The organism is Pseudomonas sp. B21-056 (assembly GCF_026016325.1).
GTDB lineage: Bacteria > Pseudomonadota > Gammaproteobacteria > Pseudomonadales > Pseudomonadaceae > Aquipseudomonas.
This window is the reverse complement of record NZ_CP087203.1, coordinates 6,059,441-6,116,004: the sequence shown is the minus strand read 5'-3', so window position 1 is coordinate 6,116,004 and position 56,564 is coordinate 6,059,441. Positions and strand designations below refer to the sequence as shown.

Here is a 56,564-nt window from a genome sequence, read left to right as displayed (position 1 = left end):
GTCCGGCGTATCCTGGCGATGCAGCAGGTCGTGGGTGATGTTCAAGGCAGCCATCACGGCGATGCGGTCGGCGCCGATGACTTTGCCGCTGCTGCGGATCTCGCGCATCTTGCCGTCCAGGTAGCGGGCGGCGCTCACCAGGTTGCTACGCTCTTCCTGGGGGCAGATGATCGAATATTCTTTATCGAGGATCTGCACGGTAACGCTATTGCTTGAACTCATGAGTCTTGCTCCAGGGCCTTGAGGCGCGAAATCATCGATTCGACCTTACGCCGGGCGATTTCGTTTTTTTCAATGAGGTGAGCGCGTTCCTCGCGCCAGGTTTTTTCCTGAGCTAATAAGAGTCCGTTCTGGCTCTTTAGTTGCTCGACCCGGTCAATTAGCAATTCGAGTCTGGCCATCAGCGCTTGCAGGTCGGTGTCTTCCATTGTGTCCACTGAAGATTGGGTCTGATGGGGAGGTGGGTCGCACAGCCTCTGATAGTCTTGGCGAGTCTGTCGATGTAGGATACAAGGCCTCCATTCTAGACATAGCGCCGTCTGGCGCCTAGCTGCCCATGCCCATTCAGAATTCCCCGTATCAAGCCTTCGCCACCCTGCTGAGCACCAGCGGCCATCCCGTATCGCCTGCCGAACTGCATGGCCTGCTGCTCGGTCGCAGTTGCGCCGGCGCCGGTTTTGAAGTCGACGGCTGGTTGGCCGACGCCGCCGAGCTGCTCGAGGGCGAACCCGCGGATAACGTCCGTAACGCGCTTATCGGCCTGCAGGAAATGGTCAAGGGCGAGTTGACCAGCGACGACATGACGGTCGTCCTGCTGCTGCCCACCGATGACGCACCGTTGGCCGAGCGCGCCGCAGCCCTGGGCCAGTGGTGCCAGGGCTTTCTCGCCGGCTTTGGCCTGACCCGTCGCGAATACGCGTTGAGCGACGAGGCAAAGGAAGTGTTGCAGGATCTGGCCGCAATCTCCCAGGTCCAGGACGCCCTGGAGGAATCCGATGACGGTGAGAGCGACTATATGGAAGTGATGGAGTACCTGCGGGTCGCGCCACTGCTGCTGTTCACCGAGACGAAGAAAACCGCTGAGCCAGCCGCCAAACCGTCCTTGCACTGATTGCTTGAAAGGGAACACCGTCTGCCCATGATTCATATCCCGAAATCGGAATACAGCCGTCGCCGCAAGGCCCTGATGGCGCAGATGGAACCCAACAGCATTGCAATCCTGCCCGCCGCCGCCGTTGCGATCCGCAACCGCGACGTCGAGCATGTCTATCGCCAGGACAGCGACTTCCAATACCTCAGCGGCTTTCCCGAGCCGCAGGCGGTGATCGTGCTGATGCCCGGCCGAGCCCACGGCGAATACATCCTGTTCTGCCGCGAGCGCAACGCCGAGCGTGAGTTGTGGGATGGCCTGCGTGCCGGTCAGGAAGGCGCGATCCGTGACTACGGTGCCGACGACGCATTCCCCATTACCGACATCGATGACATCCTCCCGGGCCTGATCGAAGGCCGCGACCGGGTGTACTCGGCCATGGGCAGCAATCCAGAGTTCGACCGGCACCTGATGGAGTGGATCAACGTGATTCGCTCCAAGGCCAACCTCGGCGCCCAGCCGCCCAACGAATTCGTTGCCCTGGATCACTTGCTGCACGACATGCGCCTGTATAAATCGGCGGCGGAAGTGAAGGTCATGCGTGAAGCGGCGCGGATCTCCGCCCAGGCGCATATCCGGGCGATGCAGGCGGCGCGTCCCGGGCTGTACGAATACAGCCTGGAAGCCGAGCTGGATTACGAGTTCCGCAAGGGCGGGGCGAAAATGCCGGCCTATGGCTCGATTGTCGCGGCGGGCCGCAATAGCTGCATCCTGCATTACCAACAGAACGATGCGCTGCTCAAGGAGGGCGACCTGGTACTGATCGACGCCGGTTGTGAAATCGACTGCTACGCCAGCGATATCACCCGCACCTGGCCGGTCAACGGCAGGTTTTCGCCCGAACAGAAAGCGATCTACGAGTTGGTGCTGGCGGCCCAGGAAGCGGCGTTTGCCCAGATTGCACCGGACAAACACTGGAACCAGGCCCATGAGGCGACGGTCCAGGTCATTACCGAGGGCCTGGTGCGCCTTGGGCTGCTCGAGGGTGAAGTGGACGATTTGATCGCCAGCGAAGCCTACCGGGCGTTCTACATGCACCGCGCTGGCCACTGGCTGGGCATGGATGTGCATGATGTGGGCGAATACCGCGTCGGCGGAGAGTGGCGGGTCTTGGAAGTCGGCATGACACTGACTGTGGAGCCAGGCATCTACATTGCCCCGAACAACCGCAGCGTAGCGAAAAAATGGCGCGGCATTGGCGTGCGCATCGAGGATGACGTGGTGGTGACCAGAAACGGTTGTGAGATCCTGACCCGGGGCGTGCCCAAGACTGTTGCCGAAATCGAGGCCCTGATGGCCGCCGCACGGGATCAAGTGGCATGAGCCGGGTCAATCTGGCGATCATTGGCGGTGGCCTGGTCGGTGCGAGCCTGGCCATGGCCCTGCAAGCGGGTGCCAAGGCCCGGGGCTGGAAGATCATGCTGATCGAACCCTTCGCCCCCGGCCATGCCTGGCAACCGAGCTACGATGCACGTTCCTCGGCGTTGTCCTTCGGCTCCCGGCAGATCTATCAGCGCCTGGGGCTCTGGCAGGAAATTTCCCAGCGTGCCGAGCCGATCAAGCAGATCCATGTGTCCGATCGCGGACGGTTCTCCACGGCGCGCCTGTCGGCCGCGGAGGAGGGTGTACCGGCCTTGGGCTACGTGGTGGAAAACGCCTGGCTTGGCCAGTGCCTGTGGCAGGGCCTGGACAAGGACGTAGTGAGCTGGCGTTGCCCGGCGCAAGTCACCCGGATGGAGCCGCTGGTGGGCGGTTATCGCCTGACCCTGGATGACGAAACGCTCCTGGAATGCGACCTTGCGGTGCTGGCCGACGGCGGTCGTTCCGGTCTTCGGGAGCAACTGGGCGTCGGTGTGCGCAATCGACCGTATGACCAGAGCGCGTTGATCGCCAACATCACCCCCAGCGAAGCCCACGAGGGCATGGCCTTCGAGCGCTTCACCGATGACGGCCCGATGGCCTTGTTGCCGCTGCCGGAGAATCGCTGCGCCCTGGTCTGGACCCGTCAGGGTATGGATGCGCAGCGGCTGGCGGACCTCGACGAGCGCAGTTTCCTCTGCGAATTGCAGAGCGTGTTCGGCTATCGCCTGGGTGCCTTGAAACAGGTCGGGGTGCGCCATCTGTACCCGTTGGCGCTGGTGGAGGCCGAAGAGCAGGTGCGACCGCACCTGGCGATCCTCGGCAACGCCGCCCACAGCTTGCATCCGATTGCCGGGCAGGGCTTCAACCTGTCGCTGCGCGACGCCCAGGCCTTGGCCGATGTCTTGCTGGACAGCGAAAGCGCACTGGGGGATTTTGCCGTGTTGCAGGCCTATCGCGAGCGCCAGCGCATGGACCAGGCCTTGACGGTGGGCTTTTCCGACCAGGTCACGCGGCTGTTCAGCAGTCGCCTGCCGCTGGTCTCGGTGGCCCGTAACCTCGGCCTGCTCGGCCTCGACGCGTTGCCCCCGGCCAAGCGCTGGTTCGCCCGCCAGGCCATGGGCCTTGGGACCCGGCCCGATGTGTAGGCATGGGGTTGAACATTCTTTTCATGGGCGGCTCATGTCGTCCGCAAAACAGGCTTAAAGCATGGAATTGCGTGCAGATCTGCTGATTGTCGGTGCCGGTATGGTCGGCAGCGCCCTGGCGCTGGCGTTGCAGGGCAGCGGCTTGCAGGTGTTGTTGCTCGACGGCAGCCCGATGAGCGTCAAGCCCTTCGATCCCCAGGCAGCCTTCGAGCCCCGGGTCAGTGCCCTGTCGACGGCCAGCCAGCGGATCCTCGAGCGTCTTGGCGTCTGGGACGGCATCGCTGGGCGCCGTGCCAGTCCCTACACCGACATGCACGTGTGGGACGGCAGTGGCACCGGGCAGATTCATTTTTCCGCTGAAAGCCTGCATGCCGACGCCCTGGGGCACATCGTTGAAAACCGTGTGGTGCAGGACGCGTTGCTGGACCGGTTGCATGATTGCGACCTGGGCCTGCTGGCCAATGCGCGGCTCGAGCAGATGCGTCGTTCCGGCGATGACTGGCTGCTGACCCTGGCCGACGGTCGTACCCTGCGGGCTCCGCTGGTCATTGCCGCCGACGGCGCGAATTCCGCCGTGCGCCGCCTGACGGGGGTTGCCACCCGCGAGTGGGATTACCTGCACCATGCCATCGTCACCAGCGTGCGCAGCGCCCGGCCCCATCGAATGACCGCGTGGCAGCGCTTCACCGACAACGGCCCGCTGGCTTTCCTGCCGCTGGAGCGCGATGGCCAGCACGATTGGTGTTCGATCGTCTGGTCCACGACCCCAGGCGAGGCGCAGCGCTTGATGGCACTGGATGACGCTGGTTTCTGCAACGAGCTGGAGCGGGCCTTCGAAGGCCAGCTCGGCCAGGTAATCAGCGCCGACCCGCGCCTGTGCGTACCGCTGCGCCAGCGCCACGCCAAGCGCTACGTGGCCGAGGGCCTGGCGTTGATCGGTGATGCGGCCCACACCATTCACCCGCTGGCCGGGCAGGGCGTGAACCTGGGTTTTCTCGACGCTGCTGTGCTGGCCGAGGTGCTGCTGCAGGCGGCCGGACGGGGTGAGCGGCTGGCGGACGTCAAGGTGCTGAGCCGCTACGAGCGACGTCGCATGCCCCACAACCTGGCGCTGATGGCGGCGATGGAAGGTTTCGAGCGGCTGTTCCAGGCCGATCCACTGCCGGTGCGCTGGCTGCGCAACACCGGGTTGAAGCTGGTGGACCGCCTGCCCGAGGCCAAGGCGCTGTTCGTGCGCGAGGCGTTGGGGTTGAGCGGGGATCTGCCGGACTTGGCCAAGGCCTGAGATTTGGATTGGAACTTATGGCCTCATCGCGAGCAGGCTCGCTCCCACAGGGAAATGCAATCCCATGTGGGAGCGAGCCTGCTCGCGATAAGGGCGTCCGGTTACCAAGTCTTGTAGATTCGCAACATTTGGAAATGTGTCCACCCACTGTTTGATTGAGCTGCCAAATGTGAGTCTTTATCATTTGCGCTCGTTCACACACCGAGAGACCGCTTCCATGTTGGCATCCAAGCGCCTGCTGTCCGCCCTCGCCTTGACCCTGATCGGCGCCACTGCCGCGCAGGCCGCCGATGAGGTGGTGGTCTATTCCTCGCGCATCGATGAGCTGATCAAGCCGGTCTTCGATGCCTACACCCAAAAGACCGGTGTCTCGGTGAAGTTCATCACCGACAAGGAAGCACCGTTGATGCAGCGCATCAAGGCCGAAGGCGAAAACGCCACGGCCGACCTGCTGCTCACCGTCGATGCCGGCAACCTCTGGCAGGCCGAGCAGATGGGCATCCTCCAGCCGTTCACCTCTGCGGTGATCGACGCCAACATCCCCTCCCAATACCGAGCTTCCTCCCATGCCTGGACCGGCCTGAGCCTGCGGGCACGGACCATTGCCTACTCCACCGACCGGGTCAAACCCGACGAGTTGACCACCTACGAAGCCCTGGCGGGCAATCAATGGGAAGGTCGCCTGTGTCTGCGCACCTCGAAGAAGGTCTACAACCAGTCCCTGACCGCCACCCTGATCGAAACCCACGGTGCGGAAAAAGCCGAGCAGATCCTCAAGGGCTGGGTCAGGAACCTGTCCACCGACGTGTTTTCCGATGACACCGCGTTGCTCGAGGCGATCAACGCCGGGCAGTGCGACGTCGGGATCATCAACACCTACTATTACGGTCGGCTGCACCAGCAGAAGCCGGACCTGAAAGTGAAGCTGTTCTGGCCGAACCAGGCCGACCGGGGCGTGCACATCAACCTCTCGGGCATCGGCCTGACCCGGCACGCGTCACACCCGGAGGCGGCAAAGAAACTGGTGGAGTGGATGACCACGCCTGAGGCGCAAAGCATCTTCGCCGACGTGAACCAGGAGTTCCCGGCCAATCCGAAGGTGGAGCCGTCAAAGGAAGTCGCCGCCTGGGGCAAGTTCAAGGCCGACACGCTGCCGGTAGAGGTGGCGGGTAAACGCCAGGCCGAAGCCATTCGCATGATGGATCGGGCTGGCTGGAACTGACAAACGAGGCGAGGTCCTGTGGCGAGGGGATTTATCCCCGCTGGGTCGCGGAGCGACCCTGATGGAAGCCATGCGGTGTGTCAGGCGGACTGAGTTGTTTTCCATGGGCTTGCTTCGCAAGCCAGCGGGGATAAATCCCCTCGCCACAGTGTGAGCCTGCCCATGCATCATTTGAACGAGAACCTTCCTTGACCCACCCCGCCCAACGCCGCTGGTACCCCCTGGTCTTCGCCATCGCTGCGCTGGTCCTGTTGCCCTTGAGCGTACTGCTGCTGTCCTGGCAAAGCATCGACCTGCAAATCTGGTCCCACCTGTGGGGCACCCAGATGCCGCGCCTGCTGGGCAACACCCTGACGCTGATTGTGGGCGTGGGGGTGGGTGTGACGGTGCTGGGTGTCAGTCTGGCCTGGCTGACCAGCCTGTGTGAGTTCCCGGGCCGACGTTGGCTCGACTGGGCGTTGATGCTGCCGTTCGCGATTCCTGCCTACGTGCTGGCGTTTGTCTTCGTTGGCCTGCTGGACTTTGCCGGTCCGGTGCAAACCCTGCTGCGTGACTGGTTCGGCAGCGGCCTGCGCATGCCCCGGGTCCGCTCCACCGGCGGGGTCATCCTGGTGCTGGTCCTGGTCTTTTACCCTTACGTGTACCTGCTGGCGCGCAGTGCGTTCCTGGCCCAGGGCAAGGGCTTGATGGAAGCGGCCCGGGTACTCGGGCAATCGCCGTGGCAGGCGTTCTGGCGCGTGGCATTGCCGATGGCCCGGCCGGCCATCGGGGCGGGTGTGGCGCTGGCGTTGATGGAAACCCTGGCGGATTTCGGAGCGGTGTCGGTGTTCAACTTCGACACCTTCACCACCGCCATCTACAAGACCTGGTACGGCTTCTTCAGCCTATCGAGTGCAGCCCAACTGGCCAGCCTGTTGTTGCTGGCGGTGATGCTGGTGCTCTATGGCGAACGCCGCGCCCGAGGCGCCCAACGGGCCAGCAACGAGCGACCCAGGGTCAAGGCCTTGTACGCTTTGCACGGCCTCAAGGCCGTGGCGGCCAGCGGTTGGTGCCTGCTGGTGTTTGCCTGCGCCTTTGTCATCCCGGTCCTGCAACTGATGGTGTGGTTCTGGCAGCGAGGGCGTTTCGACCTGGATGAGCGCTATGCCGGGCTGATCGTCCACACCCTTTACCTGGGTGGCCTGGCCGCGCTGATCACCGTGTGCGTGGCCTTGCTGCTGGCTTTCGCCCGGCGTCTGGCCCCGAGCCGTGCCATTCGCGCCGGCGTGGGGCTGGCGAACCTGGGGTATGCCTTGCCGGGCTCGGTGCTGGCGGTGTCGATCATGCTTGCGTTCAGCTATCTGGACCGCGAACTGGTTATCCCGCTGTCGACGCTGTTCGGCGGCGCGGGCAAACCGTTGCTGCTGGGCAGCCTGTCGGCCTTGTTGCTGGCGTATCTGGTGCGTTTCCTGGCTGTGGCGTATGGGCCACTGGAAAGCAGTCTTGGACGCATCCGCCCATCGCTGCCTGAAGCCGCACGCAGTCTCGGTGTCAGTGGGCCGCGGCTGTTTTTCAAAGTGTATCTGCCGCTGCTGCTGCCCGGCACCTTGAGTGCCGCGTTGCTGGTGTTCGTGGATGTGCTCAAGGAAATGCCCGCGACCCTGCTGATGCGTCCGTTCGGCTGGGACACCCTGGCGGTGCGGATCTTCGAAATGACCAGCGAAGGGGAGTGGGCCCGTGCTGCGCTGCCGGCGCTGAGCCTGGTGCTGGTGGGATTGTTGCCGGTCATCGGATTGATACGACGTTCGGCCCATCGGAGCTGATAGAGCGAGTTCCCAGGTGTCAGTACGAGTGTCCTGTTGCGCCAATGCGTTCCTTTTTTGGCGGCAATGACCACCGTCAAAAAAGAACAGTATTGGTGATACAGGACACCGGATCATGCGGCTACAATGCGCGGCATTCGGTGCGCTCCGTCTGTCGGACAGTCCGCACCCTCGCCAAGCCCGGAAGGAGAAACCCATGGGACAGCGTACGCCTCTGTATGACCTTCATCTCGCCCTCGGCGCGAAGATGGTCGATTTTGGCGGTTGGGATATGCCTCTGCATTACGGCTCGCAAGTCGAGGAGCACCATCAGGTGCGTCGCGACTGCGGTGTGTTCGATGTATCCCACATGACCGTGATCGACGTCGCCGGAACCCAGGCCAAGGCCTGGTTGCAGCGCTTGCTCGCCAATGACGTCGATCGCTTGCAGGGCACGGGAGGTGCCCTCTACAGCGCCATGCTCAATGAGCGGGGCGGCATCGTTGACGACATGATCGTCTACCGCGTCGACGATGGTTACCGGCTGGTGTTCAACGCCTCGACCCGGGACCAGGATCTGGCCTGGATGCAGGCGCAGCTCGGGAAGTACGACGTGCAACTGCGCGAACGGCCCGAGTTGGCGATGCTGGCCATCCAGGGTCCCCAGGCCCGGCACAAGATTGCCGAGCTGGTCACACAATCCCGTGGTCAGTTGATCCTGCAGCTCAAGCCCTTCGTAGGCCGTGCCGACGGCGACTGGTTCATCGCACGCACCGGCTACACCGGTGAGGATGGCCTGGAAATTGTCCTGCCTGCCCACGAAGCGCCAAGTTTCTTCAATGATCTGGTGGGGGCAGGCATTTCGCCCATTGGCCTCGGCGCTCGCGATACCCTGCGTCTGGAGGCCGGCATGAATCTCTACGGCCAGGACATCCACCAGGACATTTCCCCGCTGGCCTCGAACATGGCCTGGAGCGTTGCCTGGGAGCCGGCGAGCCGTCAGTTCATCGGGCGCAGTGCGCTGGAGGCCGAACTGGCGGGCGGCGTGCAACACAAACTGGTTGGCCTGGTGTTGGAGGAGCGCGGCGTCTTGCGCGCCCATCAGGTGGTTCGCATTGCCGATGTGGGCGAAGGTGAGATCACCAGTGGCAGTTTTTCTCCTACGCTTAGCAAGTCGATCGCCCTGGCACGTGTTCCGATGGCTACCGCCGACCGTGCCGAGGTGGAAATTCGCGGTAAGTGGTACCCGGTACGAGTGGTCAAGCCGACCTTCGTCCGCCATGGTAAAACCCTGATTTAACCTTTCACGGCGGGCCGCTGGCCGCTGACACTTTCTCTTGAGGACACAGAATATGAGTGATATCCCTGCCGAACTGCGTTTTGCCGAAAGTCATGAGTGGGCGCGCCTGGAAACTGACGGTACCGTCACCGTGGGCATTTCCGATCACGCCCAGGAAGCGCTGGGTGATGTGGTGTTCGTCGAGCTGCCGGAGCTCGGTAAGGTTTTTGAAGCCACTGACGCCGCAGGAGTGGTGGAGTCGGTGAAGGCTGCTTCTGACATTTATGCGCCAGTTGGCGGTGAAGTGATCGCTGTCAACGAAGAGCTGGCCGGTTCGCCGGAGCTGTTGAACTCCGAGCCGTACAGCGCCTGGATCTTCAAGCTCAAGCCTTCCAATGCCAATGCTGACCTCGGCAAACTGCTTGATGCAGCGGGCTACAAGGCTGCCATCGGCGAGTGATGAACAACCTGTGGGAGCGAGCCTGCTCGCGATGACGGTGTGTCAGTCAGCATGAGTTTTGCTGAACCACCGCTATCGCGAGCAGGCTCGCTCTCACGGGAGTCTGTTCGCAAGGCAAAAAAATGCCGCTCGATCGAGCGGCATTTTTCATGGGGCCGGATCAGTCCTGGGCGACGGCGTTTTTCGCCAGGATCGCGTTGGCCAGTTCCATGTCGGTGGCCTGCAGGCCTGGGTTGTCGGCACGGACCTTCTGCATCGCGGCTTCCAGGTATGGGCCGCGGATGTTGCCGTCACTGGCGACGAAACTGCCGGCGTCGTCCTGGGCGGCGACGATCAGCTTGTGATCCTTGAAGGTCAGGTAGGTGGAACCGGTGGTTGCACCGGACGAAATGACGTTACGCCAAAACGTGTCGGCCATTGCCGAGCCAACAGGAAGAGACAGCAAGGCTAGGGTAGCGACAGCAAGTTTGAGACGCATGATAGGTGACTCCACTGGGTTAACTATGACTTTGGATTACCTGCGCCTGGGTTCAGTTCCGTGAGCGTGCGGTCAAGCGTCGCCGGGCTCACTTGTGTTCGCTTTGCGGTGTTACCCGCAGCACCTCCTCGACAGTCGTCAGCCCGGCGGCGACTTTCTGTGCACCGGACAGCCGCAAGCTGCGCATGCCCTCCTTGAAGGCCTGGCGGCGTACCGCCAGCAGATCGGTGTCGGCGTGGATCAGGCCCTTGATGCTGTCACTCAATTGAAGGATTTCGTACACCCCGGCGCGGCCGCGATAACCGGTATCACGGCATTCCAGGCAACCGACGGCTTGTTGGGCATTGCTCGGCAGCGGCGCCTGCCAGGGGCGGGTCAGGGTTTGCCAGTCGTCCTCATCCAGGGTCAGGGGCGCCTTGCAATGAGAGCAGAGGGTGCGTACCAGGCGCTGGGCCATGATCCCGAGGACTGTGGCCTTGATCAGGTAGTGGGGCACGCCAAGCTCAAGCAGGCGGCTGATGGCGCTGGGTGCATCGTTGGTATGCAGCGTCGAGAGCACAAGGTGCCCGGTGAGTGCCGCCTGGATCGCCATTTCGGCGGTTTCCAGATCGCGGATCTCGCCGATCATGATGATGTCCGGGTCCTGCCGCATGAGCGCCCGCACGCCGGCGGCGAAACTCAGGTCAATATTGTGCTGCACCTGCATCTGGTTGAAGGACGACTCGACCATCTCGATCGGGTCCTCGATGGTGCAGAGGTTCACCTCCGGCGTCGCCAGTTTCTTGAGGGTGGTGTAGAGGGTGGTGGTCTTGCCGGAGCCGGTAGGGCCGGTCACCAGGATGATGCCGTTGGGCTGGCGCGTCATGTCCTGCCAGCGGCGCAGGTCATCGGCGGAGAAACCGAGCTGGTCGAAATCCTTGAGCAGTACTTCGGGGTCGAAGATCCGCATGACCATTTTTTCGCCAAATGCAGTGGGCAATGTCGACAGGCGCAACTCCACTTCGTTGCCATCCGGGGTCTTGGTCTTGACCCGGCCGTCCTGGGGTTTGCGTTTTTCCGCGACGTTCATCCGGCCCAGGTTCTTCAGGCGACTGATGATTGCCATCGTCACCTGGGGCGGGAACTGATAGACGGTGTGCAGCACCCCGTCGATGCGAAACCGCACCGTGCCCTGCTCGCGACGCGGCTCGATGTGGATATCGCTGGCGCGCTGCTGGAAGGCGTACTGGAACAGCCAATCGACGATATTGACGATATGCGCGTCGTTGGCGTCCGGCTCCTGGTCGCTGGCGCCCAGGTTGAGCAACTGTTCGAAGTTGCTCAGGTTGCTCGGTTGCTGATCGGTCGTGGTGGCGCCGCTGACCGATTTGGCGAGGCGATAGAACTCCACGCTCAGGCGCTGGATGTCCACGGGGTTGGCGACCACCCGTTTGACCGGCAGCTTGAGCACATGGGTCAGGTCCGATTCCCAACTGCCGACATAGGGTTGGGCGCTGGCGACGGTGACGGTGTCGCGATCGACGGCCACCGCCAGGATCTTGTGGCGCTGGGCAAAGGCGTAGGACATCAGCGGCGTGACGGCTGCAACATTGATCTTCAGCGGGTCGATGCGCATGTACGGCTGGCCGGCCTGCTGTGACAGCCACAGCGTCAGGCTTTCCAGGTCCAGGCGCTTGCCGGGGCGACTGAGGTCGTCCAGATGCTGGTTGGCGATGAACTCCAGCGGATGCAGCTGGCTGTTGGCGTTGTGGCGTCGCCGGGCATTGAGCGCGGTTTCGGCCGAATCCTGGCTGATGAAGCCCTGGGCGACCAGTTGACGCAGCAGATCATTGAGGTCCAGCCAGCGGTCCTGAGTGGCGTGTTTGGTGGACATGCGGGTTCCTATTGGACAATTGCAGCAAAGCCGCGATACAGACGCTTGCACGTCCCGAGTCGGTCTGCAAAAGCATAGTCCCGACCCTGTGAACCGTTGGGCCACTACCCGACCAATGCGTTTCGAATTCTTGCATTGGCACCCCTCAAGCCGTCGCCTGGACCGGCTCAGCCCACGCCTTGTCGGCGTTTTGCAGGTCCACCGAGCACACGCTGATCAGGTTACGTAATTTTTCAGCCAGCACTTGGGCACGGTGCCAGCTCAGTCCGTCGATAAGAATCTCCATCGTCAGCAGTTCATCCTGGCGTTCGACGTGGACCTGCTCCGGCATCAAGCCCTGCAAGGCAAACAGGTTCAGGGCCCGGCACAGCAAATCGGCTTCGGCTTCGGCCAGCAACCGGTACTGCACACGGTAATGGGCATTGGCGGTATGCCAGACATCGGCGCGAGGAACGAAGGCTTCGAATGGGGGCATGGTGGGTCTCCTGGGCTGGAGAGAAATGTTTACATGCTCGAAGGGGTATTTCTTATCTAAGATGGACGCATATGGCGATTCAGTGAATCGTACAATTCTAGATTTTACTATTTATGGATTTATTTATGCACAGCGGGCTGGATGGCTACGACCGCAGGATACTGGCGTTGCTGCAAGAGGACGCTTCGCTGTCCAGCGCGCAGATCGCCGAACAAGTGGGCCTGTCCCAATCGCCATGCTGGCGACGGATCCAGCGGATGAAGGAGGAGGGGATCATTCGCGGGCAGGTGACGTTGCTTGACCGCAAGAAAATCGGCCTGAACACGCAGATCTTCGCCGAAATCAAACTCAACGCCCACGGTCGGTCGAACTTTACCGAATTCACCGAGGCGATTCGCGGCTTTCCCGAAGTCCTGGAGTGTTATGTGCTGATGGGATCGGTGGATTTCCTGCTGCGCATCGTCACGGCGGACATCGAGGCTTACGAGCGATTCTTCTTCGAGAAGCTGTCGCTGGTGCCGGGAATACAGGAAGTGAACTCGATCGTGGCGCTGTCGGAGATCAAGTCCACGACGAGTTTGCCGGTGGTGCGTTGATTTCGCGGTGTATGTTCCGGCGTCATCGCGAGCAGGCTCGCTCCCACATGGGTCTCTGTGGGAGCGAGCCTGCTCGCGATGGCGGCATTACAGACGCAACAACATCTTCCAGGCCCGGTTCTGGTACACCGCAATCGCCTGATGCTTGCGCGCATCCAGGGCTTCGTCGGTGATGGGCTCGTTGGCCAGTTGCGCCAGTTTGTTCAGCTCGCCGTAGAGGCGGTCCATTTCCGGGATGTCCAGCACCGCGCGGGCGTGGTGCAGCCAGACCTGGATGCGCTCGATGCGTGGCAGTTGTTCGGCCAGGTCTTCAGGCTGCTGTTGGTAGCGTTGCAATTGCAGGGACGAGGCTTCCTCGCCCAGCAGGCGTGGCAGCCAGCTATTGAGCTGCGCTGCGCCCTGGCGATTGCCACGGGTGTTGCGCTCGGTCGTCCAACTGCGAGCCAGCAGCCAGCGTGAAGCGTTCAGAGAGAACAGGCCCCAACGTGGGTCCTGCAGCTCTTCAAGGAACTGCTCCGGCGCCGCCTTGCGCACATCTTCGTCGTCCAGGCCGGCCTGGACCAGTGGACGCCAGTCTTCCAGCAGGGCGTCCAGGGCGACGCGCAGGTCGTGGGTCGATTGGCGTGGTGCGGCCTGGCCGAGGCTGCTGAGCAGGGCGCGCAGTTCGGCGAGGTTTTCTACCCAGTCCTGTAGCAGGCGCCAGTGGCCGTTGAAGCGATATTGCTCGGCCAGGCGCTGGCTGCTGCCCAGCAGATGCCAGCTCAGCGCGGCGAAGGCGTCGTCCAGCGGCATCTCGGCGGTCAATGGCGGGGCGGGCAGGCTCAGGGCGTAGCTGTTTGCATCGTGCAAACGGTAGCCACGTTCGGCCTTGCTGATGTCGCAAGGCATCAAGGGCAGGGTTGCGGCCAGTTCGGCGGCCAGTTCCAGCAGCGCGGCGGGCTCGCCTTCGCGCAGTTCCAGCTCCAGCTCGCAGATTTCTTCCTTCTGCTTGCCGACCACGACATGGCCCAGGTCCAGCGCGGCTTCGATGACCACTTTGCTTTTGCCGCGTCCCCAGGCGATTTCGGCGCGTTCGCGGACGAAGTCGGTGGTGAAGATCGCCTTGAGGGTTTTCTTGTCCAGTTCGGCCAAGGCTTCGGGCCAGCATTCGCCGTCGAGTTTCTTCAGGTCGAGCTTGGCCTTGGGCAGGTGCCAGTCGTATTCGTTGCGCTCGGACAGACCAGCGATGCTCTGGCCGCGGGTCTTGAGGGTCTGGATCACCTCTTCACCGTCGCGGCGCAGGCGCAGGGCGACCTTGGCCCGGGCCAGGTCACGCTCGGGTGTGTCGAAATACTGGTTCATCAGCTCACGGCGTTCCCAGCCGCCTTTGTTGCGTTTTTTCAGCAGCGGATGCTCGCGCAAGGCTGCCAGGGTCTCGCGGCTGACGCGGAGTTTGATTTCGGTTTCTTTCTGCATGGCCGGAAAATCCAGGGATCGGGTGCGCAGCCGGGGGAAGGTGTGGCTGCCAAGGCCGTGCAGTGTACAGGAGTCCTCCGTCCTACGCGCCGCGACGGTTTATTCCTGGCACCGGATGGTTCTATGATGGATATCAATTTGTGAGTCCGGAGCCAGCGATGCCTTTGCCGTCCATGAAAGATCAGTTCGCTGCCCTGATCGCCGCGCCTTCGGTCAGCTGTACGCAGCCTGGGCTGGACCAGTCCAACAGTGCCGTGATCGAACTGCTGGCGGGTTGGCTCGGTGACCTCGGGTTCTCCTGTGATATCCAGCAGGTCAGCCACGGCAAGTTCAACCTGCTGGCGAGTTTCGGCAGCGGCCCCGGCGGTCTGGTGCTGGCCGGGCACAGCGACACGGTGCCATTCGACGGTGCTCTGTGGCAGACCGACCCGCTGAAGCTCACCGAAGTCGATGGGCGCTGGGTCGGGCTGGGCAGTTGCGACATGAAAGGCTTTTTTGCCCTGGCCATCGAAGCGCTCAAGCCGCTGCTGGACCAACCGTTCAAGCAACCATTATTGATCCTCGCCACCTGCGATGAAGAAAGCTCCATGGCCGGCGCCCGGGCCCTGGCCGAGGCCGGGCGTCCTTTGGGGCGTGCAGCCGTGATCGGTGAGCCGACCGGCCTGCGGCCGATCCGCCTGCACAAGGGCGTGATGATGGAGCGCATCGACATTCTCGGGCGCAGCGGTCATTCCTCCGACCCGAGCCTGGGCCATAGCGCTCTCGAAGCCATGCACGACGCCATGGGCGAGTTGCGCGGCCTGCGCCTGCAGTGGCAGCGTGAATTCCGTAACCCGCAGTTCACCGTGCCGCAACCGACCCTGAATTTCGGTTGCATCCATGGCGGCGACAACCCCAACCGGATCTGCGGCCAGTGCTCCATGGAATTCGACCTGCGCCCCTTGCCGGGCATGGACCCGCAGGTGCTGCGGGCGGCGATCCAGCAGAAACTCAACCCTATCGCCGAACGACATAAAGTCAAGATCGACTACGCGCCGCTGTTCCCCGAGGTCCCGCCGTTCGAGCAGGCCGAGGACGCCGAACTGGTACGCGTGGCCGAGCGACTCACCGGCCATCGTGCCGAAGCAGTGGCGTTCGGCACCGAAGCGCCTTATCTTCAGCGCCTCGGTTGCGAAACCCTGGTGCTTGGCCCCGGCGATATCGCCTGTGCCCACCAACCGGGCGAGCACCTTGAGATGTCACGTCTGCAACCTACTGTGCAATTGTTACGACAGTTGATCGAGCACTATTGCCTGACACCGGCCACCGCCGGTTACTAGATTGCCCCTGTCCGGGCCCGTATTCATGAGGAGAGCGCGCGTGTCGCCAAGCCTGTTCCGACGATAACCACCAGCCTGCTGTGCGTTCTGTTTCGTCTTTTTTCGGCTGTTATTTATTACAGGTCCAGGTTCATGCCCGAATACGTCAATTGGCTTCGTCACGCTTCGCCCTATATCAATGCCCACCGCGACTGCACCTTCATCGTCATGCTGCCCGGCGATGGGGTGGAGCACCCCAATTTCGGCAACATCGTCCATGACCTGGTGCTGCTGCACAGTCTTGGTGTGCGGCTGGTGCTGGTCCATGGTTCGCGCCCGCAGATCGAAACCCGCCTCGCTGCCCGAGGGCTGACCCCGCATTATCATCACGGCATGCGCATCACCGATGCCGCGACCCTGGAATGCGTGATCGATGCAGTCGGCCAGTTGCGCATTGCCATCGAGGCGCGCCTGTCGATGGACATGGCTTCTTCGCCGATGCAGGGCTCGCGGTTGCGGGTCGCCAGCGGCAACCTGGTCACCGCACGGCCCATCGGCGTGCTGGAAGGGGTGGACTATCACCACACCGGCGAAGTGCGCCGGGTCGACCGCAAGGGCATCAATCGCCTGCTGGACGAGCGCTCCATTGTCCTTCTGTCGCCGTTGGGCTATTCGCCTACCGGAGAGATCTTCAACCTCGCCTGTGAAGATGTCGCCACCCGGGCCGCCATTGACCTGGCGGCCGACAAGCTGCTGCTGTTCGGTGCCGAGCAGGGATTGATCGGCGAGGACGGGCGCCTGGTGCGCGAGTTGCGTCCACAGCAGGTGCCGGCCCATATGCAACGCCTGGGCAGCGACTATCAGGCCGAGCTGCTGGATGCCGCCGCCCAGGCCTGCCGTGGCGGCGTGGCTCGCAGCCATATTGTCAGTTATGCCGAAGACGGTGCGCTGCTGGCCGAGCTGTTCACCCGCGATGGCAGCGGCACGCTGGTGGCCCAGGAGCAATTCGAAGTGGTGCGCGAAGCCGCCATCGAAGACGTCGGTGGCTTGCTGGACCTGATCAGCCCACTGGAGGAGCAGGGCATCCTGGTGCGTCGCTCCCGCGAAGTGCTGGAGCGGGAAATCGAGCAGTTCAGCGTGGTCGAGCGCGAGGGCATGATCATCGCTTGCGCGGCGCTCTACCAGATCGCCGACTCGGATGCCGGGGAACTGGCCTGCCTGGCGGTCAACCCGGAGTACCGCCACGGTGGCCGGGGCGATGAACTGCTGGAGCGGATCGAGACCCGCGCCCGCGCCAAAGGGCTCAAGACCCTGTTCGTGCTCACCACCCGTACCGCCCACTGGTTCCGTGAGCGCGGCTTCGAACCCAGCAGCGTCGAACGTCTGCCGGCGGCCCGGGCGTCGTTGTACAACTATCAGCGTAACTCGAAGATCTTCGAAAAAGCCTTGTAGGTCACAGCCCTCGGCGTGACCCATTGTTGTGCAATGGGTGCACTCTTTTTGATTTCAGACAATGAAATGGTCTGTCTCAAAACCTTCACGATTGTGCTCTATGCTGCTCCGCACGCATTGATGCCAGAGTTCGAGGCTTGCACTGCAAGCCTTGATGCCAGGGCTTTTGCGCCCTGAAAAAGTGCACAGAAAATAGTCATTCAGTAATCCGCGGACTGGCCGATATGCCGTGTCTGTGAAGAAGACGTGCCGATGACACCTATATGTCAAAATCGGCTGAAAACTTATGAAACAATTCTTTTTGGATTTATAAATAATCCATTACTCTTCCGGCCGCTGTCTCGGCGTTAGACCATCGTCGTAGACACAATGGGTTGCGATTGACTTGTCAGTCACCGTCCGGCGCTAATCGCGCATCCGCGGATTCCGGGCGTTCGATCCAGAACCACAGATATACAAAAGAATTAGAAAACGAGAGGAGCGAAGCATGAAAAAGTCCACCTTGGCCCTGGCTGTGGCCGTTGGGGTTCTGGCGCAGCAAGCAGGCGCCGCCGGTTTTATCGAAGACAGCAAGGCGTCGGTCAGTTCTCGTACGTTGTACTTCAACAACGATAACCATGAAACGGGCAGCGAGGACCTGCGCGAAACGGGTACCGGCCTCAAGTTCGACTACAAGTCTGGCTTCACGCAAGGTGTGGTTGGTTTCGGTATCGACGCTCAGGCGCTGGTGGGTATTCGTCTCGATGGAGGCAAGGGCCGTAACAATGGCTCTTATATGCCAAGCGATACAGATGGTGCTGCGGTACATGACTGGAGCCGTTTGTCGGGCAACGTCAAGGCGCTGTTCTCCAAGACTGAGGCTCACGTAGGTGGCGCGCTGGCACCAAACCTGCCGATCCTGGTGGCCAACGACAGCCGTCTGCTGCCGCAGACCTTTGAAGGTGGCACCATCACCTCCAAGGAAATCGACAACGTGACCTTCAACGCCGGTCAGTTGGAACATGCCACTGGCCGTGCGTCGAGCAACAGCACCGGTCTGGCCTTGTCGGGCGGTACCGAGGACAGCAACCAGTTCCGTTTTGCTGGTGCCGACTGGAAGGTCACCAAAGACCTGACCCTGCAGTACTACTACGCCAACCTGCAGGATTACTACAAGCAGCACTTCCTGGGCGCGGTACACGTTTTCCCGATCAGCGAAGGTCAATCGTTCAAGACCGACCTGCGCTACTTCGACAGCAGCTCGGATGGTCGTAACGGCGATACGGGTTATCAGTTCGACAACAACAAGGGTTATTTCAAAAACAAGGGCGAGGTCGATAACAAGACCTGGAGCGCCATGTTCACTTATACCCTCGGCGGCAGCGCTTTCCTGCTGGGTCACCAGCAAGTCAGTGATGACGGTGGCTTCGTCTACCTGAACCAGGGCAGCGTGGTTAACAGCAACGGTCGTCCAGAAGGTGCCGGTGGCTCGAGCTTCTACCTGTTCACCGACAGCATGATCAACGGGTTTGTCCGTGCCGGTGAAAACACCACCTTCGGTCAATACTCCTACGACTTCGCTTCCTTGGGCGTTCCAGGCCTGAAAGCCTCGGTTGCCTACCTGCGTGGTGACGATGTCAAATCCGCCACTGGTGGAAGCGATTACTCCGAGTGGGAACGTGACATGCGTGTGGATTACGTCATCCAGCAAGGCGCATTGAAAGGCTTCGGCACTACCCTGCGTCAGGGTACTTACCGCAGCAGCGGCGTTGGCGACAGCCAGGATCAGACTCGCCTGATCTTTAACTACACTTACAACTTCATGTAAGACGTAGAGCCGTAAAAAAGCCCCGCTCGGCACACGCCGGGCGGGGCTTTTTACGTTTTGGGGCCAGGTAGCGGGATTCTTCTCGTATTTTCCCGCTGTCAGACGCGACCTTCACCGACCCAGCGCTATGGTGCGGACTGCGTTGCATCCTTACGCAGGATGAATGCGCTGAACGATCAGTACATCATCGACCATACACGATACCCTCTTCGTGAATATCCCTGAGCAGGCCCGCCCGGGCTGTGTCGAAAGAGGTCTTTTCGCTGAGAATGAAACTCTCGAACAAACCCGCCTGTACGTCTTTGGCCCACAATCGCCGGCCTCGGGTCACGATCTGGTATTGCATCACGGTCGTTGCCTCGCGCAGATCAATCAGATCCACCGGGCTCCCGGCGATATCCGCCAGGTCTCCCGAAAGCTGCCATAAAAACACCGGGTCGACGTGACCGGACACGAGCACAGCCATATCGACATCACTGTCAGGTCCGGCGGTTCCCTGTGCATGGCTGCCGAACAGGTACACCGCCAGTAAGTCAGGCAAATGGTTTTGCAGATGAGTCAGCAGGGCTTGAGTGTTCATGTCGCCTATCCTAGCCGCTCGTCCTGATATCGGGTCAACAATTTGGTCGCCCAATAAAAAAGCCCCGTCCGGCACACGCCGGGCGGGGCTTTGCGTTTTCGAGTCAGGCCCACCCCTGTAGCCCTTCTCGAAGGTTCTCCTCTTTACAACAACTCGAGGCCTTCTCGAAACCTCGTCGGGAATGTTGAGCCAATAGGCACGCCAGTGCCAGTGAACAGTTTTTTATATTCACAAAAAATCTAGAGAGATCGATATTCATTCTTTTTAAAACCGCTGGAACCGAGGCACAGTCAGGCTCCACTAGATCTCATCCAGGAGCCACACCATGAGCCTCAGACTGGGCGACATCGCCCCCGACTTCGAACAGGACTCCAGCGCCGGCAAGATCCGCTTCCACGAGTGGCTCGGCAATAGCTGGGGCGTGCTGTTTTCCCATCCGGCGGACTTCACGCCGGTCTGCACCACCGAGCTGGGCCTCACCGCCAAGCTCAAGGATGAGTTCGCCCAGCGCGGCGTCAAGGCCATTGCTCTCTCGGTCGATCCGGTGGACTCGCACCATAAATGGATCGAGGACATCAACGAAACCCAGAACACCGTTGTCAACTTTCCGATCCTGGCCGACGCCGATCGCAAGGTCTCGGACCTGTACGACCTGATCCACCCCAATGCCAGCGATACCTTGACCGTGCGTTCACTGTTCGTGATCGACCCGAACAAGAAGATTCGCCTGACCATTACCTACCCGGCCAGCACCGGGCGCAATTTCAATGAAATCCTGCGGGTGATCGATTCCTTGCAATTGACCGACAACTACAAGGTCGCCACCCCGGCCAACTGGCAGGACGGTGATGAAGTGGTGATCGTGCCGTCGCTCAAGGATGAGGAAGAGCTCAAGCAGCGCTTTCCCAAAGGCTATCGTGCCGTGAAGCCATATTTGCGCCTTACTCCGCAGCCCAATCGCTGACGCAAAACCCTTGTGGGAGCGAGCCTGCTCGCGATAGCGGTAGCTCAGCAATATCCATGCTGACTGACACGCCGCTATCGCGAGCAGGCTCGCTCCCACAGGGATCTGCGTGCATCCAGGGTTTTGGCCGTTTCGACGGCCTTTTTGTGGCTTGGAAAAAGTTGATCGCATATTTCAATATCGAATAACTAAATGAATAAATATGATTTATGGATATATGAAGCCCCTGCTATGGTTTGACCCATCCAGCGAGATCGCCCACCGCGAATCGCACAGAACGTAAAAGGAATGGCAGGCATGTTGGTCGTCTCACTCGGTGGCAGTCCCAGCCAGCGCTCCCGCTCCGCAATCTTCCTGGAACGCTCGCAACGCTGGTTGCAGCAACACGGTGTGGAAGTGGTGAGCTATCAGGTGCGGGATTTTCCGGCCGAAGATCTGCTTCATGCCCGCTTCGACAGCCCGAAGATCATTGACCTGCTCCAGCAGATCGAAAATGCCGATGGCCTGCTGATCGCGACCCCTGTCTACAAGGCATCTTTTTCCGGTGCATTGAAGGCCGTGCTGGACCTCCTGCCTGAGCGTGCCCTGAGTCATAAGGTGGTGCTGCCCATGGCGACTGGCGGCAGTATCGCCCACATGCTGGCGGTGGACTACGCCCTCAAGCCGGTGCTGTCGGCGCTCAAGGCCCAGGAAATGCTTCAGGGCATCTTTGCCGAAGACAGCCAGATCGCCTACGGCGAAGGCAGTGCCCAAGCACAGTTGGCACCGGCGCTGCTGCAACGGTTGAATGAGGCACTGGAGCAGTTCTTCAGCGCCATGGCCCGTCGGCCCAAGCCGCTGGAACCCAGCCTGTTGAACGAACGCCTATTGAGTGCTCGCTGGAGCATCTGAACCCCAATACCTCTGATTCAACTCACCTTACTCCGCCGCCAACGGCCCAGCAGGTGCAGCCAAACCCCACAGCAAAAAGGAGAAGCGCCATGCGCTCTGTCATTTTGCGTCGCGGGCTGGTCGCTCTGTTTGCTGCGGCTGTGTCCTTCGGCGTCATTACCCAGGTTCAAGCCGAGACCTTGCGGATCGGTTATCAGAAATACGGCACCCTGGTGCTGCTCAAGGCCAAGGGCACGCTGGAAAAACGCCTCGCAGCCCTTGGCGTGGACGTGCAGTGGACCGAGTTCCCCGGCGGCCCGCAATTGCTCGAAGGCCTGAACGTCGGCTCCATCGATTTTGGTGTTACGGGTGAGACCCCGCCGGTGTTCGCCCAGGCGGCGGGCGCCGATCTGCTCTATGTCGCCTATGAACCGCCGGCCCCCGATAGCGAGGCCATCCTGGTGCCCAAGGATTCACCGATCCAATCGGTGCAGGACCTCAAGGGCAAGAAAGTCGCACTGAACAAAGGTTCGAACGTCCATTACCTGCTGGTGCGTGCGCTGGAGGATGTCGGGCTCAAATACGCCGACATCCAGACCGTTTTCCTGCCGCCGGCCGACGCCCGTGCAGCGTTCGAACGCGGCAGCGTTGACGCCTGGGTGATCTGGGATCCGTACCAGGCTGCCGCCGAACAACAGTTGCAGGCACGTACCCTGCGCGACGGCAAAGGCATCGTCGACAACCATCAGTTCTACCTCGCTACCCGACCCTATGCGCAAAAGAATCCCCAGGTCATCAGCGCCCTGGTGGAAGAAGTGCGCGCCGTAGGGGAGTGGTCCAAGGCCAATCCTGAAGAGGTGACCAAACAGGTGTCACCACTGCTCGGCCTGGCTGAGCCGATTACCCTGACGTCGATAAAGCGCCAGGGTTTCGGGGCCTTGTTCCTCACGCCAGAGGTGGTCGCGGCGCAGCAGAAAATTGCCGACACCTTCTATCAACTCAAGCTGATTCCCAAGCCCCTGAGCATCCGGGATGTGATCTGGACGCCGCCGCCGGCCGTTGCGAACGCGCAGTAATTTGCCCCCTTAGGAGACCACTCCATGAGCCTCAATATTTTCTGGTTCCTGCCTACTCATGGCGACGGCCATTACCTGGGCACCGCCGAAGGCGCCCGCGCCGTCGATCACGGTTACCTGCAACAGATCGCCCAGGCGGCGGATCGGCTGGGTTTCGGCGGTGTGTTGATCCCCACCGGGCGTTCCTGCGAAGACTCCTGGCTGGTGGCCGCGTCGTTGATTCCAGTGACCCAACGTTTGAAGTTCCTCGTGGCCCTGCGCCCCGGGATCATTTCCCCGACGGTAGCGGCGCGCCAGGCCGCGACCCTGGACCGGTTGTCCGGCGGACGGGCGCTGTTCAACCTGGTGACCGGCGGTGACCCGGAAGAGCTGGCCGGCGATGGCCTGTTTCTGGATCACGAGGCGCGCTACCAGGCGTCGGTGGAATTCACCCGCATCTGGCGCCGAGTGCTGGAAGGCGAAACCGTGGATTACGACGGCGAGCACATCAGCGTGAAGGGCGCCAAATTGCTTTACCCGCCGATCCAGCAGCCGCGCCCGCCGCTGTATTTCGGTGGCTCGTCGGAGGCGGCCCAGGACCTTGCTGCCGAGCAGGTGGAAATGGTGCTGACCTGGGGCGAACCGCCGGCGGCCGTCGCGGAGAAAATCCAACAGGTGCGGGCCAAGGCCGCGAAGCTTGGCCGTACCGTGCGCTTCGGCATACGCCTGCACGTGATCGTGCGCGAAACCCATGCCGAAGCCTGGCAGGCGGCCAACCGCTTGATCTCCCATCTGGATGACGACACCATCGCCCGCGCCCAGGCGTCCCTGGCGCGCTTCGACTCGGTGGGGCAACAGCGCATGGCCGCGCTGCATGGGGGGCGGCGTGACAAGCTGGAAGTCAGCCCCAACCTCTGGGCTGGTGTGGGCCTGGTGCGTGGCGGTGCCGGTACGGCGCTGGTGGGCGATGGCCCGACCGTGGCTGCGCGGGTCAAGGAGTACGCCGACCTGGGAATCGACACCTTCATCTTCTCGGGTTATCCACACCTCGAAGAGTCGTATCGCGTGGCGGAGCTGTTGTTTCCGCACCTGGACGTGGAGCGCCCGGAGCAGCCGAAAAGCCAGGGCTACGTGAGCCCGTTCGGGGAAATGGTCGCCAATGACATTCTCCCCAAAGCCGCTTCCCAGAGCTGAGGCGGCCATGAAGAAACTTATCCACAACCTGACGCCCTGGGCTCTGCCGCTGCTGTTGTTGGCGGTGTGGCAACTGTCGGTGTCGGCGGGCTGGTTGTCCACGCGGATCCTGCCTGCCCCGGTGGCGGTGATCGAGGCCGGGATCAGCCTGGTGCGCAGTGGCGAGATCTGGACGCACCTGGCGATCAGCGGTTGGCGGGCAGCGGTCGGGTTCCTGCTCGGCGGGACCATCGGGCTGGTGCTGGGCTTCATCACTGGTCTGTCGAAATGGGGCGAGCGCCTGCTGGACAGCTCGGTACAGATGGTGCGAAACGTGCCGCACCTGGCACTGATTCCGCTGGTGATCCTGTGGTTCGGCATCGACGAGTCGGCGAAGATTTTCCTGGTCGCCCTGGGCACGCTGTTTCCGATCTACCTCAACACCTACCACGGCATCCGCAATGTTGATCCGGCATTGGTGGAAATGTCCCGCAGCTACGGTTTGTCCGGTTTCAGCCTGTTTCGCCAGGTGATCCTGCCAGGCGCGTTGCCTTCGATCCTGGTGGGGGTGCGGTTTGCGTTGGGTTTCATGTGGCTGACGCTCATCGTTGCGGAAACCATCTCCGCCAGCTCCGGCATCGGCTACCTGGCGATGAATGCCCGGGAGTTCCTGCAAACCGACGTGGTGGTGCTGGCGATTCTGTTGTACGCCGTGCTCGGCAAGCTGGCCGACCTCGCGGCTCGCGGGCTTGAGCGGGTCTGGTTGCGCTGGCATCCGGCGTATCAGGTGAGCAAGGGAGGTGCAGCATGACGGCTCAACAACCCCCGCGCCTGTTGCGAGGCATTCCGTTGGCGGTGCGCCAGCTGCAGAAAACCTTCGGCTCGCGCCAGGTGCTGCGGGATATCGACCTGCACATCCCCACCGGACAGTTCGTGGCAGTGGTGGGTCGCAGCGGCTGCGGCAAAAGCACCTTGCTGCGCTTGCTGGCCGGTCTCGATCAACCCTCGGGTGGTGAATTGCTGGCCGGCTCGGCACCGTTGAGCGCCGCGCAACAGGACACCCGCCTGATGTTCCAGGAGGCGCGCCTGTTGCCCTGGAAAAGAATCATCGACAACGTCGGCCTCGGGCTCAAGGGCAACTGGCGCGCCCAGGCGTTGCAGGCGCTGGACGCCGTCGGCCTGGCTGAGCGTGCCGATGAATGGCCGGCGGCTTTGTCCGGTGGGCAGAAGCAGCGGGTGGCCCTGGCTCGCGCGTTGATTCATCAGCCGCGCCTGTTGCTGCTCGACGAACCCCTGGGAGCACTCGACGCCCTGACCCGCATCGAAATGCAACAACTGATCGAACGCCTGTGGCAGCAACACGGTTTTACCGTGTTGCTGGTGACCCACGACGTCAGCGAAGCGGTGGCCATTGCCGACCGGGTGATCCTGATCGAAGACGGCCGGATCGGTCTCGACCTGCCTGTCGATCTGCCACGTCCACGGAGTCGTGGTTCCCATCGCCTGGCGACCCTGGAAACCGAAGTCCTCAACCGCGTGCTGTCCTTGCCCGGCCAACCGCCGGAACCCGAACCCGTTTCACCCTTGCCCACGCAACTGCGCTGGGCGCAATAACACCATCCACACAGGAATCGACACTATGACCATCAAAGCCATCAACGTGCGTAACCAGTTCAAAGGCATCATCAAGGAAATCGTCGAAGGCGACGTACTCTCGGAAATCGACGTCCAGACCGCCTCCGGCATCGTCACCTCGGTCATCACCACCCGCTCGGTCAAGGAGCTGGAGCTGGCAATCGGCAGCGAAGTGATCGCCTTCGTCAAATCCACGGAGGTGTCCATCGCCAAGTTGTGATGTTCAGCCCATGGCCCCGAAAGGTGCGAGCCTTTTGGGGCCCGTTCAGAGCGCCTCGCGCTTGGGCAGGTACGGCGGCAGGTACAACCCCAGGTAGGCATCGAACACCCGCATGCCTTCTTCAGCCATGCGCGGGGTGATCTGGCCGTGTTGCTGCACCGAGCGTGCATAGACCCGGTCGCCCAGCTCCATGGCGAGGGCGAAGACGTCGACGTCATTGGGCAGTGTCGGCAGTTCGAAATGCCGGGCGAAGACTTTGTGCATCAGGTCGCCCAGTTCAAGGTCGTGCTGGCGGTCGGCCTGGGTGACTTCGGTCAGGCCATGCTGGGCCAGGATCAACTGGCGGGCAGCGGCGTCCTGGTCGTAGATTGTCAGCATGCGCTGCTCCACCAACCGCGACAGGTCGTGCCAGTGGTGCAGCGCGCCATGATCGATGGGTGCCTGGAGGCAGGCGCGGAAGGCGGCGTGGACGTCGGCAGTGAGCGCTTCGAGCAGGGCCGGAACGCTGGCGAAAAAGTGATACACGGAGGAGGGCGGGATGTCGGCGCGCTCGGCCACGCTATAAATCGACAGGCTGGCCACGCCTTCGGCCGCCAGCAGCGTGCGAGCGGCATCGAGGATCGAGTCGATCCGGGCCTGGCTGCGTGCGCGGGGTTTGCGCGGGGTGGCGGTGCGTGTCATGGGGCTCTCCTGCAGGGCAGCGCGCATTGTACGCAGAGCAAGCTGATGATCCATACTGCTTTTGTGGCGAGGGGATTTATCCCCGCTGGGGCGCGAAGCGGCCCTTCTTTTTTTGGGGCTGCTGCGCAGCCCAGCGGGGATAAATCCCCTCGCCACAACGGCCATAAAAAAACGCCGCGGCCCTGAGGGCAGCGGCGTTTCTCTTTACTGCAACCGCTTAAACGGTATGCAGGTACCAGTTGTACTCAAGGTCGGAGATGGAGTGTTCGAATTCCTCCAGCTCGCTTTCCTTGCAGGCCACGAAGATATCGATGTACTTCGGATCGATGTACTTGGCCATGACTTCGCTGTCGTCCAGCTCGCGCAAGGCATCACGCAAGTTGTTCGGCAGGCTCTGTTCGTTCTGCTCGTAGCTGTTGCCTTCCACCGGTGCGCCCGGCTCGATCTTGTTGACCAGGCCATGGTGGACGCCCGCCAGCACGGCGGCCATCAGCAGATACGGGTTGGCATCGGCGCCGGCCACGCGGTGCTCCAGGCGTACGGCATCGGCGGCGCCGGTGGGTACGCGCAGGGCCACGGTGCGGTTGTCCAGGCCCCAGGACGGCGAGTTCGGCACATAGAACTGCGCGCCAAAACGACGGTAGGAGTTCACGTTCGGGCAGAGGAACGCCATCTGCGCAGGCAGGGTCTCGAGCACACCGCCGATCGCGTGACGCAGCGCGGCGTTCTGCTCGGGATCCTCGCTGGCAAAGATATTCTTGCCATCCTTGTCCAGAATCGAAATATGAACGTGCAGACCATTGCCCGCCTGGCCCGGGTACGGCTTGGCCATGAAGGTGGTGTCCATTTCATGGTCGTAGGCGATGTTCTTGATCAGGCGCTTGAGCAGTACCGCGTAGTCGCAAGCCTTGATCGGGTCGGCCACGTGGTGCAGGTTCACTTCGAACTGCGCCGGGGCACTTTCCTTGACGATGGCGTCGGCGGGAATGCCTTGCTCCTTGGCACCTTCCAGGATGTCCTGGAGGCAGTCGACGTATTCGTCCAGGTCGTCGATCAGGTAGACCTGGGTCGAGTGCGGGCGTTTACCGGAGATCGGCGAGCGGGGCGGTTGTGGGCGTCCATTCACGTTCTCCTGGTCGATCAGGTAGAACTCCAGCTCGAATGCCGCGCAGATGGTCAGGCCCAGTTCGTCGAACTTGGTCACGACCTGGCGCAGGACTTCGCGAGGGTCGGCGAAGAAAGGCTCGCCTTCAAGTTCGTGCATGGTCATCAGCAGTTGCGCTGTAGGGCGCTTCTGCCAGGGTTCGTTGGAGAGGGTGCCCGGGATGGGGTAGCAGATCCGATCGGCATCGCCGATGTCCAGGCCCAGGCCGGTGCTTTCCACCGTCGAGCCATTGATATCCAGGGCAAACAGGGAGGCCGGCAGGTTGATGCCTTTCTCGTAAACCTTGTGGAGGCTGGTGCGTTCGATGCGCTTGCCGCGCACCACACCATTCATATCCGCAATCAGAAGGTCAACGTACAGAACCTCAGGATGTTCCTTAAGGAACGCGTTCGCTTCGTTAAGCTGAACGGCACGCGGGGGTACCGACATGATGCAACACCTTTGTTGTTAAAAATATCAATCATTGATCTCTTCGAAAGCCAGTCAACCCGAACGGCATGCCGAAGTCAAGCAGGGCCTTTTTTGCCCTAAAAAAGCACCTGAGGGGCTTTTTTGAGGCAGTTTGGGGCGTTTTTTTCCCTTTAAAGGACTTGGCGCCCGCACGCTTGAGCGGGCCGTGTTGTATTTTTTACGGGGGTGTTGTGTAAAAAAATGAACAAGGCTAAGCTCGATTCAAACCCATAACAGCAATAATACCGGGGTGCTTCATGTCTCGCCTGCCGTACCAACGGCCTCACCAACTGTTCCAGCAGATCGGTTGGCATGCTCGTCGCAATGCTCATTGCATCAGTGGCGACCCCTGTTCCCCGGCCACGACGATGGCCGCCAAGCGCTTGCCCATGCTGATGCCGCTCCCGTCGGATCAGTCGTCATCATCGTCCAATATTCTGGACGCTCTGGACGAATCTCTCTTTAGCGGCTCTCCTTCAACTTTAGAACCTTTTTTCCGGCCTATTGCCGGGCAAGGGCAACACAACGCGACGCCGATGCGTCAAACAACGCCTGGCTACTGAACGCAGCCAGGAAACTCACGCCTAGAGGCATTTATGAGTAACAACCTCGACCAGCTCACCGATTGGTTGAAAAACCATAAGATCACAGAAGTCGAATGCATGATTGGCGACCTGACCGGCATCACCCGGGGCAAGATCTCGCCGACCAACAAGTTCATTGCCGAAAAAGGCATGCGCCTGCCCGAGAGCGTTCTGCTCCAGACCGTTACGGGCGACTATGTCGAAGACGACATCTATTACGAACTGCTCGACCCTGCCGACATCGACATGATGTGCCGCCCGGACGAAAACGCAGTATTCCTCGTGCCCTGGGCCATCGAGCCTACCGCCCAGGTGATCCACGACTCCTACGACAAACAGGGCAACCCCATCGAGCTGTCGCCGCGCAACGTGCTCAAGAAGGTGCTCAAGCTCTATGCCGACAAGGGCTGGCAGCCGATCGTCGCGCCGGAAATGGAGTTCTACCTGACCAAGCGCAGCGACGACCCGGACTTCCCGCTGCAACCGCCCGTAGGCCGTTCCGGCCGCCCGGAAACTGGACGCCAGTCCTTCTCCATCGAAGCGGCCAACGAATTCGACCCGCTGTTCGAAGACGTCTACGACTGGTGCGAATTGCAGGAGCTGGACCTCGACACCCTGATCCACGAGGACGGCACGGCGCAGATGGAAATCAACTTCCGTCATGGCGATGCCTTGTCCCTGGCCGACCAGATCCTGGTGTTCAAGCGCACCATGCGCGAGGCGGCGCTCAAGCACAACGTAGCCGCTACCTTCATGGCCAAGCCCATGACCGGCGAGCCGGGCAGTGCGATGCACCTGCACCAGAGCATCATCGACAAGGAGACCGGCAAGAACGTTTTCTCCAACGAAGACGGGAGCATGAGCGAGCTGTTCCTGCACCACATCGGTGGCCTGCAGAAATTCATTCCCGAGTTGCTGCCGCTGTTCGCCCCCAACGTCAACTCGTTCCGCCGCTTCCTGCCAGACACCTCGGCACCGGTGAACGTGGAGTGGGGCGAAGAGAACCGCACCGTGGGCCTGCGGGTACCGGATGCCGGGCCGCAGAACCGTCGGGTGGAAAACCGCTTGCCGGGGGCCGACGCCAACCCGTACCTGGCGATTGCCGCCAGCCTGTTGTGCGGCTTCATCGGCATGGTCGAAGGCATCAACCCGAGCGCGCCGGTGGTGGGTCGTGGTTACGAGCGTCGCAACCTGCGCCTGCCGCTGACCATCGAAGACGCCCTGGAGCGCATGGAAAACAGCACTACCATCGAGAAATACCTGGGCAAGAAATTCATCACGGGCTACGTCGCCGTCAAGCGGGCCGAGCATGAAAACTTCAAGCGCGTCATCAGTTCGTGGGAGCGGGAATTCCTGCTCTTTGCCGTCTGAGGCGCCGGGCGGGGTTGCCTCCGGCAGCTTCGCCCCCACCGATATAAAGGAGAATTCGCATGACTCGCAACAACCCGCAAACCCGTGAATGGCAGGCCCTGAGCAGCGATCATCACCTGGCCCCGTTCAGCGATTTCAAGCAGCTCAAAGAGAAAGGCCCGCGCATCATCACCCACGCCAAGGGCGTCTACCTCTGGGACAGTGAAGGCAACAAGATTCTCGACGGCATGGCCGGCCTCTGGTGCGTGGCCGTCGGCTACGGCCGCGATGAGCTGGCCGACGTCGCCAGCCAGCAGATGCGCGAGTTGCCGTACTACAACCTGTTCTTTCAGACCGCCCACCCGCCGGCGCTGGAACTGTCCAAAGCCATCGCCGATATCGCCCCTGAAGGCATGAACCACGTGTTCTTCACCGGCTCCGGCTCCGAAGGCAACGACACCATGCTGCGGATGGTCCGCCACTATTGGGCTATCAAGGGCCAGCCGAACAAGAAAGTCATCATCAGCCGCAAGAACGGTTACCACGGTTCCACCGTGGCCGGCGCGAGCCTGGGCGGCATGACCTATATGCATGAGCAGGGCGACCTGCCGATCCCGGGCATCGTCCACATCGCCCAGCCGTACTGGTTCGGCGAAGGTGGCAACATGAGCCCCGAGGAATTCGGCGTGTGGGCGGCCAATCAACTGGAAGAGAAGATCCTGGAGATCGGCGTGGACAACGTCGGCGCCTTCATCGCCGAACCGATCCAGGGCGCGGGCGGCGTGATTGTGCCGCCGGACAGCTACTGGCCGCGCATGAAGGAGATCCTCGCCAAGTACGACATCCTGTTCGTGGCTGACGAAGTGATCTGTGGTTTCGGGCGCACCGGTGAGTGGTTCGGTACCGACTTCTACGGTTTGAAGCCGCACATGATGACCATCGCCAAGGGCCTGACCTCCGGCTACATCCCCATGGGCGGCCTGATCGTGCGTGACGATGTGGTCGAGGTGCTCAACGAAGGCGGCGACTTCAACCACGGTTTCACTTACTCCGGTCACCCGGTGGCCGCCGCGGTGGCGCTGGAAAACATCCGCATCCTGCGTGAAGAAAAAATCATCGAGCGGGTCCACAGCGAAACGGCACCCTATTTGCAGAAACGCCTGAGGGAACTGAACGACCACCCGCTGGTGGGTGAAGTGCGCGGTGTCGGCCTGCTGGGGGCGATCGAACTGGTCCGGGACAAGGCCACACGCCAGCGCTACGAAGGCAAGGGCGTGGGCATGATCTGCCGGCAGTTCTGCTTCGATAACGGGCTGATCATGCGGGCCGTGGGCGACACCATGATCATTGCGCCGCCGCTGGTGATCAGCAAGGCCGAGGTGGATGAGCTGGTGACCAAGGCGCGGCTGTGCCTGGACCTGACCCTCAGTGCGTTGCAAGGCTAAGTGCTAGGCTCTGTGCGAGGTGCTTTCAAGGGCCTCGCCCAGTCTGAACAAAAGGTTTGGGCTTGTGTTGAAAGCCTGCCCTGGAACTTGCCAGACTACCGGCTGTTCAAGTTGCCCGCGAGCCGGCTACTGAACTGTGGCTAAAAAGAATAACTGGAGCATCATCCATGAAGGCAATAGGTATGAAGATAGCTGGCAAGACCCTCCTCGCCATGTCCCTGATGGGCGTGATGGCGAGTGCCGTTCAGGCGGACGATAAAGTGCTGCATGTCTATAACTGGTCCGACTACATCGCACCGGACACGGTCGCCAAGTTCGAGAAAGAGTCGGGGATCAAAGTGGTCTACGACGTGTTCGACAGCAACGAAACCCTGGAGGCCAAGTTGCTGGCCGGCAAATCGGGTTACGACATCGTGGTGCCGTCGAACAACTTCCTGGCCAAGCAGATCAAGGCCGGCGTCTACCAGCCACTGGACAAGTCCAAGCTGCCGAACTGGAAGAACCTCGACACCGACCTGCTCAAGGCCGTGGGCGATGCCAGCGACAAGGGCAACCAGCACGCCTTCCCTTATATGTGGGGCACCATCGGCATCGGTTATAACCCCGAGAAGGTCAAGGCCGCACTGGGTGTCGACAAGATCGATTCCTGGGATGTCCTGCTCAAGCCGGAAAACATCGCCAAGCTCAAGGGCTGCGGCGTGAGCTTCCTCGATTCGCCGACCGAGATGATTCCGGTGGCGTTGCACTACCTGGGCTACCCGACCGACAGCCAGGACAAGAAACAACTGGCTGACGCCGAGGCGCTGTTCCTCAAGATCCGTCCTTCGATCAGCTACTTCCATTCGTCCAAGTACATCTCCGACCTGGCCAACGGCAACATCTGCGTAGCCGTGGGTTACTCGGGTGATATCGAGCAGTCCAAGTCCCGTGCGGCCGAAGCCGGCGGCAAGGTCAAGGTGGCCTACGCTATTCCGAAAGAAGGCGCCGGCTCGTTCTACGACATGGTCGCCATTCCGAAGGATGCCGAGAACGTCGACGCTGCCTACAAGTACATGAACTTCCTGATGAAGCCGGAAATCATGGCTGAGATCACCGACAACGTGCGCTTCCCGAACGGCAACAAGGCCGCTACGGCGTTGGTGGACAAGGAAATCTCCGGTGATCCGAACATCTATCCGTCGGACGCAGTGAAAGCCAAGCTCTACGCGATCAGCGACCTGCCGCCGGCCACCCAGCGGCTGCTGACCCGCAGCTGGACCAAGATCAAATCCGGTAAATAAACCGGCCTGAGGCATCTTCCTGTTGTCGCCGTCATCACGGCGGCGGCAACAGGAGCAACTAAATAACTAAAAGTTTTGCTGGATCGGTTTATCGAGGGTAAGTTGCGCGCCGGTTTTGTTGCAGGGTCCATTGCGGCCAGGCAACGGGGGCAACTTGGGCCCGACTATTCAAGAGGACCTCCACGTGCCAGTCTTTTCTTTGTTACGCAACGCCTTGCTGGTCGGTGCAGGCCTGACGCTCGCAGTCAGCGTCCAGGCGGCTTCCACCGTGCATATTTATAACTGGTCGGACTACATCGGCGAGACCACCCTGGCGGATTTCGAAAAAGCCACCGGGATCAAGCCGGTCTACGACGTGTTCGATTCCAACGAAACCCTGGAGGGCAAGTTGCTGGCCGGTCGTACCGGTTACGACGTGGTCGTGCCGTCCAACCACTTCCTGGGCAAGCAGATCAAGGCCGGGGCCTTCCAGAAGCTCGACAAGGCACAGTTGCCCAACTACGCCAACCTCGACCCTGCGCTGCTCAAGCGCCTGGAGCGTAACGACCCGGGCAACCAGTACGCCGTGCCATACCTGTGGGGCACCAACGGCATCGGCTACAACGTCGAGAAGATCAAGGCCGTCCTGGGGGTCGACAAGATCGATTCGTGGGCCATGCTGTTCGAGCCGGAGAACATCAAAAAACTCTCCAGTTGCGGCGTCTCGTTCCTCGATTCGGGTGACGAGATGATCCCGGCGATGCTCAATTACCTGGGCCTGAGCCCCAACAGCGAAGACCCCGAAGACTACAAGAAGGCCGAGGCCCAGCTCCTCAAGATTCGGCCTTATGTGACCTATTTCAACTCCTCCAAGTACATCTCCGACCTGGCCAATGGCGAGATCTGCGTGGCCGCCGGTTTCTCCGGCGATATCTTCCAGGCCCGGTCACGTGCCAGCGAAGCCGGCAAGGGCGTCGAGATCGCCTACGTGATCCCCAAGGAAGGCGGCAACCTCTGGTTCGACATGCTGGCGATCCCGCGTGACGCCACCAACGTCAAGCAAGCCCATGCCTTCATCAACTACCTGCTCAAGCCTGAGGTGATCGCCCAGGTCAGCGACACCGTCGGTTATGCCAACCCGAACCCAAAGGCTGGCGAGCTGATGGATCAGAAAGTCCGCACCGACGAAGCGGTTTATCCACCGCAAGCGGTCGTCGACAAGCTCTACGTCAACTCTGAGTTGCCGCCCAAGATCCAACGACTGATGACCCGCAGCTGGACCAAGGTCAAGTCGGGTAAATAACCGCTCTAACCAAGGTTCGCCCGTATGGGGCGAACTGTAAATTCTGTGGGAGTTTCGTAAATGGCTGTTGCCTCCGGCGCCTATAAGAAAGCCCTCGAGGGCGACCAGACACCCAAGCAGGTGCTGGTCAAAATCGACCGGGTCACGAAGAAGTTCGACGAGACGATTGCCGTGGACGATGTGTCCCTGGAGATCAAAAAAGGCGAGATCTTCGCCTTGCTCGGCGGTTCGGGTTCGGGCAAATCCACGTTGCTGCGCATGCTTGCCGGCTTTGAGCGGCCCACGGAGGGGCGGATTTTCCTCGACGGCGAGGACATCACCGACATGCCGCCCTATGAGCGGCCGATCAACATGATGTTCCAGTCCTACGCCTTGTTCCCGCACATGACCGTGGCGCAGAACATCGCCTTCGGCCTGCAGCAGGACAAGATCCCCAAGGCCGACATCGACGCCCGCGTGGCCGAGATGCTCAAGCTGGTGCAGATGAGCCAGTACGCCAAGCGCAAACCGCACCAGCTCTCCGGCGGCCAGCGCCAGCGCGTGGCCCTGGCCCGTTCGCTGGCCAAGCGTCCGAAGCTGTTGCTGCTCGACGAGCCGATGGGTGCCCTGGACAAGAAGCTGCGCTCGCAAATGCAGCTTGAGCTGGTCGAGATCATCGAGCGGGTCGGCGTCACCTGCGTCATGGTGACCCACGACCAGGAAGAGGCCATGACCATGGCCGAGCGCATCGCGATCATGCACCTGGGCTGGATCGCCCAGATCGGCAGCCCGATCGACATCTACGAAACCCCGACCAGCCGACTGGTCTGCGAGTTCATCGGCAACGTCAACATCTTCGAGACCGAAGTGGTGGACGACGCCGAAGGCCACGCGGTGCTGACCTGCAAGGACCTGGACCGCAACATCTACGTGGGCCACGGCATCAGCACCTCGGTGCAGGACAAGTCGGTGACCTACGCCATTCGCCCGGAAAAACTGCTGGTGACCGTCGAGCAGCCGACCTGTGAGCACAACTGGTCCAGCGGCAAGGTCCATGACATTGCCTACCTGGGTGGGCATTCGGTGTTCTACGTCGAGCTGCCGAGCGGCAAGCTGGTGCAGTCCTTCGTCGCCAACGCCGAGCGCCGTGGCCAGCGGCCGACCTGGGGCGACCAGGTGTTCGTCTGGTGGGAAGACGACAGCGGCGTGGTGCTTCGCTCATGAACATGCGCAAATTCAAACGCCGACTCGATCGAATAACGCCCGGTGGCCGTCAACTGGTCATCGGGGTGCCCTTCATCTGGCTGTTCCTGTTCTTCATGCTGCCGTTCTTCATCGTCCTGAAGATCAGCTTCGCCGAAGCCGACGTGGCCATTCCGCCGTACACCGAGATCTACAGCTACGTCGACCAGAAGCTGCAGGTGCTGCTCAACTTCGCCAACTACGCGATGCTCAGCGAGGATGAGCTGTACATCGCCGCTTACCTGGGCTCGTTAAAGATGGCCCTGATCAGCACCGCGCTGTGCCTGCTGATCGGTTACCCGATGGCCTACGCCATTGCCAATGCCCGCAAAGAGACGCAGACGGTGCTGGTGCTGCTGATCATGATGCCGACCTGGACCGCGATCCTGATCCGCGTCTACGCGTGGATGGGCATCCTCAGCAACAACGGTCTGCTCAATGGTTTCCTGATGAGCATGGGCTGGATCAGCGAACCGCTGCAGATCCTCAACACCAACCTGGCGGTCTATATCGGCGTGGTCTACTCCTACCTGCCGTTCATGATCCTGCCGCTGTACGCCAACCTGGTCAAACATGACGCCAGCCTGCTGGAGGCCGCCTCCGACCTGGGTTCGAGCACGTTCAACAGCTTCTGGAAAATCACCGTGCCGCTGTCCAAGAACGGCATCATCGCCGGCTGCATGCTGGTATTCATTCCGGTGGTGGGCGAGTTCGTGATCCCGGAACTGCTCGGCGGTCCGGAAACCCTGATGATCGGTAAAGTGCTGTGGCAGGAATTCTTCAATAACCGTGACTGGCCGGTGGCGTCCGCCCTGGCGGTGGTGATGCTGGCGATCCTGATCGTGCCGATCATCCTGTTCAACCGCAGTCAGGCCAAAGAAATGGAGGGCAAGGAATGAAGCGCTTCAGTTTTTCAAGCCTGATGCTGGTGCTGGGATTGCTGTTCATCTACGCGCCAATGGTGATCCTGGTGATCTACTCGTTCAACGCCTCGAAACTGGTGACGGTGTGGGGCGGTTGGTCGGTCAAGTGGTACGTCGGCCTGCTGGACAACAGCCAACTGATGGGCTCGGTGCTGCGTTCGCTGGAAATCGCCTGCTACACGGCGGTGGCCGCGGTGGCCCTGGGTACGCTGGCGGCCTTCGTGCTGACCCGCATCACCCGCTTCAAAGGACGCACGCTGTTCGGCGGCCTGGTCACCGCGCCGCTGGTGATGCCGGAAGTGATCACCGGTCTGTCGCTGTTGCTGCTGTTCGTGGCCATGGCGCAGATGATCGGCTGGCCCCAGGAACGTGGCATCGTCACGATCTGGATCGCCCACACCACGTTCTGCGCGGCCTATGTGGCGGTGGTGGTTTCGTCACGCTTGCGTGAGTTGGACCTGTCCATCGAAGAGGCGGCCATGGACCTCGGTGCGCGGCCGTGGAAGGTGTTCATCCTGATCACCATCCCGATGATCGCGCCGTCGCTGGCGGCGGGCGGCATGATGTCGTTCGCGTTGTCCTTGGACGACCTGGTGCTGGCGAGCTTCGTCTCGGGCCCGGGCTCGACGACCCTGCCGATGGAAGTGTTCTCGGCGGTGCGCCTGGGCGTGAAGCCGGAGATCAACGCCGTGGCGAGCCTGATCCTGCTGGCGGTGTCGCTGGTCACCTTCCTGGTCTGGTACTTCAGCCGCCGCGCCGAAGAAAACCGCAAGCGGGCGATCCAGCAAGCCATCGAGGAAAGTGCTGCCGATTCCTGGAAGCAGCCGGAAGTCCGTCGGGCGGCCGCCACTGCTCAGGCCTGAATGAGGCAGTGTGGCGAGGGAGGCAAGCTCCCTCGCCACAGGTTTTTTGGTTGAACCTGAAACCGCTATCGCGAGCAGGCTCGCTCCTACAGAGGATTTGTGGCAGGTCAATAGACCATGAGCGACAGACAACCCTGTGGGAGCGAGCCTGCTCGCGATAGCGGTGGGACAGTCGAAGAATATGCCACGCCATCCCTCATTTCTTCAGCGTGTCATGCGCCTCCAATGCCCGCAGCGAGTAGATGTACGCCGCGCCAGCATTCAATGAAACAGCCGTGGCCAGGGTCGCGGCGATTTCTTCGCGGGTGGCGCCGGCCTTGATGGCGGCGTCGGTGTGCACGCCGATGCAACCGTCGCAGCGGGTGGTGATCGCCACAGCGATGGAGATCAGCTCCCGGGTCTTGGCATCGAGCACATTGTTCTCGGCCGCGGCTTCATCCAGGGCCATGTAGGCCTTGACCATTTTCGGGTTGCTCTTGCCCAGGGCACCGAAGGCGCTCTTGATGGTGGGCAGCAGTTCGGACCAGTTGTTGAACATCGCATTGACTCCATTGAGGGTGGACGGGGAACCCCCTGTAGTCTTGACCAACAATGACGATCAAGCCTGCCGGTGACGGAAAAAACCTACCTCGCCCGACTCAGGGCGCTGTCCTGGCCGGCAACAGCTTCAGGGTGTCATGGGTGTTGGCGGTCACTTCTTCCTCGGCCAGGTGCGCCTGGTGATACAGGCCCTCGATGTAGGCTTCGGCCTGATCGGCGTAATACTTGTCGAACGGTACGCCGCTCTGGCCGACGGGGTTGATGGTGAGGCTGTGGGTCGGGTCGGCGAAATCGATGATGCGTCGCGTGGACGGGCCGTAGGTGACCGGCCAGGGCGCCGGGCCGATCCTGGCCGAGAGGTTGTTGGGCACTTCATGGGTACCGGGCGCGGCGAACGGGCCGACGTTGAAGATCCGGTCCAACGGCTTCTGCATGCCCAATGGATGTCCGTGGGTGAGGGTATGGGCGTTGCCCCATTGCCATTGCGTGGCGTCGTCACCGAAGGTGGCCTTCAGGTGCGCCAGGCTTTTGCTCCAGGCCGCCTTCACGATGTCGGCACGGGCCTCCTTGCCCAGGGTCGTGCGATCGTCCCACCATGGCGAGTCCGCCGAGGCGGCCAGGCGCGGCAGCGCGGCGTCGATCACGCGGGTCGACAATGCGGTTTCAAAAAAACCGTCTCCCAGTTCATCGTGCAGGGCGGCATCAGCCAGGTTGAACAGGAACTGGTTGAACAGCGTGGCGCTGATGGAATCCAGCGGGTAATCGCCCGGCCATTGCGCCAGTTGTTCCACCCACTTGCGTTCCTGCGGATCGCTGACCACTTCCCTCAACACCGGCAGCAAGGGCGCCAGCAAGCGCGGCCCATAGCCGGTGGTGGTGCCCAGTTGCAGCTGGCGGGTGGCTTCGATGTCCCACTTCGTCTGTTTGTCGCTGAGCTGCAGATTGAGTTGCTGCCCGCGGTCGGCGAGGTTGTAGTAGCCCGGGACCTCGATGCCGCTGGGGGAAACCGGCTGGAAATTCGCCGAAACGATATAGCCACGGGCCGGGTTCTCTTCCTGGGGATTGTTGCTGAAGGGGTAGAAGCCCTCCTTTTCCGCCTCCGGGCTGCTGCCATCGAGCAGGAAGCCGGGTTTCACTCCCGCCGGCCGCTTGGGCAGTTGGGCGGCGGCCCACCAGCCGATATCGCCCTTGGCATTGGCCCAGACCACATTCAGCCCCGGCGCATGGATCTTGGCTGACGCTCCGCGCGCCTTGACCAGTGTGTCGGCACGGTTGAGCTGGTAGAAGGCCTCGAGGATCGGATTGCGGCTTTCCAGGAACCCCCACCACATGGCGATCGGCGTGTTGCCGGCATTGGCCCCGAGCAGATCATTGACGATCGGGCCGTGGGGCGACTGGCGCAGCACCAGCGTCACCGGGGCCTGGCCTTTCACCGCGATCTGTTGTTCGCTACGGGTCATGTCCACCCACTGGTCGCGATACCAGACCTGTTCGGGGTTGTCCGGGTTGATCTTCTCGGCAATCAGGTCCAGGTCGTCGTTCTGGAACATGGTGACGCTCCAGCCGAAATCCTTGTTCATGCCCAGGGTCGCAAACGGCAACAATGCCTGGTAGTGCCCGTAGAGTTCGAAGCCCGGCGCCGAAAGGTGTGCCTCATACCACACCGAGGGTGTGGAGAAGCGGATGTGCGGGTCACCCGCCAACAAAGGTTTGCCGCTGCGGGTATGGCTGCCGGCAACGGCCCAGGCATTGCTGCCTTCGAATTGCGGCAGGCCGCTTCCGACCAGGGCCTGTTCGCTCAAGCGGGCCAAGGCATCGAGGCCTTTCCAGTCGGCGTCGGCCAGTGGCAGGGCGGATTTGCGGTGCTCGCCCAGCACGCCCTTGGGTTGCCAGTCGAGGTCGAAAATATTCAGGTAGTCAGCGCCCAGTTGATCGCGCACATAGGTCAGCAGCGGTTCGGTACGAAAGGCGGCGGCGAAACTGTAGGCCATGTAGCCGGTAATGCTCACCGTGTCTTCAACGGTGAACGGGCGCTTGGGAATCCCCAGGACATCGAACTCCAGCGGCCGGGCGTGGCTGTCCTGGTAGCGGTTGATGCCGTCGAGATAAGCCTGCATCGCGATCCAGGCCGGGGACTGCGGGTCCTGTTCCGCCACATAACGGGCGGCGCGCTCGCGGATACGCAGGCTGCGCATCAGCTTATCGGTGTCGAGCAGTTTCGGCCCCAGCACCTCGGCCAGCTCACCACGGGCGAGGCGGCGCATGACCTCCATCTGGAACAACCGGTCCTGGGCATGGACGTAACCAAGCGCACGGTACAGGTCGGTTTCGTTCTCGGCACGGATATGCGGCACGCCGCGTTCGTCGTAGCGCACGGTCACCGAGCCTTGCAGCCCCTGCAACTGCACCGTGCCCTGGCGGGTGGGCTGCTTGCTGTAGAGGTAACCGCCGGTGACGATGAGGGCGGTGACGACCAATGACAGAAAGGCAATGAGGCTGCGTTTCATGGTGCTCCCTTATTCGGATGGTGCGTCCTTGCTCCATGGACAATAACAGCCCACCGCCAGTGTGTGGGTCGCATTGACTGCGCGACCAACGTTCAAGGCCTCGAGGATCGGCTCGATGAAGCTGTTGTTCGAATTACAGGTCAAGCCTTCGCTGTAGGGACCGAAGTAAGCCAGTTTGCCAGTTCGATTCCAGATCGCCACGGCGGGGCTGGCGGGAATCTGCTCCGAACCGGGCAGCGCCGAAAGTGGCTTGAGGCTGCTCAGCGTGGTCGGTAGATGGCCTTGAGTGCCGCTTTTCTGTACCGAATAAAACTCGACACCTTGCGCAGCGTACTTATCGACCAGTTCGGACAGGTGCTGCTGATTGCCGACGTTGCACGGACAGGCAGGGTCCCAGAAGTGCACCAGCCGGATCGGGCCCGGCCCGGCCAGCTCGGGCGGCAGGCGCAAAGGGTCGCCGGAAAACACTGCCGTGTGTTGGCTGAATGCTCGCAGGAAACGTCCCTGGAACCAGTCGTAGGCGACCCACAACACGACGGCGCACCCAAGGGCAAGCAGACTGGCAAGCAGAGTAGGGCGGTGGGACGGGCGCATGGATTCATCCTCTGAAGCCGCGTAGCTTGCCATGCCTGTCGCGACAGATGAATATCGCAGGTCTACAAAGTCTGTTTCGCGCTTTTGCGCATCTGCCTGGGAATATTGATGCCTGCCACTTTCGACCCCGATGACCTGCGCGCCAGCCTGCAACCCTTGGCCCAGTGGCAACCGCTATCGGCGCAGGCGCAGGCCTACCAACACTTCTATGGGTTGGATTTTCCCCAGCGGACCTTGCGCAAGGGGCTTGGGCGTTTCGAGATCGACGGGTATGAGGTGGTCGGCCAGGTCTGGTGGCCGGAAAAAGCCGTGGCGACGTTATTCGTGTTCCATGGATATTACGACCACATGGGGCTTTACCGGCACTTGATCGAATGGGGGCTCGAGCAGCAGTTCGCGGTGATTGCCTGCGACCTGCCGGGCCACGGACTGTCCAGCGGCGAGCGCGCCAGCATCGGCGATTTCGCCGAGTATCAGGCCACGTTGCAGGGCCTGTTGGCCGAGGCCGGGAAGCTGGACCTGCCGCAGCCCTGGCATCTCTGCGGGCAAAGCACCGGTGGCGCAATCGTGGTCGATCATGTGCTCAACCAGGGGGCAAACAGCCCGGCCCAGGGCCAGGTCATCCTGTTGTCCCCCTTGGTGCGCCCTCGGGCCTGGGGCTGGTCACGGTTGAGTTATTACCTGCTCAAGCCTTTCGTGACCGGTATCGCCCGGCGCTTCAGCGAAAACTCCACCGACCCGCAGTTCCTGCCGTTCCTGCAAGCCGACCCGCTGCAACCGCTACGCCTGCCTACCGCCTGGGTGGGCGCGTTGGGGCGTTGGATCAAGCGTATCGAAGCCGCCCCGAACAGCCCGCGCCGGCCCTTGATCGTGCAGGGCCAGGCGGACATGACGGTGGATTGGCAACATAACCTGCAAGTGTTGCAGGGCAAATTCGACCGGCCCCAGGTGTTGATGCTGCCCGAGGGCCGCCATCACCTGGCGAATGAAGTGCTGGCGATGCGGGAGGAGATGTTCGGGTTTCTGACCAAGCGGATGAGCCGGATCCGGCGGTGACTTCAAGGGCCCTATCGCGAGCAGGCTCGCTCCCACAGGGTGTTGAGTGAGCCTGGATTTCGCGAACGCCGAAGGTCCAATGTGGGAGCGAGCCTGCTCGCGATGGCGGCATCTCAGACGCTGAAGTTTCTATTGTCCGAGACTCTGCCCCACCGCCAACCCCGCCCGGATCGCCGCCAGGGCCGCCTGGTAATAGGCCCGGCCCTCGGCCGATTCGGCAAAGGTGGAGAACTCCTCCAGCTCGGCATCCGTGAGGTCACGGTAGACGTACAGCAGTGTGTTGTTCAGGTCAGCGCCGATCTGATCCATTAGCCGCTGGCGCTGGCCGTTCAGCATGCCCTGGGCCTGGCCGCCGCCGAGCAGGCCGGGGATCATCGAACTCAGGCTGTCGGCCGCCACGCCGGCGATGGCCAGGCTCACTTCGGCGCCGGCCTCGCGGGCGGGCAGGGCCTGGGCCAGGTGGCCGATGATCAGCAGGCGGTTGTCGCTGGCCGGCATCTTGGGCAGGCCCTTGGCGTTCTTTGCCAATTGGTCGCGACGGGTCGCCAACAGCTCGGCGGCCACGACCTTGCGGCCCAGGGGCGACTGGAAAAACGCCAGGGCCGGGCTTGGATCACGAAGATTGCGGCGCATCTGCGCCTCGGCCCGCTGGTCCATGGCCTGGGGGGCGAAGCGCTGGTTGCTGTTGTTCACCAGTGCCTGGAACACCGCCGGTGGCAGGCTGTTCTGGTAACGCTGCTGCGCGGAGCTCAAGGCATCGTTGAAATGCGCGCGCTGTTCCGGCCAGCCGGCGACCTTGTATAACTGGTCATAGCTGTCTGCCCAGGCGGGCAAAACGCAGAACATCAACAGTGAGAAAAGCAAACGGCGCATAGGGACTCCTGTCAGCAGCCGACTATTCTCCGTGGGGTGTGGGAACTTGTCGAGAATTCGTATCAAGTTCGTACGGCGGTGCCACTTGGCGCGGCCAACCCGCTGCGTGGCGCTGTCGGTTTTGCAGGCACAGGAATACTATGCGCGCCATGCAAATACCTTCTGATCACCCGTTGCTGTTACGTATCGTCGACGACCTGGCCGAGCGCGGCTGGTCGCAGCAGAACATCTTCCTGCCGGATACGCTGACCCGTGCCCTGGCGGCCGAGTGTCGCCAGCGTGCCGCCGAAGGCGAACTGGCCCCGGCCGCAGTCGGGCGCGGCGTGTCTTCGGAGATCCGCGAAGGCATACGGGGTGATCGCATCCAATGGATCGAACCCGGCCAGGCCGAAGCCTGCGACCGTTACCTGGGGCTGATGGACAGCCTGCGCGAGGCGCTGAACCGTGGGCTCTTCCTGGGCCTGGAGGATTTCGAAAGCCACTTCGCCCTGTACCCGCCCGGCGCGTTCTACCTCAAGCATGTCGACCGCTTTCGCGATGACGACCGGCGCATGGTGTCGACGGTGCTCTACCTCAATGACGCCTGGTTGCCGGAGCATGGCGGGCAGTTGCGCATGTACCTGGACGACGGCGTGGAACATGACGTGGTGCCCACTGGCGGCTGCCTGGTGGTGTTCCTGTCGGGGAATATCCCCCATGAGGTCCTGCCGGCCACGCGGGATCGCCTGTCCTTGACCGGCTGGTTCCGGCGCCGTGGCAACGAGTTGTTTTGAGCATGGAAAAGATCCTGGTCAGTCGTTGCCTGCTTGGACATCGCGTGCGTTACGACGCGGGGACGAGCGGACCGTTCGAGCAACTCCAGCAGTGGGTCGGCGAAGGCCGCGTCGTGCCGCTGTGCCCGGAAGTTGCCGGCGGCTTGCCCACGCCTCGGGCGGCGGCGGAAATTCCCGGTGGGCAGGGCGCACAGGTGCTCGATGGCCAGGCGGCAGTGATGACCACCGAGGGCGAGGACGTGAGTGCGCAGTTCCTGTCGGGCGCGTACCAGGCCCTGGAACTGGTGCGTGAACATGGCATCCGAATCGCCGTGCTCAAGGCCAACAGCCCGTCCTGCGGCAATCTGCTGACTTATGATGGGACGTTCGGCGGCGTGAAGGTCCAGGGCGAAGGCGTGACGGCGGCGTTGCTCAAGCGCCATGGGGTGCGGGTATTCAGTGAGTTGGAGTTGGTTGAGGCTGCGGCGGCGCTCAAGGCTTTGATCAACTGTTGATCTGCCTGACACAACCGCTTTTGTGGCGAGGGGATTTATCCCCGTTGGGGTGCGCAGCGCCCCCAAAAGGATTGACGCGGTCTACCTGACACACCGCGGTGTCAGGTTTTAGGGGTGCTGCGCACCCCCAACGGGGATAAATCCCCTCGCCACAGGATCGTGTCGCCTATAACTGTGCGGCCAACTGCTCGATCTGCTCCTGCCGCTCGGCCTGGCTCAATCTCGGGTGGGCATTGAGCGAGGACCACTGCGGATACGCCCGGGCCTTGTTCAACGCTTCTGGCAGTTTGCCCTCGCGCCAGCCCTTGTCCTGGGGCGTGTCGATCCTGATGCTGTCCAGCGCCGCATGGCCGCGCTGGTTGAGGGCTTGCAGCAGCTGCCGTTGGCGCAGGGCCAGCAGGCGCAGCACGCTGTCGTCCACCGTCAGTTCCCGCTGGCCCTTGAGTTTGCCCATCAACCGGTTGCCATAGCTGCGGGCGGTTTGCAGGGCGCCGCCGGCAATCGCGCCGGCCAGGGCCGCGGCGCCGAGGGTCAGGCCGCCCACCAGCAAATCCACGCCGGCTCCGGCCGCCGCGCCGGCTGCGATGCCGCCGCCGACCCGGACGCCCAGTTGCTTGAGGGTTTCAGGATTGAACAGGTCATCGCCCCAGCGTCCATCGAGCAGCGGTAGATCACTGGCCGCGGCGTCCTGTGGACGGAAGGCATAGAGCTTGAGCAAGGCCTCGACGCAGCGCTGTTCCCGCTGGCGTACTGCGTTGCGCAGTTCGCTGATGGCCTGGCGCTCCAGTTCGGCGTCGCTGGTCACGCTGCGTCGGCAGGCGGCGCAGTCGATCAGCAACTCGGCGATCAAGCGCGCTGCGCTCTGCTGGCGAGCCAGGCGCTGGGCCTGTTGATCGGCGATCAACCGTTCCAGTTGGCCACGAGCGTTTTCCAGCAACAGTGCAAGGCTTTCATACAGGCGCCGCTCACCATCCTCGGGCGGCGCGACGCTGTCGAAACGCACCAGGGCGTGCAGCCCCAAGCGGGCCAGGGCTTCACGCCAATCGGCTTCGCGGTGCTGGGCACTGCTGACGAAATTCAGCACCGGTAGCAGCGGTTTGCCGCAACTGGCGAGGACCTCCAGTTCATCGCGGTACTTGGCCAGCACCGGCTCCCGGGCATCAATCACGTAGAGCCCGGCATCGCTGGCAAGCAGTTGCCGCAGCACTTTGGCTTCCTGCTCGAAGCGTTGTCGCGCCTCGCTGCCCTCCAGGAAGCGGGCCAGGCGCGCCGGGCCGTCCAGGCGTTCACCCGGACGTTCCAGGCGTTCGAGGTAATCGAGCAGCGCGATGGCGTCCTCCAGGCCCGGCGTGTCGTACAGCTCCAGCAGCGCCTCGCCGTCCACCGACAAGCGCGCCCCCTCGACGTGTCGGGTGGTGCTCGGGCGATGGGACACTTCGCCAAAGCCGACGTCCCGGGTCAGGGTGCGCAGCAGTGAAGTCTTGCCGACGTTGGTGTGGCCGACCACGGCCAGTTTCAGCGGCTTCATGGGCTCAGTCATGGCCGGTCTCCAGCCAGTTCAAGGGCGCACAGTCGGCGAAGGGCAACTGCAACTGTTGCAATGCGTTGTGCCAGTCGCCCAGGCGTTCGGCGTCCAGGGCCTCGCCGGGGGGCGCCTGCAACAGCCAGACGCGGGTAGCACTGGCACTGCGGGCCAGTTCGGCGATCAACGCCAGGCTGCCGCGGTCCGGTGAGCGCCGCGGGTCGCAGGCAATCGCCAGGCGCTCCGGCGGAAAGCGCGACAGTTGCTCGAGCAGTTTGTGGCGTGATTCGCGGCTGTCGAGGATGCCGGCGTTCTTCACCGAGTCCGGTAGCTTCGGCGGCCAGGGGCGATCGTCCAGTTCGATCGCCACCAGCAGCGCACCCGCGCTGTCCATCGTCGCGACAGAACGCTCGATCTGATGCAACTGCCCGGGCGCGGCGTCGTTGACCCCCAGCCGCTCACTGCTGGGCATCAGGCGTTCGCGCAGTTGCGCGTAGCCCGGCAGGTTCAAGTCCAGGCGCAGGGTCGCGCGGCCACGCCGCCAACGCCACAGGCACAGCAGAGCCAGGCCCAGGCGCGGCAGCACGCCGTACACCAGTACCACGCCCACCAGCCACGTGGCCCAGGCCTGGCGAGCGCTTTCGATGTTCAGGGCGCCGTCGCCGCTGGCACGGATCATCTCGACGGTCGGGACACTGAAACCCAACAACGCCGGCAGCGCGCCAAGGGCGCGGGTCAGGGTGACAAAGGTTTCGCCACCGAGAAGGGTGGTTTCCCAGACAAAGCCATAGCGTCGGGTCGCCATCAGCAGCAATACGATGACCAGCGCGCTGAGCATCGCCAACAGCCACACAGCGTTGACCAGCATGCCGAGGGCCCAGCGATTGAGCTTGTGTCGTTGCAGCAACAGCAGCAGGGCCGGCGCCAGTTGGGCGGCCTTGGCATCGCGAGCAAGTTTTTCGCTGAGCCACAGCCACAGGCGTCCCAGTGTCGCGCCTTGTTCCCCGGCGAATAACAGTCCCAGCGCCCAACCGATGAGCAGGATCAGGTTCAGCCCCAACAGACTGCCCAGGGCCCAGAACACGTTGACGGGGGGCTGGCCGTCACCCAGTGCGGCAAACCCCAGGCCCGCGCCGCTGACGATGGCGAACACAGCCAGTACGATCAGCGCCAGGCGTGCCCCTTGCAGCCAGTGGCGCAGGGCTTCGATAAGACCGTCGCGCTCGGCCAGCCGGTAGGCACGATGCTGGATGCGAGTCGATAGATCGCCGCCCGCCGCACGGGCCAGGCGATTGGCTTCCTGGTCTTGGAGGGGGCCTGCGTGTTCTTCACGCAGGCGTACCGTCTCGGTCAGCCAGAGGGTCTGCAGTTCAGTCAGGGGAGCAGTCACGGGCGCTTCCGTTGCAAATGAGGGTTGAGGATAACCGCTGTGGCGCCTGTCGGGGTACGTTGAGCCTCTGCTATCCTCGGCGCCATGAAAAAAACTCTCCCCTTAAGCCTGATCGCAGCCCTCGGTGAAAACCGTGTGATCGGCGTCGACAACAGCATGCCCTGGCACTTGCCGGGGGATTTCAAGTACTTCAAGGCCACCACCCTGGGCAAGCCGATCATCATGGGTCGCAAGACCTGGGATTCCCTCGGCCGGCCGCTGCCGGGGCGCCTGAACATCGTGGTCAGCCGCCAGCCGGGCCTGGTGCTCGAAGGCGCGGAAGTGTTTTCCTCGCTGGAGGCCGCGGTGGAACGGGCCGAGGCGTGGGCGTTGGCGCAGGGTGTCGATGAGCTGATGTTGATCGGCGGTGCCCAGTTGTATGCCCAGGCACTGGATCAGGCGGATCGCTTGTACCTGACCCGTGTGGCGCTGAGCCCGGATGGCGATGCGTGGTTTCCGGAGTTTGATTCGAGCAGGTGGGAACTGGTGTCGAACCAGCCAAACCCGGCGGAGGGGGATAAGCCGGCTTACAGTTTTGAGGTGTGGGAAAAGCTTTAAAAGCATCGCGAGCAGGCTCGCTCCCACAAGGGATCTTTGTTAGTCGCAGATCCATGTGGGAGCGAGCCTGCTCGCGAAGCGATCTACCAGGCGCCGCCGTCAAGCGTGCACCAACTCTCCATGCTCCTCGGCATCCAGCAAGGCCCTGTCGGTCTGCTGCATCACCTGGCTGGTCACCGCCCCGGCGGTGATCGAACCGCTGACGTTCAACGCCGTGCGGCCCATGTCGATCAGCGGCTCGACGGAAATCAGCAGCGCCACCAGCGAAACCGGCAAGCCCATGGCCGGCAGCACGATCAACGCGGCGAACGTCGCGCCACCACCGACGCCGGCCACACCGGCCGAGCTCAAGGTCACGATGGCAACCAATGTTGCGATCCACACCGGATCCAGCGGGTTGATGCCCACCGTCGGCGCAACCATCACGGCCAGCATGGCGGGGTAGAGGCCGGCACAACCGTTCTGGCCGATGGTCGCGCCGAACGAGGCACTGAAGCTGGCAATGGAGCGCGGAATACCAAGGCGACGGGTCTGGGCTTCGATGCTCAGGGGAATGGTTGCGGCGCTGGAGCGGCTGGTGAAGGCAAAGGTCAGCACTGGCCAGATCTTGCGGAAGAAGCGCAATGGGTTGATCCCGGCGGCGGAAACCAGCAGGCCGTGGACCACGAACATCAGGCCCAGCCCCAGGTACGACACCACCACGAAACTGCCCAGCTTGATGATGTCCTGCAGGTTGGAGCCGGCTACCACCTTGGTCATCAACGCCAGCACACCATACGGGGTCAGCTTCATCACCAGGCGCACCAGACGGGTGACCCAGCTTTGCAGGGTGTCGATGGCGTTGATCACTTTCTGACCTTTCTCGGCGTCATCCTTGAGCAGTTGCAGCGCCGCGACACCCAGGAAGGCCGCGAAAATCACCACGCTGATGATCGAGGTCGGCTTGGCCCGGGCCAGGTCGGCAAAGGGGTTCTGCGGAATGAACGAGAGCAGCAGTTGCGGGATGTTCAGGTCGGCGACCTTGCCGGCGTAATCGCTCTGGATCACTTGCAGGCGCGCCAGTTCCTGGGTGCCGGCCACCAGGCCTTCGGCAGTGAGGCCGAACAGGTTGGTCAGGCCAATACCGATCAGGGCCGCGATGGCAGTGGTGAACAGCAGCGTGCCGATGGTCAGGAAACTGATCTTGCCCAGGGACGAGGCGTTATGCAGACGGGCCACGGCGCTGAGAATCGAGGCGAAGACCAGCGGGATCACGATCATTTGCAGCAACTGCACGTAACCGTTGCCCACCAGGTCGAACCAGCCGATGGAGGCTTTGAGCACCGGGCTGCCGGCGCCATGGATCGTGTGCAGGGCTATCCCGAAGCCCACACCCAGCATCAGCGCCAGCAGCACTTTTTTCGCCAGGCTCCAGTTGCGGTGACGGGTTTGCGCCAGACCGAACAGCAAGGCGAAGAACACCAGCAGATTGAGGATCAGCGGCAGATTCATCAAAAGAGCTCCGTTAAGACTTGCCAGTCGCTTGAAGCCGCGACTGCGGGCAGGGAAGCCTAACAGTCTGATAACTAATGAATTAATACTAAAAAGGTATGTTGAATGTCGTTTATGGAATAAGGACTTGGCGTTTGCAGGTACGTCGCTGGCGTTATCAAGACGCAAGCGGTCGCGGACAGGCGAGGACTGTCACAAGCATTTGCTAGCGTCGGACTCTTTGAACCTGGGAGAAATGCCGATGAAGCTCGTACCTCGTTTTCTCGCTGTCGCCTTGAGCCTTGGTCTCGCCGGCCAGGCACTTGCCACCGAACTCAAGCACTGGCCGGCGGAACAGGCCAAGGCGCTGGATGCGATGATCGCGGCCAATGCCAACAAGGGTAACTTCGCGGTGTTCGACATGGACAACACCAGTTACCGCTATGACCTTGAAGAGTCGTTGCTGCCGTTCATGGAGAACAAGGGCCTCATCACCCGCGAATCCCTGGATCCCTCCCTGAAGCTGATTCCATTCAAGGACACGGCCGATCACAAGGAAAGCCTGTTCAGTTACTACTATCGCCTCTGCGAAGTCGACGACATGGTCTGCTACCCATGGGTGGCCCAGGTGTTCTCCGGCTTCACGCTCAAGGAACTCAAGGGCTACGTCGACGAGCTGATGGCGTCCGGCAAGCCGGTTCCGACCACGTATTACGACGGCGACAAGGTGGTCAACTACAACGTCAACCCGCCGAAAGTCTTCACCGGCCAGGCCGAGCTGTACAACAAGCTGATGGAAAACGGCATCGAGGTCTATGTCATGACTGCGGCGTCGGAAGAGCTGGTGCGCATGGTCGCGGCCGATCCGAAATACGGCTACAACCTCAAGCCGCAGAACGTCATCGGTGTGACCACGCTGCTCAAGGATCGCAAGACGGGCGAGCTGACCACCGCTCGCAAGCAGATCACCGCCGGCAAGTATGACGAGAAGGCCAACCTGGACCTGGAATACACGCCTTACCTGTGGACCCCGGCGACCTGGATGGCCGGCAAGCATGCGGCGATCCTGACGTACATCGATGAGTGGAAAAAACCGGTCCTGGTGGGCGGCGACACACCGAGCAGCGACGGCTACATGCTGTTCCACGATGTGGATGTGGCCAAGGGCGGTATCCACCTGTGGGTCAACCGCAAGGACAAGTACATGACCCAGATCAACGGCATGATGGCCAAGCACGCTGCCGCCCAGGCCAAGGAAGGGCTGCCGGTGACGGCGGACAAGAACTGGGTGATCGTGAAGCCTGAGGACATTCAGTAACCCGGGTTTTTGGCAGCTCCACAGTATCCCTGTGGGAGCGAGCCTGCTCGCGATAGCGGTGTGTCAGGTACATTGATGTAACTCATTTACCGCCATCGCGAGCAGGCTCGCTCCCACAGTTGATCACCATTTATCACGGGATATCAGGCAAAAAAATGCCCCGCACTTGGCGGGGCATTTTTATTGCGGCGCTGAAGGCTTACAGCCCGTCCAGCATCGCCTTGTTACGCACCGCGCCCTTGTCGGCGCTGGTGGCGAGCAGGGCGTAGGCCTTGAGTGCGGTGGTCACTTTCCGTGGACGCACTTCCACTGGTTTCCAGCCTTTCCTGTCCTGTTCGACGCGGCGCGCGGCCAGTTCTTCATCGCTGATCAACAGGTTGATCGAGCGGTTCGGAATGTCGATCAGCACTTTGTCACCGTCGCGCACCAGGCCGATGGCGCCGCCAGCGGCGGCTTCAGGCGAAGCATGGCCGATGGACAGGCCCGAGGTGCCGCCGGAGAAACGGCCGTCGGTCAGCAGGGCGCAGGCTTTGCCCAGGCCCTTGGACTTCAGGTAGGAGGTCGGGTAGAGCATTTCCTGCATGCCCGGGCCACCTTTCGGGCCTTCGTAGCGGATGATCACGATATCGCCGGCCTTCACTTCGTCGGCGAGGATCCCGCGCACGGCGCTGTCCTGGCTTTCGAAGATCTTGGCGTTGCCCTCGAACACATGGATCGATTCATCGACGCCGGCGGTTTTTACCACGCAGCCGTCCAGGGCGATGTTGCCGTACAACACGGCCAGGCCGCCTTCCTTGGAGTAGGCGTGTTCGACGCTGCGGATGCAGCCGTTTTCACGGTCGTCGTCCAGGGTTTCCCAGCGAGTCGACTGGCTGAACGCGGTTTGCGTCGGAATGCCCGCCGGACCGGCCTTGAAGAAGTGGTGCACGGCCTCGTCGGTGGTCTGGGTGATGTCCCACTTGGCGATGGCGTCGGCCATGGTCTTGCTGTGCACGGTCGGCAGGTCGGTGTGCAGCAGACCGCCCCGGGCCAGGGAGCCGAGGATGCTGAAGATGCCGCCGGCGCGGTGCACATCTTCCATGTGGTACTTCTGGATGTTCGGCGCGACCTTGCACAGCTGCGGTACGTGACGGGACAGGCGGTCGATGTCGCGCAGGTCGAAATCGATCTCGGCTTCCTGGGCGGCGGCCAGCAGGTGCAGGATGGTGTTGGTGGAACCGCCCATGGCGATGTCCAGGGTCATGGCGTTTTCGAACGCCTTGAAGTTGGCGATGTTGCGCGGCAACACCGACTCGTCGTTCTCGCCGTAGTAGCGCTTGCACAGCTCGACGATGGTCCGGCCGGCCTGCAAAAACAGCTGTTCGCGGTCACTGTGGGTAGCCAGGGTCGAACCGTTGCCCGGCAGGGCCAGGCCCAGGGCTTCGGTCAGGCAGTTCATCGAGTTGGCGGTGAACATGCCGGAGCACGAACCGCAGGTCGGGCAGGCGCTGCGCTCGTACTCGGCGACCTTCTCATCGGAAGCGCTGGAGTCGGCGGCGATGACCATGGCATCCACCAGGTCCAGGCCGTGGCTGGCGAGCTTGGTCTTGCCGGCTTCCATCGGGCCGCCGGACACGAAGATCACCGGGATGTTCAGGCGCAGGGCCGCCATGAGCATGCCAGGGGTGATCTTGTCGCAGTTGGAAATGCACACGATGGCGTCGGCGCAGTGGGCGTTGACCATGTATTCGACGGAGTCGGCGATGATCTCCCGGCTCGGCAGCGAATAGAGCATGCCGTCGTGGCCCATGGCGATGCCGTCGTCCACGGCGATGGTGTTGAATTCCTTGGCCACACCGCCGGCGCGTTCGATCTCGCGGGCAACCAGTTGGCCCAGGTCCTTGAGATGGACGTGGCCGGGTACGAACTGAGTAAAGGAGTTGGCAATGGCGATGATCGGCTTCTTGAAGTCGTCATCCTTCATCCCCGTGGCGCGCCACAATGCACGGGCACCGGCCATGTTGCGGCCGTGGGTGGATGTTTTCGAACGGTAATCGGGCATGGAGCACTCCGGGCGGCTAATCAGGTACTAACCAGGTATCAAGGGGAAAGTGAGCTTCTGTAGACCTCTGGGACACCGGGTTTGGCCGTGTGTCCGGAAGTGGCCGATATGACGGTGCAGGATCGCTGCGCGCCTCAGCATGAGCTCATAAACCCGCCGGGGGATGAATGGCGATGAATGTCGCGATTCTACACCGCTGGCGCCAGGATGAAATGACGCAAAGCGCTGATCGGAGGCCAATGTCGTGCTCGGGATGACGACCGGCGGCGCTCAACCGGTCAATAGCCCTCGGTGACGATGCCGGATCAGGCCATTGAGCACCAACCCCGTGAGGCTGAGCAGTACCAGGCACAACGCCAGGGTGGTTTGCAGGGCAAGCGGGGTGAGGCTGATCGCGGCGCTGGTCAGCCCGCCGACAATGAAGATCAACACGCTGCCGGCCGACGCGGACGTACCGGCTTGCTCGGGAAACAGATTCATGGCCCGGGTGTGGGCCGCCGCCCGGGCGATGGTGGTTCCGGCGGTGCAGACGATCATGGGTAGCAGGACGGTGGTGACCGACAACCCGAGATGGCTGGAAAGCCCGAACATCAGGACGCCCGCCAGCAGGATCAGACCCAGGCCGGTGATGATCTGCGTCTGTGAGTCGATCCGGTTGCTCAGCACCGTTGCCAACGCTCCGCCGCCGATGTAGGCCAGCCCGTAACCCAGCAGCGCCAGGGAAAAAGCCTCGGGCGAGAGCTGTAGCTGGTCGATGAACACCAGTGGCGAAATGACGATGAATGAAAAGTGGCAGGAAAAAGCCAATGCCGAGGTCAGCCAGTAGGCCATGAAGCTGAAGTCGCTGCATACCGTTCGATAGGCGCCGATGAAGTCCAGGCGCCTGGAGTTGCTGCTCGCCATGGAGCGGCTTAATAAAAGCCAGGCGCTTGCGAATACGCCGATTGCCAGGGCAATGAACACCAGGAAGCTGCCGCGCCACCCCATCCAGTGCTGCAGTCCGGTACCGGCCAGGGGCGAAACGGAAATGAAAATACCGCCGCAGGTGACCAGGAAGATACGCAGCCGCTGCTGCTCCAGGCCGGTAAACAGATCCTGGATCAATGCCTGGGACAGCACGAAACAGCCGCACCCCAGCGCCTGGACGACACGGAAGAACAGAAAGACTCCATAGTCGTCGGCGAGTATGCAACCCGTGGCGCCGATGGCTGAAACGGTGATCCCGATCAGCAGCAGGTTTTTCCGCCCCATGGTGTCGGAGAGTGGGCCGACCAGCAGTTGCGAAAGGGCGATGCCTATCGCGAACAGACTGACCGACAGGGCGATGTCGGACGATGGACGCCCAAAGTGTTCGGACAATGCCGGGAACGAGGGCAGTACGACGTCGATCGGAAACACGCCGAGCAGGGTCAACGTCAGCAACAAGCCGACGGCGGCGGGTTTGTGGGGGCCTGGAGGGCCTTTGAAATCAGCCATTGATAAACCCTGCTTGGGTGAAAAGCTGTCGGTTGTGTTCGTTGTCGAAGAACCCCGCCTTCTGCATGGCCGCGAAGGTCGAAACCGCCCCTGAACGTACTCGTCGGCCATGGGCGTCCGGTTGCAGGAAATCGGCAACGATCTGCAGAGCGGAGGGTTCGTTGAAGCCGACGCTGGCGAGGCTACGCATCAGCCAGGGCATATCCGGCTCGAAATAGAGGCCGATGATCTGCAGTAGCAGCCTGGCGGCCTGGTCGCGTTGGGTCACGTCCAGGGCGGTCCACAGGTACTGGAATACTTCGCTGAAGTAGCGGCTGTGGCGTGCCTCGTCCTCGAGATGACTCCTGAGCATCCGGTACACGGTGCACACCAGGGTGTCGCGGGTAATCGCCAGCAACTCCTTGGCGATGATCGTCTCGGAGACGAACCCCAGCAGAAACCACGCCAGGGGCCGATCCGCGGGGGCGACGGTATCGATCATGCCCAGCAGCCGCTGGATGCGCCTGGGTGTTGGCCTTTCGCTGATCCCGTAGAGAGCTGCGACCTGTTCGGCCACTTCATTGGAAAAAAGAGCGTGATAGCCCTCGTCGGTGTAGAGCTGCAGGGCCGCGGTTTTCATCGGCTGGGGGATCGGCAGGGCCAGTTCGCCATGGACGATGGTTTCCACGGCGCGATTGACGATCCGGTGTTCGAGCAACGTGGTGTAGTCGAGGAAATGCACCAGGTGGTTGGCCGCCAGGCGCTGGGCAATGGAGCGGCCCGCCTCGCAGATCAACGGATGTTCGATATAGGGAATGAAAGCCGACGGAAACCAGTCACGACTGTAGAGCTGCCGTTCCAGGTCGTCGGGCAGGCGATAGTCGTCTTTACGAATGCGCACGGCGGCCTTGTTATCCCAGTCGCCCAGCGTGTAGCGAGGTGTCTGGTTGGCGGTTGAAGGGGTCATGACGCGATCTCCTGTCGGTCGATCAACGCCATCAGTTCCTTGCAGTGCACCTGCCCGTCACCATGACCGCAGCCGACAAAAAACAACGGTTGCTCGCAAGTGCCTTCAAGGCCAAGCAGGTGTTCGACTTCACGGTCGGCCAGTGCTCCGGTCAGCCAGGTATCGAGGCCCAATGCAGTAGCAACCATCAGGAAGGCCTGGGACACATGGCCTGTTTCGACGAAAGCCATCCGGTAGGCGCGAGAGTGCTGGTATTTCCACCACAGCTTGTCGAAGCGTGAGGTGAGGAACAGCCCGAACGGCAGCGGATTGATGAAGTGCTGACCGCACAATAGATGGCCCAGGGGTTCATCGGGCAGGGGGCGGATCAGGCTCAAGGCATGTGCGTCCGGATGATAGGCGTAGATGCCGGGTGCCAGGCCGGTCACGTGGCGTACGTACAGATAACCCTCGCAGGCATTCAGGCCGCCGCCCGAGGGGCTGCTGCGCCTGGCGTCCAGCGCATCGGGACCGCACGCCTCCCGGGCACCCCGGCGTTCGTTCAGGTAACCCAGGGTCAGGTACAGGAGCGTGCCGACCTGTTCGATCGAGACGGCGTGTTCGCCGAATGAGCGGGAGGTGCTTCGACCGACCAGTGTCTGCGCCAGCGAAACATCCCGTATGTCGGCCAGCGTACAGGGAGCCAGGACGATCCGGCCGACGGGATACGTTTTTGTCTGGGGGGAAGGTGCCGGTGACGACAGTACTTCGTTGCAATGTTGCAGATACAGGGTCGCCCATTCATCTACATTCCGGGGCACCTCGGCACAAGGAATGTTCTTTGTGCCGATATGAAATATCCTGGATAACTCATCCCAGTTCCACTCGATGGGCTTTCTCGGTTCTTCAGTGAATATTTCTGTGTTCAAGAAATCGGCATCGATAGGGTTGTGAATATCGAACTGCAAGGGGTTGGCTACAAGTTGCGCCAATCGCGTCGAGTAATGAAGATCGAGTTCGAATTGGGTGTGACGCTCGTAGTTCCATACAACTTGGTGCGGCGGGCGCGCAAGAATAAAAAGGCACGGGTTTATATGCATGCAGAAAGATTCCGCTGAGGAAAATCGTTCGGATGGGGCTGAGGCGCCGGCACTCCTCAGCCCATCGTTTACTTCAAGCGTTTACTGGCTTAGCGGCTCTTTGGAACAATCAGGCCCGCCAGGTTTGCGATTTTGTCAGCTTCCAGATTGATTGCTTTCATGATGCAGCTCCTTTGCGTTGAATAAGTGTTGTGTTTTTAATATCTGTCACTTCTGAAGTGACTGTTCAATCATAGTTTTTAATGAATGCTTGGCAAGAGGAGATTGAGTAGGAAAGCTCCAGTAATAATGTGGGAGGGGTCTTACAAAAGATTGCGGGCGTCGGTATTAACTTCAGTGCAGGGTAACTTTTCAGACGCAAAAAAATCGCAGCCGAAGCTGCGATTGGGGTGTGGCTGGATACCGCCGCGAGGTTTAGCTGTTGGGCAGCAACCGGCAGGTGATGCTCTTGATGTAGCGGGTCTCGGGGATGGCCGGGTGAACCGGATGGTCCGGCCCCTGGCCGCCGCGTTCAAGCAATTGAATGTTGCGGTCCAGGTGACGGGCGCTGGTCAGCAGGATGTTCTGCAGGTCGTCTTCGGGCAGGTGCATCGAGCACGAAGCGCTGACCAGGATGCCGTCCTTGGTGAGCAGGCGCATGGCCTGTTCGTTGAGGCGGCGATAGGCGCCTTCTCCATTCTTGAGGTCTTTCTTGCGCTTGATGAAGGCAGGCGGGTCAGCCACGATCACGTCGAAACGCTCTTCGCTGGCCTTGAGTTCCTTCAGGGCTTCGAACACGTCGCCTTCGATGCAGGTCAGCTTATCGGCAAAGCCGTTCAGCGCAGCGTTGCGTTCGACGCCGTCGAGGGCGAAGGCCGAGGCGTCGACGCAGAAGACTTCGCTGGCGCCGAATGCCGCGGCTTGCACGCCCCAGCCGCCGATGTAGCTGAACAGGTCCAGTACGCGCTTGCCCTTGGCGTAGGGAGCCAGGCGTGCGCGGTTCATGCGGTGGTCGTAGAACCAGCCGGTCTTCTGGCCTTCCATGACCGG

The 56,564-nt window shown here is 61.8% G+C and carries 52 protein-coding genes (2 of these 52 running past the window's edge); 31 read left to right on the top strand and 21 right to left on the bottom strand.

Annotated elements, in window-relative coordinates:
• Positions 1-222: the 5' portion of a cell division protein ZapA gene (locus tag LOY67_RS26840; protein ID WP_024780504.1), read on the bottom strand. Its footprint begins 96 nt before the window's first position; the window shows 222 of its 318 coding nt (coding positions 1-222); the start codon lies at positions 220-222; its stop codon lies beyond the left edge, outside the window.
• On the bottom strand, positions 219-428 hold the full coding sequence (locus LOY67_RS26835) for a TIGR02449 family protein (RefSeq protein ID WP_003177365.1): 210 nt from the start codon (positions 426-428) through the stop codon (positions 219-221). Before LOY67_RS26835 ends, LOY67_RS26840 begins: the two co-directional genes overlap by 4 nt.
• A 128-nt stretch (positions 429-556) precedes the next feature.
• On the opposite strand from LOY67_RS26835, the gene LOY67_RS26830 reads away from it, so the two are divergent.
• The 8 genes from LOY67_RS26830 (at position 557) to gcvH (ending at position 9,684) form a co-directional block, all read left to right on the top strand.
• Positions 557-1,111, top strand: a complete 555-nt coding sequence (locus LOY67_RS26830) for a YecA family protein (RefSeq protein WP_265065154.1) — start codon at positions 557-559, stop codon at positions 1,109-1,111.
• 27 nt (positions 1,112-1,138) lie between these two features.
• Entirely contained in the window at positions 1,139-2,473 is a 1,335-nt protein-coding gene (gene pepP / locus LOY67_RS26825; RefSeq protein WP_265065153.1) for a Xaa-Pro aminopeptidase, read from the top strand.
• Positions 2,470-3,657, top strand: coding sequence for a 2-octaprenyl-6-methoxyphenyl hydroxylase (gene ubiH / locus LOY67_RS26820; RefSeq protein ID WP_265065152.1), 1,188 nt, complete (start codon positions 2,470-2,472; stop codon positions 3,655-3,657). The genes pepP and ubiH overlap by 4 nt, the downstream gene beginning before the upstream one ends.
• Before the next feature lie 67 nt (positions 3,658-3,724).
• The gene (locus LOY67_RS26815; RefSeq protein WP_265067833.1) at positions 3,725-4,942 is read left to right on the top strand and encodes a 2-octaprenyl-3-methyl-6-methoxy-1,4-benzoquinol hydroxylase; all 1,218 of its coding nucleotides are present in this window, start codon (positions 3,725-3,727) and stop codon (positions 4,940-4,942) included.
• Positions 4,943-5,159: 217 nt separating this feature from the next.
• Entirely contained in the window at positions 5,160-6,164 is a 1,005-nt protein-coding gene (locus tag LOY67_RS26810; protein ID WP_265065151.1) for an extracellular solute-binding protein, read from the top strand.
• Between the two features lie 188 nt (positions 6,165-6,352).
• Positions 6,353-7,966, top strand: a complete 1,614-nt coding sequence (locus LOY67_RS26805; protein ID WP_265065150.1) for an ABC transporter permease — start codon at positions 6,353-6,355, stop codon at positions 7,964-7,966.
• A 196-nt stretch (positions 7,967-8,162) separates the two neighbouring features.
• The gene (gene gcvT / locus LOY67_RS26800) at positions 8,163-9,245 is read left to right on the top strand and encodes a glycine cleavage system aminomethyltransferase GcvT (RefSeq protein ID WP_265065149.1); all 1,083 of its coding nucleotides are present in this window, start codon (positions 8,163-8,165) and stop codon (positions 9,243-9,245) included.
• A gap of 52 nt (positions 9,246-9,297) precedes the next feature.
• Complete coding sequence (gcvH, locus tag LOY67_RS26795; RefSeq protein WP_265065148.1) at positions 9,298-9,684, top strand: glycine cleavage system protein GcvH; 387 nt, start codon at positions 9,298-9,300, stop codon at positions 9,682-9,684.
• A 160-nt stretch (positions 9,685-9,844) separates the two neighbouring features.
• On the opposite strand, the gene LOY67_RS26790 is transcribed toward gcvH, so the two are convergent.
• From LOY67_RS26790 to LOY67_RS26780, 3 genes are all read right to left on the bottom strand, one after another.
• The gene (locus LOY67_RS26790) at positions 9,845-10,165 is read right to left on the bottom strand and encodes a DUF2388 domain-containing protein (RefSeq protein WP_173668678.1); all 321 of its coding nucleotides are present in this window, start codon (positions 10,163-10,165) and stop codon (positions 9,845-9,847) included.
• 85 nt (positions 10,166-10,250) lie between these two features.
• Positions 10,251-12,035: a GspE/PulE family protein gene (locus LOY67_RS26785; RefSeq protein WP_265065147.1), complete on the bottom strand. Its 1,785-nt coding sequence runs from the start codon at positions 12,033-12,035 to the stop codon at positions 10,251-10,253.
• Positions 12,036-12,180: 145 nt separating this feature from the next.
• The gene (locus tag LOY67_RS26780; protein ID WP_265065146.1) at positions 12,181-12,510 is read right to left on the bottom strand and encodes a hypothetical protein; all 330 of its coding nucleotides are present in this window, start codon (positions 12,508-12,510) and stop codon (positions 12,181-12,183) included.
• 125 nt (positions 12,511-12,635) lie between these two features.
• Here LOY67_RS26780 and LOY67_RS26775 point away from each other — a divergent pair, with 125 nt between their 5' ends.
• Positions 12,636-13,106, top strand: coding sequence for an Lrp/AsnC family transcriptional regulator (locus LOY67_RS26775; protein ID WP_265065145.1), 471 nt, complete (start codon positions 12,636-12,638; stop codon positions 13,104-13,106).
• Between the two features lie 87 nt (positions 13,107-13,193).
• Here the strand turns inward: LOY67_RS26775 and LOY67_RS26770 are convergent, their stop codons facing one another.
• Complete coding sequence (locus LOY67_RS26770; protein ID WP_265065144.1) at positions 13,194-14,561, bottom strand: inorganic triphosphatase; 1,368 nt, start codon at positions 14,559-14,561, stop codon at positions 13,194-13,196.
• Between the two features lie 158 nt (positions 14,562-14,719).
• On the opposite strand from LOY67_RS26770, the gene argE reads away from it, so the two are divergent.
• The 3 genes from argE to LOY67_RS26755 all read left to right on the top strand — a co-directional run bounded on the left by argE (position 14,720) and on the right by LOY67_RS26755 (position 19,118).
• Positions 14,720-15,880, top strand: a complete 1,161-nt coding sequence (gene argE / locus LOY67_RS26765; RefSeq protein ID WP_265065143.1) for an acetylornithine deacetylase — start codon at positions 14,720-14,722, stop codon at positions 15,878-15,880.
• A 132-nt stretch (positions 15,881-16,012) separates the two neighbouring features.
• Complete coding sequence (gene argA, locus LOY67_RS26760) at positions 16,013-17,311, top strand: amino-acid N-acetyltransferase (RefSeq protein WP_041024457.1); 1,299 nt, start codon at positions 16,013-16,015, stop codon at positions 17,309-17,311.
• 487 nt (positions 17,312-17,798) lie between these two features.
• A complete protein-coding gene (locus tag LOY67_RS26755; RefSeq protein ID WP_265065142.1) occupies positions 17,799-19,118 on the top strand; it encodes an OprD family porin in 1,320 nt (439 codons plus the stop codon).
• A gap of 184 nt (positions 19,119-19,302) precedes the next feature.
• On the opposite strand, the gene mntA is transcribed toward LOY67_RS26755, so the two are convergent.
• Positions 19,303-19,698, bottom strand: a complete 396-nt coding sequence (gene mntA, locus LOY67_RS26750) for a type VII toxin-antitoxin system MntA family adenylyltransferase antitoxin (RefSeq protein ID WP_265065141.1) — start codon at positions 19,696-19,698, stop codon at positions 19,303-19,305.
• 325 nt (positions 19,699-20,023) lie between these two features.
• On the opposite strand from mntA, the gene LOY67_RS26745 reads away from it, so the two are divergent.
• The 7 genes from LOY67_RS26745 to LOY67_RS26715 all read left to right on the top strand — a co-directional run bounded on the left by LOY67_RS26745 (position 20,024) and on the right by LOY67_RS26715 (position 25,615).
• On the top strand, positions 20,024-20,662 hold the full coding sequence (locus tag LOY67_RS26745; RefSeq protein ID WP_265065140.1) for a peroxiredoxin: 639 nt from the start codon (positions 20,024-20,026) through the stop codon (positions 20,660-20,662).
• Between the two features lie 297 nt (positions 20,663-20,959).
• A complete protein-coding gene (ssuE, locus tag LOY67_RS26740) occupies positions 20,960-21,553 on the top strand; it encodes an NADPH-dependent FMN reductase (protein ID WP_265065139.1) in 594 nt (197 codons plus the stop codon).
• An 89-nt stretch (positions 21,554-21,642) separates the two neighbouring features.
• Positions 21,643-22,608, top strand: a complete 966-nt coding sequence (locus tag LOY67_RS26735; protein ID WP_265065138.1) for a sulfonate ABC transporter substrate-binding protein — start codon at positions 21,643-21,645, stop codon at positions 22,606-22,608.
• Positions 22,609-22,632: 24 nt separating this feature from the next.
• On the top strand, positions 22,633-23,781 hold the full coding sequence (ssuD, locus tag LOY67_RS26730; RefSeq protein ID WP_265065137.1) for an FMNH2-dependent alkanesulfonate monooxygenase: 1,149 nt from the start codon (positions 22,633-22,635) through the stop codon (positions 23,779-23,781).
• Between the two features lie 7 nt (positions 23,782-23,788).
• A complete protein-coding gene (gene ssuC, locus LOY67_RS26725) occupies positions 23,789-24,571 on the top strand; it encodes an aliphatic sulfonate ABC transporter permease SsuC (protein ID WP_265065136.1) in 783 nt (260 codons plus the stop codon).
• Positions 24,568-25,374 carry an aliphatic sulfonates ABC transporter ATP-binding protein gene (gene ssuB, locus LOY67_RS26720; protein ID WP_265065135.1) on the top strand — a complete coding sequence of 269 codons (807 nt, stop codon included), beginning with the start codon at positions 24,568-24,570 and terminating at the stop codon, positions 25,372-25,374. The genes ssuC and ssuB overlap by 4 nt, the downstream gene beginning before the upstream one ends.
• 25 nt (positions 25,375-25,399) lie before the next feature.
• Positions 25,400-25,615 carry a TOBE domain-containing protein gene (locus LOY67_RS26715; RefSeq protein WP_024780485.1) on the top strand — a complete coding sequence of 72 codons (216 nt, stop codon included), beginning with the start codon at positions 25,400-25,402 and terminating at the stop codon, positions 25,613-25,615.
• 45 nt (positions 25,616-25,660) lie between these two features.
• Here the strand turns inward: LOY67_RS26715 and LOY67_RS26710 are convergent, their stop codons facing one another.
• Both LOY67_RS26710 and LOY67_RS26705 read right to left on the bottom strand, forming a co-directional pair.
• Positions 25,661-26,296, bottom strand: coding sequence for a TetR/AcrR family transcriptional regulator (locus LOY67_RS26710; RefSeq protein ID WP_265065134.1), 636 nt, complete (start codon positions 26,294-26,296; stop codon positions 25,661-25,663).
• 217 nt (positions 26,297-26,513) lie between these two features.
• Positions 26,514-27,890, bottom strand: coding sequence for a glutamine synthetase family protein (locus tag LOY67_RS26705; RefSeq protein ID WP_265065133.1), 1,377 nt, complete (start codon positions 27,888-27,890; stop codon positions 26,514-26,516).
• Between the two features lie 617 nt (positions 27,891-28,507).
• On the opposite strand from LOY67_RS26705, the gene LOY67_RS26700 reads away from it, so the two are divergent.
• From LOY67_RS26700 to LOY67_RS26670, 7 genes are all read left to right on the top strand, one after another.
• Entirely contained in the window at positions 28,508-29,866 is a 1,359-nt protein-coding gene (locus LOY67_RS26700; RefSeq protein WP_265065132.1) for a glutamine synthetase family protein, read from the top strand.
• 59 nt (positions 29,867-29,925) lie between these two features.
• Complete coding sequence (locus LOY67_RS26695; RefSeq protein ID WP_265065131.1) at positions 29,926-31,290, top strand: aspartate aminotransferase family protein; 1,365 nt, start codon at positions 29,926-29,928, stop codon at positions 31,288-31,290.
• Positions 31,291-31,472: 182 nt separating this feature from the next.
• Positions 31,473-32,570: a polyamine ABC transporter substrate-binding protein gene (locus LOY67_RS26690; RefSeq protein WP_265067832.1), complete on the top strand. Its 1,098-nt coding sequence runs from the start codon at positions 31,473-31,475 to the stop codon at positions 32,568-32,570.
• Positions 32,571-32,754: 184 nt separating this feature from the next.
• Positions 32,755-33,852 (top strand): polyamine ABC transporter substrate-binding protein, encoded by a 1,098-nt coding sequence (locus LOY67_RS26685; protein WP_265065130.1) that lies wholly within the window; start codon positions 32,755-32,757, stop codon positions 33,850-33,852.
• A gap of 60 nt (positions 33,853-33,912) precedes the next feature.
• Entirely contained in the window at positions 33,913-35,055 is a 1,143-nt protein-coding gene (locus LOY67_RS26680; RefSeq protein ID WP_041021471.1) for an ABC transporter ATP-binding protein, read from the top strand.
• Complete coding sequence (locus LOY67_RS26675; protein WP_265065129.1) at positions 35,052-35,972, top strand: ABC transporter permease subunit; 921 nt, start codon at positions 35,052-35,054, stop codon at positions 35,970-35,972. Before LOY67_RS26680 ends, LOY67_RS26675 begins: the two co-directional genes overlap by 4 nt.
• The gene (locus tag LOY67_RS26670; protein WP_265065128.1) at positions 35,969-36,859 is read left to right on the top strand and encodes an ABC transporter permease subunit; all 891 of its coding nucleotides are present in this window, start codon (positions 35,969-35,971) and stop codon (positions 36,857-36,859) included. The genes LOY67_RS26675 and LOY67_RS26670 overlap by 4 nt, the downstream gene beginning before the upstream one ends.
• Before the next feature lie 196 nt (positions 36,860-37,055).
• Here LOY67_RS26670 and LOY67_RS26665 read toward each other — a convergent pair whose 3' ends face one another.
• From LOY67_RS26665 to LOY67_RS26655, 3 genes are all read right to left on the bottom strand, one after another.
• Positions 37,056-37,397: a carboxymuconolactone decarboxylase family protein gene (locus LOY67_RS26665; RefSeq protein ID WP_024780471.1), complete on the bottom strand. Its 342-nt coding sequence runs from the start codon at positions 37,395-37,397 to the stop codon at positions 37,056-37,058.
• A gap of 100 nt (positions 37,398-37,497) precedes the next feature.
• Positions 37,498-39,906, bottom strand: coding sequence for a penicillin acylase family protein (locus LOY67_RS26660; protein ID WP_265065127.1), 2,409 nt, complete (start codon positions 39,904-39,906; stop codon positions 37,498-37,500).
• Between the two features lie 9 nt (positions 39,907-39,915).
• A complete protein-coding gene (locus LOY67_RS26655; RefSeq protein WP_265065126.1) occupies positions 39,916-40,500 on the bottom strand; it encodes a DUF6436 domain-containing protein in 585 nt (194 codons plus the stop codon).
• Positions 40,501-40,608: 108 nt separating this feature from the next.
• Between LOY67_RS26655 and LOY67_RS26650 the strand changes: the two genes are divergently transcribed.
• A complete protein-coding gene (locus LOY67_RS26650) occupies positions 40,609-41,556 on the top strand; it encodes an alpha/beta hydrolase (RefSeq protein WP_265065125.1) in 948 nt (315 codons plus the stop codon).
• Between the two features lie 129 nt (positions 41,557-41,685).
• On the opposite strand, the gene LOY67_RS26645 is transcribed toward LOY67_RS26650, so the two are convergent.
• Positions 41,686-42,429, bottom strand: a complete 744-nt coding sequence (locus tag LOY67_RS26645; protein ID WP_265065124.1) for a DUF2059 domain-containing protein — start codon at positions 42,427-42,429, stop codon at positions 41,686-41,688.
• A gap of 140 nt (positions 42,430-42,569) precedes the next feature.
• Between LOY67_RS26645 and LOY67_RS26640 the strand changes: the two genes are divergently transcribed.
• Together LOY67_RS26640 and LOY67_RS26635 are read left to right on the top strand one after the other, a co-directional pair.
• On the top strand, positions 42,570-43,202 hold the full coding sequence (locus tag LOY67_RS26640) for a 2OG-Fe(II) oxygenase (RefSeq protein WP_265065123.1): 633 nt from the start codon (positions 42,570-42,572) through the stop codon (positions 43,200-43,202).
• A 2-nt stretch (positions 43,203-43,204) separates the two neighbouring features.
• The gene (locus LOY67_RS26635) at positions 43,205-43,696 is read left to right on the top strand and encodes a DUF523 domain-containing protein (RefSeq protein ID WP_265065122.1); all 492 of its coding nucleotides are present in this window, start codon (positions 43,205-43,207) and stop codon (positions 43,694-43,696) included.
• A gap of 166 nt (positions 43,697-43,862) precedes the next feature.
• Here the strand turns inward: LOY67_RS26635 and LOY67_RS26630 are convergent, their stop codons facing one another.
• Together LOY67_RS26630 and LOY67_RS26625 are read right to left on the bottom strand one after the other, a co-directional pair.
• Positions 43,863-45,236 carry a GTPase/DUF3482 domain-containing protein gene (locus LOY67_RS26630; RefSeq protein ID WP_265065121.1) on the bottom strand — a complete coding sequence of 458 codons (1,374 nt, stop codon included), beginning with the start codon at positions 45,234-45,236 and terminating at the stop codon, positions 43,863-43,865.
• Positions 45,229-46,596, bottom strand: a complete 1,368-nt coding sequence (locus LOY67_RS26625; protein ID WP_413776233.1) for a DUF2868 domain-containing protein — start codon at positions 46,594-46,596, stop codon at positions 45,229-45,231. Before LOY67_RS26625 ends, LOY67_RS26630 begins: the two co-directional genes overlap by 8 nt.
• Before the next feature lie 96 nt (positions 46,597-46,692).
• Between LOY67_RS26625 and LOY67_RS26620 the strand changes: the two genes are divergently transcribed.
• Entirely contained in the window at positions 46,693-47,205 is a 513-nt protein-coding gene (locus LOY67_RS26620) for a dihydrofolate reductase (protein ID WP_265065119.1), read from the top strand.
• A 99-nt stretch (positions 47,206-47,304) separates the two neighbouring features.
• Here LOY67_RS26620 and LOY67_RS26615 read toward each other — a convergent pair whose 3' ends face one another.
• Positions 47,305-48,696: an L-cystine transporter gene (locus LOY67_RS26615; RefSeq protein WP_265065118.1), complete on the bottom strand. Its 1,392-nt coding sequence runs from the start codon at positions 48,694-48,696 to the stop codon at positions 47,305-47,307.
• Between the two features lie 241 nt (positions 48,697-48,937).
• Here LOY67_RS26615 and LOY67_RS26610 point away from each other — a divergent pair, with 241 nt between their 5' ends.
• Entirely contained in the window at positions 48,938-49,993 is a 1,056-nt protein-coding gene (locus LOY67_RS26610; RefSeq protein ID WP_024780461.1) for a phosphorylcholine phosphatase, read from the top strand.
• Positions 49,994-50,192: 199 nt separating this feature from the next.
• On the opposite strand, the gene ilvD is transcribed toward LOY67_RS26610, so the two are convergent.
• From ilvD to LOY67_RS26585, 5 genes are all read right to left on the bottom strand, one after another.
• Positions 50,193-52,034, bottom strand: coding sequence for a dihydroxy-acid dehydratase (gene ilvD / locus LOY67_RS26605; protein ID WP_265065117.1), 1,842 nt, complete (start codon positions 52,032-52,034; stop codon positions 50,193-50,195).
• A 270-nt stretch (positions 52,035-52,304) separates the two neighbouring features.
• A complete protein-coding gene (locus LOY67_RS26600) occupies positions 52,305-53,510 on the bottom strand; it encodes an MFS transporter (protein WP_265065116.1) in 1,206 nt (401 codons plus the stop codon).
• Positions 53,503-54,456, bottom strand: coding sequence for a diiron oxygenase (locus LOY67_RS26595; protein WP_265065115.1), 954 nt, complete (start codon positions 54,454-54,456; stop codon positions 53,503-53,505). Before LOY67_RS26595 ends, LOY67_RS26600 begins: the two co-directional genes overlap by 8 nt.
• On the bottom strand, positions 54,453-55,535 hold the full coding sequence (locus LOY67_RS26590) for a SagB family peptide dehydrogenase (RefSeq protein WP_265065114.1): 1,083 nt from the start codon (positions 55,533-55,535) through the stop codon (positions 54,453-54,455). Before LOY67_RS26590 ends, LOY67_RS26595 begins: the two co-directional genes overlap by 4 nt.
• Before the next feature lie 414 nt (positions 55,536-55,949).
• A protein-coding gene (locus tag LOY67_RS26585) for a class I SAM-dependent rRNA methyltransferase (protein WP_265065113.1) crosses the window boundary here: on the bottom strand, positions 55,950-56,564 show its 3' portion. 582 nt of this gene lie beyond the right edge of the window; 615 of the gene's 1,197 nt are visible here — the last part of the coding sequence; its start codon lies off the right edge, out of view; the stop codon is at positions 55,950-55,952.

Coding starts and splice junctions, on each gene's coding strand:
- LOY67_RS26835 (WP_003177365.1), bottom strand. CDS start 428: ATGGAAGACACCGACCTGCAAGCGCTGATGGCCAGACTCGAATTGCTA.
- LOY67_RS26830 (WP_265065154.1), top strand. CDS start 557: ATGCCCATTCAGAATTCCCCGTATCAAGCCTTCGCCACCCTGCTGAGC.
- pepP (WP_265065153.1), top strand. CDS start 1,139: ATGATTCATATCCCGAAATCGGAATACAGCCGTCGCCGCAAGGCCCTG.
- ubiH (WP_265065152.1), top strand. CDS start 2,470: ATGAGCCGGGTCAATCTGGCGATCATTGGCGGTGGCCTGGTCGGTGCG.
- LOY67_RS26810 (WP_265065151.1), top strand. CDS start 5,160: ATGTTGGCATCCAAGCGCCTGCTGTCCGCCCTCGCCTTGACCCTGATC.
- gcvT (WP_265065149.1), top strand. CDS start 8,163: ATGGGACAGCGTACGCCTCTGTATGACCTTCATCTCGCCCTCGGCGCG.
- gcvH (WP_265065148.1), top strand. CDS start 9,298: ATGAGTGATATCCCTGCCGAACTGCGTTTTGCCGAAAGTCATGAGTGG.
- LOY67_RS26785 (WP_265065147.1), bottom strand. CDS start 12,035: ATGTCCACCAAACACGCCACTCAGGACCGCTGGCTGGACCTCAATGAT.
- LOY67_RS26780 (WP_265065146.1), bottom strand. CDS start 12,510: ATGCCCCCATTCGAAGCCTTCGTTCCTCGCGCCGATGTCTGGCATACC.
- LOY67_RS26775 (WP_265065145.1), top strand. CDS start 12,636: ATGCACAGCGGGCTGGATGGCTACGACCGCAGGATACTGGCGTTGCTG.
- LOY67_RS26770 (WP_265065144.1), bottom strand. CDS start 14,561: ATGCAGAAAGAAACCGAAATCAAACTCCGCGTCAGCCGCGAGACCCTG.
- argE (WP_265065143.1), top strand. CDS start 14,720: ATGCCTTTGCCGTCCATGAAAGATCAGTTCGCTGCCCTGATCGCCGCG.
- argA (WP_041024457.1), top strand. CDS start 16,013: ATGCCCGAATACGTCAATTGGCTTCGTCACGCTTCGCCCTATATCAAT.
- LOY67_RS26755 (WP_265065142.1), top strand. CDS start 17,799: ATGAAAAAGTCCACCTTGGCCCTGGCTGTGGCCGTTGGGGTTCTGGCG.
- mntA (WP_265065141.1), bottom strand. CDS start 19,698: ATGAACACTCAAGCCCTGCTGACTCATCTGCAAAACCATTTGCCTGAC.
- LOY67_RS26745 (WP_265065140.1), top strand. CDS start 20,024: ATGAGCCTCAGACTGGGCGACATCGCCCCCGACTTCGAACAGGACTCC.
- ssuE (WP_265065139.1), top strand. CDS start 20,960: ATGTTGGTCGTCTCACTCGGTGGCAGTCCCAGCCAGCGCTCCCGCTCC.
- LOY67_RS26735 (WP_265065138.1), top strand. CDS start 21,643: ATGCGCTCTGTCATTTTGCGTCGCGGGCTGGTCGCTCTGTTTGCTGCG.
- ssuD (WP_265065137.1), top strand. CDS start 22,633: ATGAGCCTCAATATTTTCTGGTTCCTGCCTACTCATGGCGACGGCCAT.
- ssuC (WP_265065136.1), top strand. CDS start 23,789: ATGAAGAAACTTATCCACAACCTGACGCCCTGGGCTCTGCCGCTGCTG.
- ssuB (WP_265065135.1), top strand. CDS start 24,568: ATGACGGCTCAACAACCCCCGCGCCTGTTGCGAGGCATTCCGTTGGCG.
- LOY67_RS26715 (WP_024780485.1), top strand. CDS start 25,400: ATGACCATCAAAGCCATCAACGTGCGTAACCAGTTCAAAGGCATCATC.
- LOY67_RS26710 (WP_265065134.1), bottom strand. CDS start 26,296: ATGACACGCACCGCCACCCCGCGCAAACCCCGCGCACGCAGCCAGGCC.
- LOY67_RS26705 (WP_265065133.1), bottom strand. CDS start 27,890: ATGTCGGTACCCCCGCGTGCCGTTCAGCTTAACGAAGCGAACGCGTTC.
- LOY67_RS26700 (WP_265065132.1), top strand. CDS start 28,508: ATGAGTAACAACCTCGACCAGCTCACCGATTGGTTGAAAAACCATAAG.
- LOY67_RS26695 (WP_265065131.1), top strand. CDS start 29,926: ATGACTCGCAACAACCCGCAAACCCGTGAATGGCAGGCCCTGAGCAGC.
- LOY67_RS26690 (WP_265067832.1), top strand. CDS start 31,473: ATGAAGATAGCTGGCAAGACCCTCCTCGCCATGTCCCTGATGGGCGTG.
- LOY67_RS26680 (WP_041021471.1), top strand. CDS start 33,913: ATGGCTGTTGCCTCCGGCGCCTATAAGAAAGCCCTCGAGGGCGACCAG.
- LOY67_RS26675 (WP_265065129.1), top strand. CDS start 35,052: ATGAACATGCGCAAATTCAAACGCCGACTCGATCGAATAACGCCCGGT.
- LOY67_RS26670 (WP_265065128.1), top strand. CDS start 35,969: ATGAAGCGCTTCAGTTTTTCAAGCCTGATGCTGGTGCTGGGATTGCTG.
- LOY67_RS26665 (WP_024780471.1), bottom strand. CDS start 37,397: ATGTTCAACAACTGGTCCGAACTGCTGCCCACCATCAAGAGCGCCTTC.
- LOY67_RS26660 (WP_265065127.1), bottom strand. CDS start 39,906: ATGAAACGCAGCCTCATTGCCTTTCTGTCATTGGTCGTCACCGCCCTC.
- LOY67_RS26655 (WP_265065126.1), bottom strand. CDS start 40,500: ATGCGCCCGTCCCACCGCCCTACTCTGCTTGCCAGTCTGCTTGCCCTT.
- LOY67_RS26650 (WP_265065125.1), top strand. CDS start 40,609: ATGCCTGCCACTTTCGACCCCGATGACCTGCGCGCCAGCCTGCAACCC.
- LOY67_RS26645 (WP_265065124.1), bottom strand. CDS start 42,429: ATGCGCCGTTTGCTTTTCTCACTGTTGATGTTCTGCGTTTTGCCCGCC.
- LOY67_RS26640 (WP_265065123.1), top strand. CDS start 42,570: ATGCGCGCCATGCAAATACCTTCTGATCACCCGTTGCTGTTACGTATC.
- LOY67_RS26635 (WP_265065122.1), top strand. CDS start 43,205: ATGGAAAAGATCCTGGTCAGTCGTTGCCTGCTTGGACATCGCGTGCGT.
- LOY67_RS26630 (WP_265065121.1), bottom strand. CDS start 45,236: ATGACTGAGCCCATGAAGCCGCTGAAACTGGCCGTGGTCGGCCACACC.
- LOY67_RS26620 (WP_265065119.1), top strand. CDS start 46,693: ATGAAAAAAACTCTCCCCTTAAGCCTGATCGCAGCCCTCGGTGAAAAC.
- LOY67_RS26615 (WP_265065118.1), bottom strand. CDS start 48,696: ATGAATCTGCCGCTGATCCTCAATCTGCTGGTGTTCTTCGCCTTGCTG.
- LOY67_RS26610 (WP_024780461.1), top strand. CDS start 48,938: ATGAAGCTCGTACCTCGTTTTCTCGCTGTCGCCTTGAGCCTTGGTCTC.
- ilvD (WP_265065117.1), bottom strand. CDS start 52,034: ATGCCCGATTACCGTTCGAAAACATCCACCCACGGCCGCAACATGGCC.
- LOY67_RS26600 (WP_265065116.1), bottom strand. CDS start 53,510: ATGGCTGATTTCAAAGGCCCTCCAGGCCCCCACAAACCCGCCGCCGTC.
- LOY67_RS26595 (WP_265065115.1), bottom strand. CDS start 54,456: ATGACCCCTTCAACCGCCAACCAGACACCTCGCTACACGCTGGGCGAC.
- LOY67_RS26590 (WP_265065114.1), bottom strand. CDS start 55,535: ATGCATATAAACCCGTGCCTTTTTATTCTTGCGCGCCCGCCGCACCAA.